38 protein-coding genes, 1 tRNA gene, 1 rRNA gene and 1 pseudogene are annotated in these 43206 nt (G+C 67.8%); 9 read left to right on the forward strand and 32 right to left on the reverse strand.

Annotation, left to right across the window (positions count from 1 at the left end):
- Nucleotides 1-128, forward strand: a pseudogene (locus tag AC1DHY_RS15390) (integrase core domain-containing protein); the annotation flags it as partial.
- Nucleotides 129-287: 159 nt separating this feature from the next.
- Here the strand turns inward: AC1DHY_RS15390 and AC1DHY_RS15395 are convergent.
- Nucleotides 288-3683, reverse strand: coding sequence for a pyruvate carboxylase (locus tag AC1DHY_RS15395; RefSeq protein ID WP_476903874.1), 3396 nt, complete (start codon nt 3681-3683; stop codon nt 288-290).
- A 306-nt stretch (nt 3684-3989) separates the two neighbouring features.
- Here AC1DHY_RS15395 and AC1DHY_RS15400 point away from each other — a divergent pair, with 306 nt between their 5' ends.
- Nucleotides 3990-4841 (forward strand): ParA family protein, encoded by an 852-nt coding sequence (locus tag AC1DHY_RS15400; protein WP_476879792.1) that lies wholly within the window; start codon nt 3990-3992, stop codon nt 4839-4841.
- A gap of 113 nt (nt 4842-4954) precedes the next feature.
- Here AC1DHY_RS15400 and AC1DHY_RS15405 read toward each other — a convergent pair whose 3' ends face one another.
- The 5 genes from AC1DHY_RS15405 to gcvH form a co-directional block, all read right to left on the reverse strand.
- Nucleotides 4955-5551: a MerR family transcriptional regulator gene (locus AC1DHY_RS15405; RefSeq protein WP_028275903.1), complete on the reverse strand. Its 597-nt coding sequence runs from the start codon at nt 5549-5551 to the stop codon at nt 4955-4957.
- 264 nt (nt 5552-5815) lie between these two features.
- The gene (locus AC1DHY_RS15410) at nt 5816-6319 is read right to left on the reverse strand and encodes a bifunctional nuclease family protein (protein ID WP_476879790.1); all 504 of its coding nucleotides are present in this window, start codon (nt 6317-6319) and stop codon (nt 5816-5818) included.
- On the reverse strand, nt 6319-7035 hold the full coding sequence (ftsR, locus tag AC1DHY_RS15415) for a transcriptional regulator FtsR (RefSeq protein ID WP_476879789.1): 717 nt from the start codon (nt 7033-7035) through the stop codon (nt 6319-6321). The genes AC1DHY_RS15410 and ftsR overlap by 1 nt, the downstream gene beginning before the upstream one ends.
- A gap of 23 nt (nt 7036-7058) precedes the next feature.
- Entirely contained in the window at nt 7059-7532 is a 474-nt protein-coding gene (locus AC1DHY_RS15420; RefSeq protein WP_476879788.1) for an FHA domain-containing protein, read from the reverse strand.
- Nucleotides 7533-7709: 177 nt separating this feature from the next.
- A complete protein-coding gene (gene gcvH, locus AC1DHY_RS15425) occupies nt 7710-8096 on the reverse strand; it encodes a glycine cleavage system protein GcvH (RefSeq protein WP_476879787.1) in 387 nt (128 codons plus the stop codon).
- Between the two features lie 153 nt (nt 8097-8249).
- On the opposite strand from gcvH, the gene AC1DHY_RS15430 reads away from it, so the two are divergent.
- Nucleotides 8250-9119: an Fpg/Nei family DNA glycosylase gene (locus AC1DHY_RS15430; protein WP_476903875.1), complete on the forward strand. Its 870-nt coding sequence runs from the start codon at nt 8250-8252 to the stop codon at nt 9117-9119.
- A 97-nt stretch (nt 9120-9216) separates the two neighbouring features.
- Here the strand turns inward: AC1DHY_RS15430 and AC1DHY_RS15435 are convergent.
- The 10 genes from AC1DHY_RS15435 to AC1DHY_RS15480 all read right to left on the reverse strand — a co-directional run bounded on the left by AC1DHY_RS15435 (nt 9217) and on the right by AC1DHY_RS15480 (nt 18947).
- Nucleotides 9217-9293, reverse strand: a tRNA-Pro gene (locus tag AC1DHY_RS15435).
- 162 nt (nt 9294-9455) lie between these two features.
- Nucleotides 9456-11006: a ribosome biogenesis GTPase Der gene (gene der, locus AC1DHY_RS15440; protein WP_476903876.1), complete on the reverse strand. Its 1551-nt coding sequence runs from the start codon at nt 11004-11006 to the stop codon at nt 9456-9458.
- Nucleotides 11003-11701, reverse strand: a complete 699-nt coding sequence (locus AC1DHY_RS15445; protein WP_476879887.1) for a lysophospholipid acyltransferase family protein — start codon at nt 11699-11701, stop codon at nt 11003-11005. Before AC1DHY_RS15445 ends, der begins: the two co-directional genes overlap by 4 nt.
- A gap of 49 nt (nt 11702-11750) precedes the next feature.
- On the reverse strand, nt 11751-12479 hold the full coding sequence (cmk, locus tag AC1DHY_RS15450) for a (d)CMP kinase (protein ID WP_476879882.1): 729 nt from the start codon (nt 12477-12479) through the stop codon (nt 11751-11753).
- Entirely contained in the window at nt 12479-13588 is a 1110-nt protein-coding gene (locus AC1DHY_RS15455) for a prephenate dehydrogenase (protein WP_476879883.1), read from the reverse strand. The genes cmk and AC1DHY_RS15455 overlap by 1 nt, the downstream gene beginning before the upstream one ends.
- 3 nt (nt 13589-13591) lie before the next feature.
- Entirely contained in the window at nt 13592-14791 is a 1200-nt protein-coding gene (locus AC1DHY_RS15460; protein ID WP_476879884.1) for a pseudouridine synthase, read from the reverse strand.
- 110 nt (nt 14792-14901) lie between these two features.
- On the reverse strand, nt 14902-15555 hold the full coding sequence (gene scpB / locus AC1DHY_RS15465) for an SMC-Scp complex subunit ScpB (protein WP_476879885.1): 654 nt from the start codon (nt 15553-15555) through the stop codon (nt 14902-14904).
- Nucleotides 15552-16400 carry a segregation and condensation protein A gene (locus AC1DHY_RS15470; protein ID WP_476879886.1) on the reverse strand — a complete coding sequence of 283 codons (849 nt, stop codon included), beginning with the start codon at nt 16398-16400 and terminating at the stop codon, nt 15552-15554. Before AC1DHY_RS15470 ends, scpB begins: the two co-directional genes overlap by 4 nt.
- A gap of 8 nt (nt 16401-16408) precedes the next feature.
- Nucleotides 16409-17308 (reverse strand): ParA family protein, encoded by a 900-nt coding sequence (locus tag AC1DHY_RS15475; protein WP_476903877.1) that lies wholly within the window; start codon nt 17306-17308, stop codon nt 16409-16411.
- A 271-nt stretch (nt 17309-17579) separates the two neighbouring features.
- On the reverse strand, nt 17580-18947 hold the full coding sequence (locus tag AC1DHY_RS15480; RefSeq protein ID WP_476880421.1) for a cation:dicarboxylate symporter family transporter: 1368 nt from the start codon (nt 18945-18947) through the stop codon (nt 17580-17582).
- Between the two features lie 134 nt (nt 18948-19081).
- On the opposite strand from AC1DHY_RS15480, the gene AC1DHY_RS15485 reads away from it, so the two are divergent.
- Together AC1DHY_RS15485 and AC1DHY_RS15490 are read left to right on the forward strand one after the other, a co-directional pair.
- Nucleotides 19082-20797 (forward strand): sensor histidine kinase, encoded by a 1716-nt coding sequence (locus AC1DHY_RS15485; RefSeq protein WP_476903878.1) that lies wholly within the window; start codon nt 19082-19084, stop codon nt 20795-20797.
- On the forward strand, nt 20794-21513 hold the full coding sequence (locus tag AC1DHY_RS15490) for a response regulator (RefSeq protein WP_476903879.1): 720 nt from the start codon (nt 20794-20796) through the stop codon (nt 21511-21513). The genes AC1DHY_RS15485 and AC1DHY_RS15490 overlap by 4 nt, the downstream gene beginning before the upstream one ends.
- Here the strand turns inward: AC1DHY_RS15490 and AC1DHY_RS15495 are convergent.
- Complete coding sequence (locus tag AC1DHY_RS15495) at nt 21510-23420, reverse strand: propionyl-CoA synthetase (RefSeq protein ID WP_476880489.1); 1911 nt, start codon at nt 23418-23420, stop codon at nt 21510-21512. The two genes, AC1DHY_RS15490 and AC1DHY_RS15495, sit on opposite strands and share 4 nt — an antisense overlap.
- 183 nt (nt 23421-23603) lie before the next feature.
- On the opposite strand from AC1DHY_RS15495, the gene AC1DHY_RS15500 reads away from it, so the two are divergent.
- From AC1DHY_RS15500 to AC1DHY_RS15515, 4 genes are all read left to right on the forward strand, one after another.
- Nucleotides 23604-24263 carry a GntR family transcriptional regulator gene (locus AC1DHY_RS15500; RefSeq protein ID WP_476903880.1) on the forward strand — a complete coding sequence of 220 codons (660 nt, stop codon included), beginning with the start codon at nt 23604-23606 and terminating at the stop codon, nt 24261-24263.
- Nucleotides 24256-25776: an MmgE/PrpD family protein gene (locus tag AC1DHY_RS15505; protein WP_476880109.1), complete on the forward strand. Its 1521-nt coding sequence runs from the start codon at nt 24256-24258 to the stop codon at nt 25774-25776. Before AC1DHY_RS15500 ends, AC1DHY_RS15505 begins: the two co-directional genes overlap by 8 nt.
- Complete coding sequence (prpB, locus tag AC1DHY_RS15510) at nt 25776-26678, forward strand: methylisocitrate lyase (protein WP_476880108.1); 903 nt, start codon at nt 25776-25778, stop codon at nt 26676-26678. The genes AC1DHY_RS15505 and prpB overlap by 1 nt, the downstream gene beginning before the upstream one ends.
- 61 nt (nt 26679-26739) lie before the next feature.
- Complete coding sequence (locus AC1DHY_RS15515) at nt 26740-27891, forward strand: bifunctional 2-methylcitrate synthase/citrate synthase (protein WP_476903881.1); 1152 nt, start codon at nt 26740-26742, stop codon at nt 27889-27891.
- A 112-nt stretch (nt 27892-28003) separates the two neighbouring features.
- Here the strand turns inward: AC1DHY_RS15515 and AC1DHY_RS15520 are convergent, their stop codons facing one another.
- The 15 genes from AC1DHY_RS15520 to rrf form a co-directional block, all read right to left on the reverse strand.
- The gene (locus AC1DHY_RS15520) at nt 28004-28879 is read right to left on the reverse strand and encodes a hypothetical protein (RefSeq protein WP_476903882.1); all 876 of its coding nucleotides are present in this window, start codon (nt 28877-28879) and stop codon (nt 28004-28006) included.
- A 232-nt stretch (nt 28880-29111) separates the two neighbouring features.
- On the reverse strand, nt 29112-29612 hold the full coding sequence (locus AC1DHY_RS15525; protein ID WP_476880107.1) for an 8-oxo-dGTP diphosphatase: 501 nt from the start codon (nt 29610-29612) through the stop codon (nt 29112-29114).
- Nucleotides 29613-29647: 35 nt separating this feature from the next.
- Nucleotides 29648-30403, reverse strand: a complete 756-nt coding sequence (locus AC1DHY_RS15530; RefSeq protein WP_476880106.1) for a hypothetical protein — start codon at nt 30401-30403, stop codon at nt 29648-29650.
- A gap of 2 nt (nt 30404-30405) precedes the next feature.
- The gene (locus AC1DHY_RS15535; protein ID WP_476880105.1) at nt 30406-30927 is read right to left on the reverse strand and encodes an RNA polymerase sigma factor; all 522 of its coding nucleotides are present in this window, start codon (nt 30925-30927) and stop codon (nt 30406-30408) included.
- Between the two features lie 114 nt (nt 30928-31041).
- Nucleotides 31042-32625, reverse strand: coding sequence for an HNH endonuclease signature motif containing protein (locus AC1DHY_RS15540; protein WP_476880104.1), 1584 nt, complete (start codon nt 32623-32625; stop codon nt 31042-31044).
- A gap of 132 nt (nt 32626-32757) precedes the next feature.
- A complete protein-coding gene (gene xerD / locus AC1DHY_RS15545; protein WP_476903883.1) occupies nt 32758-33762 on the reverse strand; it encodes a site-specific tyrosine recombinase XerD in 1005 nt (334 codons plus the stop codon).
- Nucleotides 33762-34424, reverse strand: coding sequence for an NUDIX domain-containing protein (locus AC1DHY_RS15550; RefSeq protein ID WP_476903884.1), 663 nt, complete (start codon nt 34422-34424; stop codon nt 33762-33764). Before AC1DHY_RS15550 ends, xerD begins: the two co-directional genes overlap by 1 nt.
- 27 nt (nt 34425-34451) lie before the next feature.
- Entirely contained in the window at nt 34452-36215 is a 1764-nt protein-coding gene (locus AC1DHY_RS15555; RefSeq protein ID WP_476903885.1) for a CTP synthase, read from the reverse strand.
- Nucleotides 36216-36343: 128 nt separating this feature from the next.
- Nucleotides 36344-38083, reverse strand: coding sequence for a DNA repair protein RecN (gene recN, locus AC1DHY_RS15560; protein WP_476903886.1), 1740 nt, complete (start codon nt 38081-38083; stop codon nt 36344-36346).
- Between the two features lie 3 nt (nt 38084-38086).
- Complete coding sequence (locus tag AC1DHY_RS15565; protein WP_476880031.1) at nt 38087-39142, reverse strand: NAD kinase; 1056 nt, start codon at nt 39140-39142, stop codon at nt 38087-38089.
- A gap of 13 nt (nt 39143-39155) precedes the next feature.
- Nucleotides 39156-39980 (reverse strand): TlyA family RNA methyltransferase, encoded by an 825-nt coding sequence (locus AC1DHY_RS15570; RefSeq protein WP_476880032.1) that lies wholly within the window; start codon nt 39978-39980, stop codon nt 39156-39158.
- Entirely contained in the window at nt 39977-40240 is a 264-nt protein-coding gene (locus AC1DHY_RS15575; protein WP_476880033.1) for a hypothetical protein, read from the reverse strand. Before AC1DHY_RS15575 ends, AC1DHY_RS15570 begins: the two co-directional genes overlap by 4 nt.
- A 10-nt stretch (nt 40241-40250) precedes the next feature.
- Nucleotides 40251-41240: an HAD-IIA family hydrolase gene (locus AC1DHY_RS15580; RefSeq protein ID WP_476880034.1), complete on the reverse strand. Its 990-nt coding sequence runs from the start codon at nt 41238-41240 to the stop codon at nt 40251-40253.
- A 6-nt stretch (nt 41241-41246) separates the two neighbouring features.
- Nucleotides 41247-42296 carry a hypothetical protein gene (locus AC1DHY_RS15585; protein WP_476903887.1) on the reverse strand — a complete coding sequence of 350 codons (1050 nt, stop codon included), beginning with the start codon at nt 42294-42296 and terminating at the stop codon, nt 41247-41249.
- 791 nt (nt 42297-43087) lie between these two features.
- Nucleotides 43088-43204, reverse strand: a 5S ribosomal RNA gene (gene rrf, locus AC1DHY_RS15590).
- Nucleotides 43205-43206 lie beyond the last annotated feature (2 nt).

Genomic DNA, 43206 nt, shown 5'->3' on the forward strand with positions numbered 1-43206 from the left:
CCTACCGGCAGACCTTCACCAGCAGCAACCACCGCCAAGCCGCCCTTGCGCCCTGGCTCAAGCACTACAACACTGAACGCATCCACACCGGCATCGGCACCACACCCATCAACCGAGTGTCACCAACCTTGTGGCCCAGTACACCTAGGCCGAGCGTCGCAGGGCAGCACAGCACAGCCCGGCAACGCACAGCAGCAACCACATTAGAAAGGGCTCCCCCGGCAAAAGCCGGAGGAGCCCTTTCGTCTGTGCGCTCTGCGCCTGGCCCTTCTAGGCCCGGCCGGGCGTTACTCCACGACCAGCAGCAGGTCCCCGCCCTGGACCTGTTCCACGGCGCCCACGGCGAGCCTCGAGACAGTGCCGGCGACCGGCGTCGTGATGGAAGCTTCCATCTTCATGGCTTCGATGGTCGCGACGGTATCGCCGGCGTTGACCTTGTCCCCGGCCTTGACGGTCAGGGTGACGGCGCCGGCGAACGGTGCGGCCACCTGGCCCGGCTGGGAGGCGTCGGCACGTTCGGCGGCCTTGACGTTGCTCACGACGGACCGGTCACGGACCACCACGGGCCGGGACTGGCCGTTCAGGGTGCACATGACGGTGCGCATGCCCTTCTCGTCGGGTTCGGACACGGCCTCGAGCGAGGCGATCAGGCGGACGCCCTTCTCCAGCTCGATCTCGTGCTCGGCGCCGCGCTGCAGGCCGAAGAGGTAGTCGCGGGTGTCGAGGACGGAGAGGTTGCCGTACGCCTCCACGCTCTTCTGGTAGTCCTTGGTGGGACCGGCGAAGAGCAGCCGGTTGAGGGTCTGCTGCACCGTTTTGGAGTCGCCCTTGAGCGCGGCGCTGTCTTCGGCGCTGAGCTCAACGTCGCGGACCTTGACGCTGCGGCCCTGCAGCGCCTTGGTCCGGAACGGCTCCGGCCAGCCGCCGGGAGGATCGCCGAGTTCGCCGGACAGGAAGCCGATCACGGAGTCCGGGATGTCGTACTTCTGCGGGTTCTCGTTGAAATCGGCCGGGTCGGCGTTGAGGCCCACCAGGTGCAGGGCGAGGTCGCCCACCACCTTCGATGACGGGGTGACCTTGACCAGCCGGCCCAGGATACGGTCCGCGGAGGTGTACATGTCCTCGATGGCCTCGAACCGTTCTCCCAGTCCCAGCGCGATGGCCTGCTGCCGCAGGTTGGAGAGCTGGCCGCCGGGGATTTCGTGCCGGTAGACCCGGCCTGTGGGGCCCGGCAGTCCGGATTCGAACGGGGCATAGACCCGCCGTACGGCCTCCCAGTAGGGCTCCAGGGCACACACGTTCGCCAGGCTCAGCCCGGTGTCGCGCGGGGTGTGGGCCAGCGCCGCGACCAGTGCTGAGGCGGACGGCTGGCTGGTGGTGCCGGCCAGGGACGCGGATGCGACGTCGACGGCGTCCACCCCGGCATCCACGGCCGCCAGCAAAGTGGCCAGCTGGCCGCCGGTGGTGTCGTGGGTGTGCAGGTGCACCGGGAGGTCGAATTTCTCCCGCAGGGCGCTCACCAGCCGGGCGGCGGCTGCCGGACGCAGCAGTCCCGCCATGTCCTTGATGGCGAGGATGTGCGCGCCGGCGTCGACGATCTTCTGGGCCAGGTCCAGGTAGTAGTCGAGGGTGTAGAGCTTTTCCTCCGGGTCCAGCATGTCCGCGGTGTAGCACAGTGCGACCTCGGCCACGGCCGTGCCGGTGTCGCGGACGGCGCGGATGGCGGGGGCCATCTGGTTGACGTCGTTCAGGGCGTCGAAGATCCGGAAGATGTCGATGCCGGTCGCGGCGGCCTCATTCACGAAGGCCACCGTCACCTCCTCCGGGTACGGCGTGTAGCCGACGGTGTTCCGGCCGCGGAGCAGCATCTGCAGGCAGATGTTGGGCAGGGCCTTGCGGAGGGCGGCCAGGCGGTCCCAGGGGTCCTCGCCGAGGAAGCGCAGCGCGACGTCGTAAGTCGCTCCGCCCCAGGCCTCGACGGAGAGCAGTTCGGGAAGCATCTTGGAGACAGCGGGGGCCGCGGCCACCAGGTCGCGGGTACGGACGCGCGTGGCCAGCAGGGACTGGTGCGCGTCACGGAAGGTGGTGTCGGTGACAGCGACGCCCTCCTGGCCGCGGAGGGCCTTCGCGAAGCCCTCCGGCCCGAGTTCGAGCAGCCGCTGCCGCGACCCTGCGGGGGCGTCGGCATCCTCGAGGGCCGGCAGCTTGTCCGCGGGGTCGGTGTGCACCGTGAGCTCGCCGTTGGGCTTGTTGACGGTGACCTCGGCGAGCCAGGTCAGCAGCTTGGTCCCGCGGTCGGCGGAGACGCGGGCCTTGAGCAGTTCCGGGCGCTCGTCGATGAACGAGGTGGCGACGTTGCCGGCAACGAAGTCCGGGTCGTCCAGGACGGCCTGGAGGAAGGAGATGTTGGTGGACACACCGCGGATACGGAACTCGGCCAGGGCGCGCCGGGCGCGGGCGACGGCGGTGGCGTAGTCGCGTCCGCGGCACGTGAGTTTGACCAGCATCGAGTCAAAGTGCGGGCTGATCTCGGCGCCCGAGTACACGGTTCCGCCGTCGAGCCGGACGCCGGCGCCGCCCGCCGAGCGGTAGCCGGTGATCTTGCCGACGTCGGGCCGGAAGCCATTGGCCGGGTCCTCTGTGGTGATGCGGGACTGCAGTGCGGCGCCGTTGAGCTTGACGGTCTCCTGGGACAGGCCCAGGTCAGCCAGGGTCTCCCCCGAGGCGATGCGCAGCTGGGCCTGGACGAGGTCGACGTCGGTGACTTCCTCGGTGACCGTGTGCTCAACCTGGATGCGCGGGTTCATCTCGATGAACACGTGCTGGCCGGCCCGTTCACCCACAGTGTCCACCAGGAACTCGACAGTGCCGGCGTTGACGTAGTTCAGGGCCTTGGCGAACTTCACCGCGTCCCGGTAGAGGGCCTGCCGGATACCCTCGTCAAGGTTCGGCGCCGGCGCGATTTCGATGACCTTCTGGTGGCGGCGCTGGATGGAGCAGTCGCGTTCGAAGAGGTGCATGACGTTGCCCTTGGCGTCAGCGAGGATCTGGACCTCGATGTGCCGCGGCCGCAGGACAGCCTGCTCGAGGAACATCGTGGGGTCGCCGAACGCCGCATCCGCCTCGCGCATGGCGGCCTGCAGGGCCTCGGGCAGGGCCTCCCGGGTGTCCACCCGGCGCATGCCGCGGCCGCCGCCGCCTGCGACGGCTTTGGCGAAGATGGGGAAGCCGATCTCGTCCGCGGCCGCGATGAGTTCGTCGAGGTCCTTGGACGGCTGGCTGGACTTCAGGACCGGGACGCCGGCCTTGCGGGCGGCCTCCAGGGCGGCCACCTTGTTGCCGGCCAGCTCCAGGACCTCAGCCGGCGGCCCGACGAAGGTAATGCCGGCTGCGGCCGCGGCGCGGGCGAGGTTCGGGTTTTCGGAGAGGAACCCGTAGCCCGGGTAGATGGCGTCAGCCCCGGCCTCTTTCGCCACGCGGACCACCTCGTCGACGTCGAGGTAGGCCCGGACGGGATGGCCCTCTTCGCCGATCAGATATGCCTCGTCGGCTTTCTGGCGGTGGATCGAATTACGGTCCTCGGTCGGGAACACTGCAACGGTCTTGGCACCCAGCTCGTAGCTGGCCCGGAAAGCACGGATCGCGATTTCGCCGCGGTTAGCCACCAGAATCTTGGAAAACATACTTCTCCTGCATCATTGCGGGCGGTTCGGTAAGTGGTCACAGTTTCTAGGACTGGTGTGCGCAAACACAAATCATTGTGGTGCCCGTCACAGCATTATGCGTCATTTCCGCGGCAGACGGCAGATCGGCGCCGATCCGGGCTCCCGGGGCCTGTTCGGGCCCCCGCCGGAGAGGATGAGACGGGTTAAGGCGCCCGGTCCACATATGATGAGGTGGTGGGTGGCGCACGCACGCCCCGGTCCGGAGGAACGCACGGGCCGGCATGACCCAGTCTCGGCAACCGGCGTTAGGTATTGGTTTTTCAAGTGCAAGTAGTCAGCATCAGCAGCCTCAAAGGCGGGGTCGGCAAGACATCCGTGACAACCGGACTGGCGTCGGCAGCACTCGCAGCCGGCATCCCCACCCTCGTGGTCGACCTGGACCCGCATGCGGATGCCAGCACGGCCCTCGGCGTCCGCCCCGACGGGCAGCTGGACATCGGCCGGATGATCAAAGCGCCGCGCAAGGCCCACCTTGCCGAGAACGTGGTCCCCAGCGGATGGGTGGAGCACCTGGCCGGCGCAACGGCCGACGGCGCCGCGCCGGTTCTCGATGTGGCCATCGGCTCCGCATACACCGGCATCTACGACCGGCCGGACCTTGGCCGGCGCGATCTGCGGCGCCTCTCCACGGTCCTTGCCAGCGTGGGGCACTACGACCTGGTCCTCATCGACTGCCCGCCGTCGCTGAACGGCCTGACCAGGATGGCCTGGTCTGCCAGCGACAAGGTGGCCCTCGTGGCCGAACCGGGGCTGTTCTCCGTGGCCGGCACCGAACGCACCATGCGCGCCATCCAGCTCTTCCGGCAGGAGTTCGCGCCCGCGCTGGCGCCGGCCGGCATTGTGGCCAACCGGGTGCGGTCCGGCTCCGCAGAGCACACCTTCCGGCTGGCCGAGATGCAGTCCATGTTCGGCGAACTGCTGCTCACCCCGCACATTCCCGAGCAGGCGAACTGGCAGCAGATCCAGGGCGCCGCCCACTCGGTCCACCACTGGCCCGGTGACTCCGCCAAGAACGCCGCAGCGCTGTTCGACAGCCTGCTCGCCAATGTGATGGGCACCAGCACCGCCGGTGAACTGGCGGCGGCTGGTATGGTCCGCAACCGCAGCCAGCGCTAGCCCCGGCCGGCCCCGGCGATTAGGCCAATACAACCGGCAAACAAAAAACAGGCAAACAAAAAACGCGGGGCCACAGTGTGGCCCCGCGTTTTTAGGTGGAATTTTGGGCTGTGCTAGCCGATCTTGCGGGCGGCCCGGCGCTTGCTGAGCTCGTCGTCCGGGAAGGACTGGTCCGCAGCGTGCTCGCTCGGGAGGGCTGCTAGGCTTCCTTCGACTTCGCGCCAGACACGGCCGACGGCGATGCCAAAGACACCCTGGCCGCCCTGTACCAGGTCAATGACCTCGTCCGCCGACGTGCACTCGTAGACGCTGGCACCGTCGCTCATAAGGGTGATCTGGGCGAGGTCCTCGACCCCGCGTTCACGGAGGTGCTCAACCGCCGTGCGGATCTGCTGCAGCGAAACGCCGGTATCCAGGAGCCGCTTGACGACTTTCAGGACCAGGATGTCGCGGAAACCGTACAGACGCTGGGAGCCGGAGCCGGCGGCGCCGCGCACGGCAGGTTCGACCAGCCCGGTACGGGCCCAGTAGTCGAGCTGGCGGTAGGTGATGCCGGCCGCCTTGCACGCGGTCGGGCCACGGTAGCCCGCGTCCTCGTCCAGGACGGGAAGATCCTCGGTGAAGAGCAGGCCTTGGGCACCGCTTGCGGGCACAGCAACGCCTGCCGTCGAGGCCTGCTTGAGCTCGCCTGCTTCGCCTTTCGGACTCACGTGGATCCTCCTTGTCATGAGTTCCCGCGGGAACTTGCAGCAACGCCGCGGTATCCGGGACAGGAGACGGACCAAGACCGCACGTGAATGATCCGTGAAGTTTCGGTTCCGGCTGCACTTTCCAGTGTGACTTGCACGGCTGTTGTATGCAATGGGAACTTGTACCTCCGACGTTAGGCCTGCCGGGGCCGAAGGTCAAAGACGTTGGGGCTATTGCCGGGGCGTGTCGAAAGTTTCGACCTCGACTTTAAGCTTTGGGGCGTGTCAGCCGGCAAAATCTTCCGGTTCGACGTCGTCCAGGAACTCACGGAAGCGGCGCAGCTCCCCTTCTTCGTCGACGGCGGGACCCGGCTGGGCTTCCTCGCCGTCGTCGTGCTCAGTGATCCGGACGCCCGCTTCGTCCATCACGGCGTCCGCACACCAGATCCGGCACTTGGCCCGCAGGGCCAAGGCCAGCGCGTCCGAGGCCCTGGAGCTGACGGTGGTGCCGTCCTCGAACTGGAGCTGGCCGTAGAAGATGTTGTCCTCGACCGCGACGATGTTGACGCTGACGATCGTGTGGCCCAGGGCCTCGACCACATCGACGAGGAGGTCGTGGGTCATGGGCCGGGGCGGGACCACACCCTGCTGGGCGAGGGCAATCGCGCTGGCCTCCGGGGTGCCGATCCAGATCGGAACGTGCCGTTCGCCGTGCATCTCCTTGAGCAGTACCAGCGGCTGGTTGGAGGGCAGTTCGATCCGGACGCCAACGATCTCCACCTCAATCATCAGCTGTCCATCCTTGAGATGCGGTCCTGGACCAGGGCGCGGTGCAGCGACAGGCAGAGTTCGCTGATTTCCCGGGCGGCCTCGGCAGCGCGGGCGTGCGAGGCTGCGTCCTTCCGCGATGTCAGGGTGGCCACGGCGCGCTCCACCAGGCCGAATTCGCGGTCGGCGGCGGCCTGGAAGGGCCTGAGGTGGCGCGGTTCCAGGCCATGGCCCTCCAGCTGGACGCAGGCGCGGGCAACTTGCAGGGCGTGCTCGTCGAACTTTCCGTTGACGTGCCCGATCAGGCCGAAGCTAAGCAGGGATTCCAGCAGGGGCACACTCGCCCCGGACTCGGCACGCAGCTGTTCGGCGGTGAGCAGGCGGACCCGGTGGTTCAATTCGGCGGCAAGCTGGTCCGAGACGATCCGCGGCGACACCGTCACCCCGGGCGGGAGGTTCTCGGGCCGTTCCCCGCGGTCAATTGCGTCGAGGTAGTCCTTGATGACCTTCAGCGGCAGGTACTGGTCCCGCTGCAGGGCCAGCACAAAGCGCAGGCGTTCGACGTCGCTCTCCGAATACTGCCGGTACCCGGCGGGGGTCCGCTGCGGGTTAATGAGTCCCTTTTCCTCCAGGAACCTGATTTTCGACGCGGTCATGGAGGGGAAGTCGTCGCTTAGCTGAGCCAGGACTTCCCCGATGTTCAGGACCTGGGGTCCGCGCCGCTCGGCTTGTGCCATCGCCACAGGCAGCTACCCCGATATCAGACGTTGCCTGCGGTACGAGCAGGGCTGAGGTAGAAGGTGAGCCGGAACTTGCCGATCTGCACCTCGTTACCGGACTTCAGCTCCACGCTGTCGACACGGTCGTGATTGACGTAGGTGCCGTTGAGGCTCCCGGTGTCGACGACCTCGAAACTGCGCGCCGTGCGGCGGAATTCGACGTGCCGGCGCGAGACCGTGACGTCGTCGAGGAAAATGTCGGCGTCCGGGTGGCGGCCCGCCGTCGTGGTGTCGGAGTCCAGCAGGAACCGGGCGCCGGCGTTCGGGCCGCTGTGGGCCACCAGCAGGGCGGAGCCCGCCGGCAGGGATTCAATCGCGGTGCGTTCCTCGACCGAAACCTTCGGGGTGAGGGTCGGCTCGTCGCGGACGGGGGTGAGATGGATCGATGTGGTCTCCGAGGCATTCACTCCACCCGTGCCGTATCCACCGGTGTCGTTCTGTCCGTGCCCAACCATTGAGTCCTCCTCATTCGTTGCAGGTGTCCCCCCTGCAAACAACGCATGCCGTCCGGAAACGCCTGGCGGATCCGGTAGTCAGCCCCCGGCCGGTACTGCGCCCAGCAACCGCTGCGGCCACCAACTCCTGTGGCCTACAACTGATGTGTCCAGTAACACGGCCCGGAGACCTTCCCTTTAGCCTACCTGCTGTTCGTACTCCGATGCACTGAGCAACGACTCGACGGCGTCGGCCTCTGCGAGCTTGATTTCGATCAGCCAGCCCTCGCCGTACGGATCCGAGTTAATCAGGGCCGAATCAGTGTCCAGTGACTCGTTGCGGGCCACCACCTCGCCGCTGACCGGGGCGTAGATGTCGCTGACGCTCTTGGTGGACTCGACTTCGCCGACGACGTCGTTGGCCTTGACCTCGGTGCCGACTTCCGGCATCTGGGCGTAGACAACGTCACCCAGCGCGTCCTGGGCGAAGTCGGTGATCCCCACCCGCACCACGCCGTCGGCATTGGGGGCGGAAATCCACTCGTGTTCCGCGGTGTAGGACAGCTCTTCGGGAATGTTGCTCATGACGGGCCTTTCGTCGGGTCAATCACCTGGGTCGACGGCGGCCGATCGAACGGGCCGCCGCTGAAAGTATAGGCATATCCGCCCGGGGCCCGGCAGGACTCTGGCATGATGGGGCCATGGCAGCACGTGCACGCGTTCGGGTCGGAACTGCCCATGCCTGAGCTCCCGGAAGTAGCGGCCCTGGCGGCCTTCCTCGACACCCGGCTGCGCGGTGCTGTGGTGGCGAAAGTCCAGATTGTCTCCTTCGCCGTGCTGAAGACCGCGGATCCGCCGGTCTCCGCCCTCGAAGGCACGACAGTGACCGGGGTTCGCCGGCACGGCAAGTTCCTGGACGTGGAAGCGGACGGGCTGCATCTGGTCTTCCACCTGGCCCGGGCGGGCTGGGTCCGCTTCACTGACTCCCCCACCGGCGCGGCGCTGAAGATGGGCGGCGGACACCTCGCGGCGCGGCTCTCGTTCTCGACAGGGACGGGCCCGGTCGACCTGGACCTTACGGAGGCCGGGACCAAAAAGAGCCTGGCCATGTATGTGGTCCGGGAGCCCGCCGACGTGCCCGGTATCGCGGCGCTCGGCCCCGATCCTTTCAGTCCCGGGTTCGACGTCGACACCCTTGCCGGGATCCTGTCGTCCAGTTCGCAGCAGATCAAGGGTGTACTGCGCAGCCAAGGCATCATGGCGGGCATCGGGAACGCGTATAGCGATGAGATCCTGCACGCGGCCAAAATCTCGCCATTTGCGATCGCGGGCTCCCTGGAACCGGAGGTGGTGCGGCGCCTTTATGACGCCATCCACGATGTCCTCGGCGCGGCACTGGCGGAGGCAAAGGGGAAACCGCCGGGTGAGCTGAAGGATGCGAAGCGGAGCCACATGCGGGTGCACGGGCGGGCCGGGCAGGACTGCCCGGTCTGCGGGGACACCGTCCGGGAAGTGTCGTTTGCGGACACAGCGCTGCAATATTGCCCCACCTGCCAGACCAAGGGGAAGATCCTGGCGGACCGCCGGACGTCGAGGTTCCTGAAGTAGGAACTGCCCGCGCGGGCGGCGGTTCGGCGTCGGGGTCCGTTGCGCGAAACAGAAAACCCCGCCACTCCGTTGCCGGAATGGCGGGGTACTTTCTTGTTGGTCGGGCTGACAGGATTTGAACCTGCGACCCCTTGACCCCCAGTCAAGTGCGCTACCAAGCTGCGCTACAGCCCGCTGGTTCCGCCGTTCTCCGCTCACCATGATTTCCCTTGTTTGACCAAAAGAATTCATCCGAGCAGTCCGGCCGAACCACCTCCAAAAGCTTACACGATTCCGGAGGGTGCCCGTGACACTTTGACCATGTCACGGGAACTTTTCCCTCGGCGGGTGCCGGAACTAACGCTTCTTGCCGCGCTTTTCCCGGACCCGCATGTTGACCTCGATGGGCGTGCCCTCGAAGCCGAACGTTTCCCGGAGCCGGCGGGTGATGAAGCGGCGGTACCCGGGATCGAGGAAGCCGGTGGTGAACAGCACGAACTTCGGCGGGCGGCTCGAGGCCTGGGTGCCGAAGAGGATGCGGGGCTGCTTGCCGCCGCGGACCGGGTGCGGGTGTGCCGCGACCAGTTCGCCGAGGAACGCGTTCAGGCGGCCGGTGGGGATGCGCTTGTCCCAGCTCTCCAGGGCGGTATCCAGGGCAGGAACCAGGCGGTCCTTGTGCCAGCCGGTCTTGGCGGAGATGTTGACGCGGGGAGCCCAGGCCACGTGGGCCAGGTCCTGTTCGATTTCGCGTTCCAGGTAGGTGCGGCGTTCGTCGTCGAGCAGGTCCCACTTGTTGAACGCGAGGACCAGCGCGCGGCCGGATTCGATCGCCAGCTGCAGGATGCGGACGTCCTGTTCGCTGAGGACCTCGTCCACGGCGAGGAGCACAACGGCCACCTCGGCCTTTTCAAGTGCGCTCTGCGTGCGCAGGGAGGCGTAGAAGTCCGCGCCCTGGGCCATGTGCTGGCGGCGGCGGATGCCTGCCGTGTCCACAAAACGCCAGGTGCGTCCGCCGAGTTCGATGAACTCATCGACCGGGTCGCGGGTGGTCCCGGCCGTGTTGTCGACGACGACGCGTTCGGAACCAGCGAGCTTGTTCAGCAGTGAGGACTTTCCGACGTTCGGGCGGCCGATCAGGGCGATCCGGCGGGGGCCGCCGGTGCGCTCCAGGCCCTCAATCGTGGAGAACTCAGGCAGGGTGTCCATCACGTGGTCCAGCAGGTCGGCAACGCCGCGGCCGTGCAGGGCGGACACCGGGTACGGCTCGCCGAAGCCAAGGCCCCACAGGGCGGCCGAGTCGGCCTCCTGGACGAAGTCGTCCACCTTGTTGGCCACCATGATGACCGGCTTCTTGGACTTGCGCAGCATCTTCATAACGCCCTCGTCCGTGGCGGTCGCGCCAACGGCGGAGTCCACCACGAACAGCACGGCATCGGCGAGTTCCACGGCCATCTCGGCCTGCTCGGCGACGCGGGCGTGGATGCCGCGGGCGTCGTGCTCCCAGCCGCCGGTGTCCACAACGGTGAAGTTCCGGCCGTTCCAGTGTGCCGAATACATCACCCGGTCGCGGGTGACGCCGGGAGTGTCCTCGACGACGGCTTCGCGCCGGCCGAGAATGCGGTTGACCAGGGTGGACTTGCCAACGTTCGGGCGGCCGATGATGGCCAGGACCGGGTCGAGCCTGACCGGACCGTCAAAGTCCTCGTCCTCGTAGCGGCCGCTGAGGAGGGCCGCGTCGTCCTCGTCGAGGTCGTAGTCGTCCAGGCCGGCCCGGAGGGAGGCCGCGCGGAGCTCGGCTTCCTCGTCGTCCAGTGCGGCGAGGTTCTCAGCCACCTGGTCCGTGCCGGTGGGCGTGTATTCGTCTTCGCCGGCGCCAAAATGGCCGGGGGTTTGAGTCGTATCGCTCATTGCACTTTCCTTAGGTGGTGATCTGCCGGCGTCCCGGCTACTGCTGTCTGAAGTTCTTGCGGGGAATCCGCGTCGGGCAGGCGCTGCCCGCTGCACCGGACCGTGTCCTGGACGTGCCGCGCCAGGGCGGCCCGAATCTCGGTTCCCACCCTGTCCATTGAAGCACGCCCGGTCTCTCCGGGCCTGCGGCTGACGGTGAGGGCCGGGCCGAAGCTGACGTGCAGCCGGCGGCCGGGACGGGGAACGGTGTTGAGGTGCTCGCCGCTGATCCGGGTTCCCAGGATCGCGACCGGGATGACGGTGGCTCCGGAGTTCAGGGCGAGCCACGCCACCCCGTTGTTGATGCTGGCTGCCTCGCCGCTCCCCCGGGTGCCTTCGGGAAGTATCCCAACGCACCGTCCGGCGTCGAGCACTGCCTTGGCCCGCTGCAGGGCCGCCCGGTCACCGGACCGGTCCACGGCCAGCTGGCCGGAGACCGTAAGGACCCGGCCGAGGAAGCCCTTGAACATCTCCCTCTTGACGAAGATGTGCATTGGTCGCGGCGCTGCCCCGAACATCACGGGCCCGTCAAGGAAGCTGATGTGGTTGCCTGCGAAGATCACCGGCCCGGCCGCCGGGACGTTGGCGCGGCCCTTGATGGCGGTCCGGTACACCACGTGGTCCAGGATCCAGCCGATCGGCCGGCTCCAGGCCATGGTTCCGTGCAGGAACCACCGCCCCGGCAGCCGTCCCGCGCCGGAGGCCTCAGTCACGGGCCAGGACCGTGTGGTTGATGACCCGGTGCACAATCCCGAGGGCCGCGTCCACGGTCTGGGCGAAGTCGAGGTCCGAGGAGTCCAGGGTCACCACGCCGTCGGCGGCCTGGGTGAAGTTCACCACGGTGGAGTCCTTGGCGTCCCGGGCGGTGACCTGCGCGGCGAGCTGCTCGGCGTTCTGGCTTCCGCCGAGCTGGATGCCGCGGCGGCGCAGCCGGGCCTCCTCGCTGGCGGTGAGCAGCATCCGGACCTCTGCGTTGGGCGCGACGACGGTGGTGATGTCCCTGCCCTCCACCACCATGCGGCGGTGGTGCTTTTCGATCAGCTCGCGCTGCCGGCGGATCAGTTCGGTCCGGGCGCCGAGGGTGGTGGCGATGGCACTGACCGCCGAGGAGATGGCCGGTTCGCGGATGGCCTCGGTGATGTCGACGCCGGCGACGCGGACGTACTCTTCCTGCGGGCTGGTGCTGATCTCGAGCTGGAAGCCTTCAGCCGCAGCTTCGATGGCTTCACTGTCCGCGAGGTCCATGCCGCTGTCCAGGCAGAACCAGGTCAGCGCCCGGTACATGGCTCCGGTGTCGAGGTACGCGAGCCGGAGCCGGCGGGCCACCTCCTTGCTGACGCTGGACTTGCCGGAGCCGGAGGGGCCGTCAATGGCCACCACCAGGCTCTTGCCGGGGCGGACGACGTCCACCGTTTCAATGAGTTCCTGGGTCATTACTGGAGTACCCGCCATCCACGGTCGTTGAGGGCTTCAATGAGCAGTTCGTGTTTGTTCGGCAGCACGGAGAGTTCCACCATGCCGACATTCTGTCCTGAGGAGTGATCCAGCCGGAGGTCCTCGAGGTTGACGCCGATTTCGCCGATCTCGGTCAGGAGCCGGGCGATCTGGCCGGGCGTGTCGTCCACCAGGACTGTCAGCCAGGAGTAGGCCTGCGGCGGTCCGCCGTGCTTGCCCGGGATCCGGGCCTGGCCGGCGTTGCCTTCGCTGATGAGCTGGGCGAGGTCCAGCCGCGCACCGGGCGCTGAGGGGTCCTCGAGGGTGCCGATCAGCCGGTTCAGGTCCTCGCGGACACCGTGCAGGATCTCCACGACCTTGCCGGCGTTGGCGCCGAGGATCTGCACCCACAGCGTGGGATCGCTCGCCGCGATCCTGGTGACGTCACGCAGTCCGTTGCCGGCCAGCGACAACGCATGCAGCGGCGTTCCCTGCAGCCTGCTGGCGACCAGGGAAGACATCACCTGCGGCAGGTGCGAGACCAGGGCCACGGCTTCGTCATGTTCGTCGGCGCCAAATTCGGCGACGACGGCGCCCAGGTCACTCGCCAGGGCGCGGGCGGCCTGGAGGGCTTCGGGCCGGGTTTCGTCGGTGGGGCACAGCACCCACGGCATCGAGGTGAACAGTTCACCGCGGGCCGCGACCGGGCCGGACTTCTCCCGTCCCGCCATCGGGTGGGTACCCACGTACCGGCCGAGGTCGGCGCCGCGTTCGCGCAGTTCCGACTGGATGCCGGCTTTGACGCTGGCAATGTCCACCACAACGGCGTCGGGGTAGTCCGTGAGGGCACGGGCGACGACGTCGGCGGTCACGTCCGGCGGCGCTGCGACCACCACGAGTTCCGGGGATTCGCCGCCAAGGCGCGCCAACGGCAGGCCGGCGCCGATGTCGACGGCGACGGCCTGGTTGGTGGGCGACGGGTCGGAGAGGAACACAGCGACGCCGCGGCCCCGCAGTCCCAGTCCGATGCTGGTCCCCAGCAGTCCCGTGCCCACGACGACGACCGGCCCGTTCAGGTGGCCGCGGCCGTGGGTGCGAAATGCGGACATGCCTTAGAGCCCCACGGATGCCAGCAGGTGGCCGACTTCCTGCTTGCCGAGGTTGCGGATGCTGCCCTGGCGCTGGTCGCCGAGGCCGATGGGACCGACCTTGACGCGGACCAGGCGCAGCACAGGGAAACCGACGGCGTCAAAGAGGCGCCGCACGATCCGGTTCTTGCCCGAGTGCAGCACGACCTCGATCAGCACGTGGCCCGGGGTGGAGTCGACGAGCTTGAAGGAGTCCACCGAGGCGATGCCGTCCTCGAGTTCGACGCCGGCCTTGAGCTGGGCGCCGACGCCCTGCGGGAACGGCCCGCGGACCTGCACGAGGTAGGTCTTGGGCACTTCGTAGGAGGGGTGCGTGAGCCGGTTGGCGAGTTCGCCGTCGTTGGTCAGCAGCAGCAGCCCTTCGGTGGCGACGTCCAGCCGGCCGACGTGGAAGAGCCGTTCGCCGTGGTGGTTGCGCACGAAGTCGCTGATGCACGGGCGGCCGTCCGGGTCCTCCATGGTGGAGACAACACCCTTGGGCTTGTTGAAGACCATGTAGACCATGTTTTCGTCCAGCTGGATGCGCAGGCCGTCCACGTGGATCACGGAGGTCTTGGGGTCCACGCGCATGCCGAGCTCGGTGACGACCTGGCCGTCGACCTCGACACGGCCTTCAGCGATCATCTCCTCGCAGACACGCCGCGAGGCGACGCCGGCGGAGGCCATGACTTTCTGGAGCCGGACGCCGTCGGCGTCGTGCAGCTCGGACTGCGGCACGGGACCGCGCGGGCCACGCTTGCGGGTGGGCTTACGGACGGGACCGAGGTTCTGGCCGAAGCGTTCGCCGCCGAAGGCGCTGGAACCGGTAGCTTTGGCCGCGCCGGCGCCGATGCGCGGCTTGGGCTTGAGCGCGCCCGGAGTCCCGGGGGCTTTCCCCGCGCCGGGCTTGCGGTCTGCTGCCTTGCGGGCAGGGGCCTTGCGGGCTGCGGGCTTGGCACCGCTCCGGCCGGCGTCCGGGGCAGCGCCGCCGGGGTTCAGGTCCGGATCGACGAAAGCCTCTTCGCGCGGCTTGGGCCGCTTGAACGGCCGGTCCCCGCCGCCCTTGGGGAAGTCGCGCTGGCCGCGGCCGGCGCCGCCCGCACCCTGGGTGCGAGCTGATTGCTGTCCGGCGCCGGTGCGTCCGGAACCGTTACGTGGTGAACTCTGGCGTCCCGCCTGTGTCATGACCCGTCCTTCGTTTGGTGGCCCGCGGCGGCTGCCTCACGGCAGTCCCCCACCGGCCGGGCAAATGGTTCTGCCCTGGTGGATTTTCAGTGCGCAGGCAGTGGAGCTGCCTACATTCTTCCTGCATCGTAAAACTCTGCTATGCCTTCGAGCCCAGGAAGATGGGGTGAAAGCTGCGGCAACTCAGCCACCGAGCCGATTCCCATGCGTTCGAGGAAATACGACGTCGTGCGGTACAGGATGGCCCCGGACTCCGGATCGTTTCCCGAATCCTCAATCAGGCCGCGCTGTGTCAGCGTCCGCACCACGGAGTCAACGTTGACCCCTCTAATTGCGGACACCCTGGCCCTGGAGACGGGCTGGCGGTAGGCGATGACGGCGAGCGTTTCGAGTGCCGCCTGCGTCAGCCTGGCTGTTTGGCCCTCCAGCACGAATCCTCCGACGATGTCGGCGAACTCGGCGCGGGAGTAGATCCGCCAGCCTCCGGCGATGTTCCGCAATTCAAAACCCCGGGGGGCGGTAGGTTCCGCATCCGGGGCATTACCAGTATAGCCGTTATACTCCCGCTGCAATTCCTGCAGCAGGGAGTCGACGACGTCGACGGTCAGGTTCAGGCCCGCGGCCAGTTCCGGGGCGGTGGCCGGCTGGTCGATCACCATCAGCACCGCCTCGAGCGCGGCGCGGGCGCCGCCGGGCAGTTCCGTGAGGTCTGGACCCTCTGCTCCGGTGGTGTCGGCGGCGGCGCTGCCAGGTGTTGCGGTCACGGTTGCTCCTCGTATTCTTCGCTCAGCTTCTCGCTGGTCCAGTCCGGATCGTCGGCAGTCCAGTGCACGGACAGTTCACCCAGGGGAAGCAGCTGGTCGAAGGCCACGGCCTTGTCCCGGAACATCTCAAGCAGGGCGAGGAACCTGGCCACCACCACGAGGGTGGATTCGGCGTCGGCAATCAGTGCCCGGAACGTCAGGGCCGACCCCAGCCGCAGCCTGAGGCCGATGATTTCGGCCTGTTCCTTGACGCTCACCGGCGTTCCGTGCAGGTGCGCCAGGCCCACCTCGGTGGGGGCGGCTTCCTTGGGCGTGAGGGCGGCCTCGGCCAGGGCGGCGAACTGCTGCGGGGTGTGTTTCCAGACCAGGTCCGGCAGCATGGCGGCGAAGTGTTCTTCCAGGGCTACCTGCCGGGGATAGCGGCGCCCCTCCAGCTCCAGGGTGGTGCCCATGAGGCCGGCGACCTGTTTGAAGGCCCGGTACTGGAGCAGGCGGGCGAAGAGGAGGTCGCGGGCTTCGAGCAGGGCGATGTCCTCGTCGTCCTCGACTTCACCGGCGGGGAGCAGCCGGGCGGCCTTGAGGTCCAGGAGGGTGGCGGCGATGACCAGGAATTCGCTGGCTTCATCCAGCGCCCAGTCCTCCCCGAGCTGCCGCAGGCCCTTGGTGTACTTGATGAACTCATCGGTGACCGTTGACAGCGCCACCTCGGTGATGTCCAGCTGGTGCTTGGAGATTAGTCCCAGCAGGAGGTCGAAAGGCCCGGTGAAATTGGCCAACCGGACCTCGAATCCGGTCTTTTTCCCGGGCGGAGCCAGCTCCGCCGTCGGGGTCACTGTCGCCGCCACGGCCCTGCTTAGGGCGCGCCGCCGCGCGAAATCAGCTCTTTGGCCAGGCGGCGGTAGGCGTCGGCGCCGGCGTGGTTGCCGGCGTAGCTGGTGATCGGTTCGGCCGCGACGGTGGCGTCAGCGAACTTGATCGAGCGTTTGATGACGGTTTCGAAGACTTTGTCCCCGAACGCCTCGACGAGCCGGGCGATGACTTCGCGGCCGTGCAGGGTTCGGGCGTCGTACATGGTGGCGAGGACGCCGTCCACCTGGAGGCGCGGGTTCAGCCGGTCCTGGACCTTGTCGATGGTCTCGACCAGCAGCGCCACGGCGCGCAGGGCGAAGAATTCACAGATCAGCGGGATGACCACGCCGTGGGCGGCGGTCAGGGCGTTGACGGTGAGCAGGCCCAGCGAGGGCTGGCAGTCGATGAGGACGACGTCGTAGTCGTCTTCGACTTTCTTCAGGGCCCGGTCGAGGACCTGTTCGCGGGCAACTTCGTTGACCAGCTGGACTTCGGCGGCCGAGAGGTCGATGTTCGCCGGCAGCAGGTCCACGTTCTCGACGCCGGTCTTCTGGATGGCGTCGCGGATGTCCACCTTGCGGTCCATCAGCACGTTGTAGACGGTGAGGTCCAGTTCGTGCGGGTTGGTGCCCAGGCCGGCGGAGAGGGCGCCCTGCGGGTCGAAGTCGACCAGCAGCACGCGGCGGCCGTATTCAGCCAGGGCGGCTGCCAGGTTGATGGTGGACGTGGTTTTACCCACCCCGCCCTTCTGGTTGACCATGGCGATCACGCGCGCGGGGCCGTGGGATGACAGCGGCGCCGGCTCCGGGAATTCGCGGAGGGGCCGCCCGGTGGGGCCCATGATGGCGTCGTCCAGGTCGAGCTCGGTGCCTTCCAGAGTGGCTGAACCCTGTTCGCTGCTCACGTATCTATCCACACTTTCGATGACGGTGATGTTGTAGTGCCCGATCCTGTTGGCTGCTGTGTTCTGCCCACGGGCTGCCGGAGCGGATCGTTATTCCTCCCAAGGTTACAGGCCCCGACACGGTATTCGACGGACCTTGACAACCGCCGTTCCGCGCGCCTTGACCTTCTGGTAGAGGTCGAGGGTTGCCGCAAGCCGGGCCGGCAGGACGAAGAAAACCGCCCGGACGCGGGTGCGCGTCCGGGCGGTTTCAGTGCGTGCGGGCAGGTGCTCAGGCGTTGGCCGGAACGGGCCGTGCCGTCTCGCCGGCCGGCTGGGCGGCGGGCTGCTCGCTGGCGTGGCCGGCGATCATGGTCTGCTCGTTGAACGGCTCGGCGCCGGAGAGGACACGCTCAACCTGGCCGCCGTCGATCTCCTTGACCCACGTGCCGATCAGGACGGTGGCCACAGCGTTGCCGGTGAAGTTGGTCAGCGCCCGGGCCTCGGACATAAAGCGGTCGATGCCGACGATCATGCCGACGCCGCCGAGGAGCTCGGGGCGGTGCGCCTGCAGGCCGGCCGCCAGGGTGGCGAGGCCGGCGCCGGTGACACCGGCGGCGCCCTTGGAGGCGATGATCATAAAGACCAGCAGCGAGATCTGGGCGCCGAGGTCCAGCGGCGTGCCCATTGCGTTGGCGACGAACAGGGAGGCCATGGTCAGGTAGATGGCCGTGCCGTCGAGGTTGAAGGAGTATCCGGTGGGAACGGTCACGCCGACCACCGGCTTGGACACACCGAGGTGTTCCATCTTCGCGATCAGGCGGGGCAGGGCAGCCTCGGAGGACGACGTGGAGAAGATCAGCAGGTATTCGCGGCCGAGGTACTTCATCAGGCGGAAGATGTTGACGCCCGAGACCACCTGGAGCAGGCCGCCCAGGATCACGACGATGAACACAGCACAAGTGATATAGAAGGCGACCATAAGGGTGGCCATGCTGATGATGGCCTGCACGCCCGTGGCTCCGACGACGGCGGCGATCGCACCGAAGGCGCCGACCGGGGCGAGCCACATGACCATGATCAGGATGCGGAAGACCAGGGCCTGGCCGTGGCCGATGGCCTTCAGGATCGGGGTGCCCTGGGCGCCCATCTTCTGCAGTGCGAAGCCAACCAGGATGGCGGCGAGCAGGGTGGGCAGGACGGGGATGTCCGACGGGATGATGCCGAGCAGGAAGTCGACGGTGCTGTCCGTGGCGGCCTTCTTGTTGGGATCGTACGGGGCGAGCTTGAGCCCTTCACCCGGGTGGATCAGGTTGCCGACAACCAGGCCGATCGCCAGGGCGAAGGTGGACATAACGATGAAGTAGCCGAGGGCGAGGCCGCCGACCTTGCCCACCGTGGCGGCCTTGGCGATGGAGCCGATGCCGAGCACGATGGTGCAGAAAATGACGGGAGCGATCATCATCTTGATGAGCTTGATGAACCCGTCGCCCAGCGGCTTGAGCGACTTACCCACCTCGGGGAAGATCAGGCCCACCAGGGCGCCGAGGACGACGGCGACAATGACTGCAATGTAAAGGTAGTGGGACTTGTCCAGCCCCTTGCGCTTTTTGACCGGCGCCGCGGCGACTGCCGCTGACTCTCCTCGTTGAGAGGCCATGGTGTTCTCCTTGGATAGGCTGGACTGTGATGCGGCTTGGGGTTCGCATCACGTCCGTTCTGCGTGTTCCTCCATCATTGGGGATGAAGTGACGCGCATCACCGTTGCGTTCATATTGGTCATGGAGGGTGCTGATGATCCACCACTGGAGCATCGCGCGCAGGCTCTTTGTTGCCCACCTGCTGTTTATGCTGGCCCTCACCGCAGTTGTTGGCACGGCGACCTTTGTGGACGCCCGGGACCACGCCTATGACGAGGCCGGCCGGCGGATGGCCGGGATCGCCACGGCGGTGGCGGACAACCCCCTGGTCCTCGAGGCGGCGAGCGCCCCTGATCCCAGCGCCAGGCTCCAGCCCTACGCCCTGAAGGTCATGCGCGACGCCCGGGCGGACTTCATCACCATCATGGCGCCGGACCGGACGCGCTGGACCCACCCGCGCAACGAGGAGCTCGGGAAGCCGTACATCGGCTCGATCGATGCCGCGCTGCAGGGCCAGGTCTTTACCGAAATCATGGCCGGCACCCTTGGCCCGTCGGTGCGCACGATTGCCCCCGTCAAGGACGCGGACGGGCACGTCCGTGCGCTGGTGGCGGCCGGCGTCACAGTGGGGACGGTGGACGTGGCGTTTTCCGGCCGCCTGCCCGCCCTGCTGGCCATCGCCGTCGCCCTCCTGGCTGGCGGCTCCGTCGCGTCCTGGCTGCTGGGACGCTACCTGCGCCGGGTGACCCGGGGCTGGGGACCGGAACAGCTCGCGCAGCTCTTCGCGTACTACGAGTCGGTGCTGCACTCGGTCCGGGAGGGGGTGATCCTGATCGATCCGCGGGGCAAGGTGGTCATGTACAACGACCAGGCCGCCGCGCTGCTCGGGGTCCCGCCGCGCCCGGTCGACGGCGGTGCGGTGGCAAGCGGTCCGGCGGATGGCGGTGCGGCAAACGGCCGCGGACAGGGGGCCTTGGCCCTCGCGGAACTGCCCCTGGCCCCCAGCCTCAAGGAACTCTTCGAATCCGGCCGTACCGCGCAGGATGAAATCCACCTGACCGGCCCGCGGGTGCTGGTGGTCAACCAGGGCCCGGCTGTGGGGCCGCGCTCCCCCGCGGTCAGGCAACGCCTGGGATCGGCCGGTCCTCCGGTATACGGCACCGTCGCGACAATCCGGGACCGCACCGAGATCGAGTCGCTCGGCAGCGAACTGGAAACCATGCGGACCCTCTCCGACGCACTGCGGGCCCAGACCCACGAGCACGCGAACCGGCTGCACACCATCGTGTCCCTGATGGAACTGGGCCGTGGCGGCGAGGCCCTGGATTTCGCCACCAAGGACCTCGAGCTCAGCCAGCGCCTGACAGACGACCTCGTCAGTTCCATCGAGGAACCGGTACTCGGCGCCCTCGTTATGGGCAAGGTGGCGGAGGCCCACGAACGCGGCGTGGAGCTGACCCTCAGCACGGGCGGGTCGACGGCGGTCACCGGGCTGGCCGTCCAGGACCTGGTGGCCATCCTCGGGAACCTGCTCGATAACGCGATCGACGCGGCAGCGGACGCGCCCCCGCCCCGGCTGGTGGAGCTGTCAGTCGTAGCCGGGGACGGTGCCCTGGAGATCTCGGTGGAGGACAGCGGCCCCGGCATCGACCCGGCCGCCGTGGAGGACGTTTTCCGGCACGGCTTCAGCACCAAGGCGTCCGGCCCCTTCGGTCGCGGACTCGGACTGGCGCTGGTCCGGCAGGCGGTGCAGCGGCTGGGCGGTAGCATGACAATCACCAGCCCGGCCGGGGCACTGTTCCGTGTCACGCTGCCGACGGCGCCGGCAGCCGCGGCGGATCCAGCCGGGACAACAGAGGAACAGCAATGAGCGATATCCGCGTACTCGTCGTCGAGGACGAACCGATCGCAGCGGCTGCCCACGCCGCGTACATCGGCCGGCTGGACGGCTTCACCCTCGCCGGCTCCGCCCCGGACGGGCAGTCCGCGCTGCGCCTGATGACGGACCTGTCGGCCGCCGGGCAGCCCGTGGAACTGGTCCTGCTGGACATGAACCTGCCGGACCTGCACGGGCTTGATATCGCCCGCCGGATGCGCGCTGCCGGCCTCTTCGCGGACATCATCGCGATCACCGCCGTCCGCGAACTGTCCATTGTCCGCAGCGCCGTGGCGACCGGCGTCGTGCAGTACCTGATCAAGCCGTTCACCTACGCGACGTTCGCGGACAAGCTCCGCAGTTACCGGCTGTTCCGCGAGCAGCTCGCCTCCCCGGGGGTCGGAGGCACCGGACCCGGCGCGTCCCAAAGCGACGTCGACCAGGCGTTTGCGAGCCTGCGCGCACCATCGGAGCTGCCCCTGCCGAAGGGCCTGTCAGGGTCCACTCTGGAGTCCGTGCGGGAGTTCATGAAGCTGCAATCGGGGGCGGTGTCGGCCAGCGAGGTTATGGACGCACTCGGGATGTCGCGGGTGACAGCACGCCGCTACCTCGAATATCTCGCCGACGCCGGCACGGTGTCCCGCACCGCCCGCTACGGCGCGCCCGGGCGGCCGGAGAACGAATACCGCTGGAGCCGGCCGGGATCCTAGGCGGGCTGCTCCCCCGCGGCGCCCGGGCGCAGGGTCTCCAGGAGCTGGTCGATTACCCCGGCGTCCTCAATGGTGGACGGGACCACGTAGTCGTCCCCGTCGGCGATCTGGCGCATGGTCTTACGCAGGATCTTGCCCGACCTGGTCTTGGGCAGCGCGTCCACCACGGTGACGTGTTTGAAGTCCGCCACGGCGCCGATGTCGCGCCGGACCAGGGCGACCAGATCCGTGACCAGCACGTCCTCGGGCACGTCCACCCCGGATTTGAGCACCACGTACCCGCTGGGGCGCTGGCCCTTGAGCGGGTCGGCGAGCCCGATCACGGCGCATTCGGCGACGGCCGGGTGCTGGCCGATCACCTGCTCCATGGCCCCGGTGGAGAGCCGGTGCCCGGCGACGTTGATGATGTCGTCCGTCCGGCCCATTACAAACAGGTAGCCGTCCTCGTCCCTGTAGCCGGAGTCCCCGGTGGCGTAGCAGCCTTCGAAGGCCTGCAGGTAGGAGGAGATGTACCGCTCATCGTTACGCCAGAGGGTGGTGAGGGTGCCCGGCGGGAGCGGCAGTCCCAGCACAATGTTGCCCTCGGTGCCCGGCTCAACCTCCTGCCCCGCGCCGTCGAGGATCCGCAGCCGGAAACCGGGCATGGGAACACTCGGCGACCCGGCCTTGATCGGCAGCCCGTCCAGGCCCCGCGGGTTGGCGCAGATGGCCCAGCCCGTCTCGGTCTGCCACCAGTGGTCCACCACGGGGACGCCCAGGATTCCGGACGCCCAGTGGAAGGTGTCCGTGTCGAGCCGTTCCCCGGCGGCAAAGAGGGTCCGCAGGCTGGAGATGTCGTACTGCTCCAGCAGCCTGGCCTCGGGGTCGGCCTTGCGGATGGCCCGCAGCGCCGTCGGGGCCGTGAACAGTACGTTGACCTTATGGTCCTCGATGACGCGCCAGAACGCGCCGGCGTCCGGGGTGCCGACCGGCTTGCCTTCATAGATCACCGTGGTGGCGCCGGCCAGCAACGGCCCGTAGACAATGTACGAGTGTCCGACCACCCAGCCGACGTCGGAGGCTGTCCACATCACATCGCCCGGGCCGACGTCGTAGATGTTCTCCAGCGTCCAGCCTAAGGCGACGGCGTGGCCGCCGTTGTCCCGCACCACTCCCTTGGGCGTCCCGGTGGTCCCGGAGGTGTAAAGGATGTAGAGCGGATCCGTGGCCAGGACGTCCACCGGAGCGGCGGGCTCCGCGGAGTCCATGGCCGCGTCCCAGTCGAGCCAGCCGGGGTGGTCAGCGGCCGAGGCGGCGAAGCCGTCCCTGGCTTTGACCAGCACAGGGGTTCCGGGGGCGCCGGCGAGCTCGAGGGCTTCGGCGACGGCGGGCAGGTATTCGATGCGCCGGGACGGTTCGATCCCGCCGGAGGCTGTGACGATGGCGGCGGGTGCGGCATCGAGGATCCTGGCAGCGAGCTCCTTGGGCGCGAAGCCTCCGAATACCACCGAATGGACGGCTCCGAGCCGGGCCGTGGCGAGCATGGCGATGGCGGCCTCCGGGATCATCGGCATGTAGATGACCACACGGTCGCCCTTGCCCACCCCCTGGTTGCGCAGCGCCCCGGCGAACCGGGCCACGAGGTCCGTCAGTTCGGCGTAGCTATAGCGCTGCTGGGTGCCCAGCATGGCGGAGTCGTAGATGAGGGCGTCCTGTGCACCGCGGCCTTCCGCCACGTGCCGGTCCAGGGCGTTGTAGCAGGTGTTCATGACCCCGTCGGGGAACCAGCCGTAGAGCGGGGCGCGGCCGGAATCGAGGGCCTTGGTGGGCGGGGTTGTCCAGGTGACTTTGCCGGCGGCTTCCAGCCAGAAGGCTTCCGGCTCGCCGATGCTGCGCTCGTAGCTGTCCCGGTAGTTTGCGGTGTCCATAAGCTGATCCCGTCCACGACGATGTGATGCAGCTAATGGTAGCCGGGCACATGGCCCGCCACAAGAGGTTTGTATACAGCGAGCGCCGATACTCTCGATTTTGGCGGGAAATACGGCTGCACTCTGGGTCTTTCGCAGAACTGTGTATACAATGGGGTGGTCAGCCGAGGAAGGAGACCCAGTATGCGCGCCAGCGACAAGGCCTATGCGGCCCTGCGCGAGGACATCATCGAATGGCGCCTGGCTCCGGGTACGGTCCTCGCCGAAGTGGAACAGTCCGAGCGGCTTGGCATCTCGCGGACCCCGCTCCGGGAGGCGCTCAGCCGGTTGACCGCTGAAGGGCTCACGACGACGGCGGGCGGCCGCGGCGTCGTCGTTACCGACATCTCCCTCGAGGACATCGACGAGCTCTTCGAACTCCGCGAAACCCTGGAGGGCAAGGCCGCGAGGCTGGCCGCCGAGCGCGGCGACGCCGCCACATTCGAACAATTGCGGCGTGAACTCCTGGACGCACCCGAGCTGATCAACGGCGCCGATCCGGCCCGGCACGACTACTACAGCCTGGTCGGGCGGCTCGACACCGCCATCGATGCCGCGATCTCCAACTCCTACCTGGTGCAGGCCATGCGCAGCCTGCGCGTCCATCTGGTCCGGGTCCGCCGGCTCGCCGCCGACGACGCCGAGCGCCTCACCGCCGCGGCCGCCGAGCATGCCGCGATTGCCGAGGCGATCGCGGCCGGCAACCCGCGGCTCGCCGAAGCGGCCACCACCGTGCACCTGCACCGCAGCCTTTCCCACGTCAAAGCCACCCACGTACCTCACTACAAGGAGAACCATGGTTAAGGAACACCACGTCCGCGTTTACAAGAGCGAGGAAAACCTGGCCCGCGAAGACCAGCTCGCCCACAAGATCGCCAAGGTCGCGGCGGATCCCGTTGCGGTCTCCGACGAGGTCACCGACATGGTGATCAACCGGGTCATCGACAACGCCTCCGTGGCCATCGCCTCCCTGAACCGCGCTCCGATCGTCGCGGCCCGCGCCCAGGCGCTCACCCACGGCCCCAGCACGGGCGGCAAGGGCGCCAAGGTCTTCGGCATCGAAGAGCGGGTCTCGCCGGAGTGGGCTGCCTGGGCCAACGGCGTCGCTGTCCGCGAACTCGATTACCACGACACCTTCCTGGCCGCGGACTACTCGCACCCGGGCGACAACATCCCGCCGATCCTCGCCGTCGCCCAGCACGTGGGGGCCAGCGGGCAGGACCTGATCCGGGGCATCGCCACCGGCTACGAAATCCAGGTCAACCTGGTCAAGGCCATCTGCCTGCACAAGCACAAGATTGACCACGTGGCCCACCTCGGCCCGTCCGCCGCGGCCGGCATCGGCACCCTGTTGGGACTGGACGTCGAAACCATCTTCCAGTCCGTCGGCCAGGCCCTACACACCACCACAGCCACCCGGCAGTCCCGCAAGGGCGAGATCTCCACCTGGAAGGCCCACGCGCCGGCCTTCGCCGGCAAGATGGCCGTCGAGTCGGCCGACCGCGCCATGCGCGGCCAGACCTCCCCGGTGCCGATCTACGAGGGCGAGGACGGCGTCATCGCATGGATGCTCGACGGCCCGGACGCCAACTACAGTGTTCCGCTCCCCGAGGACGGCGAAGCCAAGCGCGCCATCCTGGACACGTACACCAAAGAGCACTCCGCCGAATACCAGGCGCAGGCGTGGATCGACCTCGCCCGCAAGCTGCACGGCGAACACCCCGAGGTCACCGACCCGGCCAACGTCGAGTCCGTGCTGATCAAAACCAGCCACCACACGCACTACGTGATCGGCTCCGGTGCCAACGATCCGCAGAAGTACAGCCCGACGGCCAGCCGGGAAACCCTGGACCACTCCATTCCCTACATCTTCACGGTGGCCCTCCAGGACGGAGCCTGGCACCACGTGGATTCCTACGCCCCGGAACGTGCCGGCCGCGCGGACACCGTGGAGCTGTGGCACAAGGTGACCACCGTCGAGGATCCGGAGTGGACGCGCCGCTACCACTCCCTGGACATCGCCGAGAAGGCTTTTGGTGGTTCCGTCGAAATCACGCTCAAGGACGGCACGGTCATCACCGACCAGATCGCGGTCGCCGACGCGCACCCGCTCGGTGCCCGTCCGTTCGCCCGGGAACAGTACGTCAACAAGTTCCGCACCCTGGCCGCCGGTCTGGTGGCCGAGGACGAGATCGAGCGTTTCCTCGCCGCGGCGGCGCGTCTCCCCGAGCTGGCCGCCGGCGAGCTCGACCAGCTGAACATCAAGGCAGCCGACGGCGTGATCGACCTGGCAGCCGCACCGAAGGGACTCTTCTGATGCTGTATTCGAAGACCACTCCGGAACAGAAGCGGATCCGGTTCCGGGAACTGCTCGCGTCCGGGACCATCCAGCAGTTCCCCGGCGCTTTCAACCCGCTGTCCGCGCGGCTGATCGAGGAGAAGGGGTTCGCCGGGGTCTACATCTCCGGTGCCGTGCTGGCCAACGACCTTGGCCTGCCGGACATCGGGCTGACCACGCTCACTGAGGTGGCCACCCGGGCCGGGCAGATCGCCCGTATGACGGACCTGCCCTCGATCGTCGACGCCGATACCGGCTTCGGCGAGCCGATGAACGTGGCCCGCACCGTCCAGGAACTTGAGAACGCAGGCCTGGCCGGACTGCACATCGAGGACCAGTTCAACCCGAAGCGCTGCGGGCACCTCGACGGCAAAAACGTCGTGGACCTGGACACCGCCACCAAGCGGATCCGGGCCGCTGCGGACGCGCGGCGGGATCCGAACTTCCTGATCATGGCCCGGACCGACATCCGGGCCACCGACGGCCTCGAGGCGGCACAGCAGCGGGCCCGGGCCCTGGTCGAGGCCGGTGCGGACGCGATCTTCCCGGAGGCCATGAAGGACCTCAGCGAATTCCAGGCCATCCGCGACGCCGTGGACGTGCCGATCCTCGCGAACATGACCGAGTTCGGCAAGAGCGACCTCTTTACGGTGGATGAGCTGGCCGGCGTCGGCGTCAACATGGTGATCTACCCGGTGACGCTGCTCCGTAGTGCCATGGGCGCTGCTGAGCGTACTCTGGAATCGATCCAATCCGACGGCACCCAGGAGGCCCAGGTTTCAAGCATGCTGACCCGTGCGCGTCTCTACGACCTCGTGGACTACGAGGCCTACAACCGTTTTGATACCGGGGTCTTCAACTTCCAGATCCCAGGTGTCTGACTCACCACCGGACCGCCGGCCCAGGCCGGTCAACAGGCGTTAGGAACAAAGGAGTTTCAGCATGGCTGAAAATGAGATCAAAAAGGGCCTTGCCGGCGTCGTGGTGGATTACACCGCGGTGTCCAAGGTCAACCCGGACACCAACTCGCTGCTCTACCGCGGCTACCCCGTCCAGGAGCTGGCCGCCAAGTGCAGCTTCGAGGAAGTGGCCTACTTGCTGTGGAACGGCGAACTGCCCACAGCTGAGCAGCTGGCCCAGTTCACCGCCCGGGAACGTGCCGGCCGCGCCCTGGACCCGGTGGTCAAGCAGGTTATCGATGCCCTGCCGCTGACCTCGCACCCGATGGACGTTTGCCGCACGGCTACCTCGGTGCTCGGTGCCCGGCACCCGCTCGCCGAGGATTCCTCGCGCGAGGCCAACATGGCCAAAGCTGTTGACCTGTTCGCGGCGATGCCGGCCGTGGTCGCCTACGACCAGCGCCGCCGGCATGCCGAGGGAAGCCCCATCGAACCGGTGGCCCCGCGCGACGACCTCGGCTACTCGGCCAACTTCCTCTGGATGTCCTTTGGTGAGGAACCGGTGCAGGAGGTCGTCGAGGCTTTCAACGTCTCGATGATCCTCTACGCCGAGCACTCCTTCAACGCCTCGACCTTCACGGCCCGGGTCATCACCTCGACGCTCTCGGACCTGCACTCGGCCGTGACCGGAGCGATCGGCGCGCTCAAGGGCCCGCTGCACGGCGGCGCCAACGAGGCCGTGATGCACACCTTCGACGAGATCGGCATCCGCCAGGAAGAGTCGCTCGAAGAGGCTGCCGAGCGCGCGAAGGCGTGGATGGAAGACGCCCTGGCACAGAAGAAGAAGGTCATGGGCTTCGGCCACCGCGTCTACAAGCACGGCGACTCCCGGGTTCCCACCATGAAGGCGGCCCTGGACAAGATGATCGCGCACTACGGCCGTCCGGAACTGTTGGGCCTCTACAACGGGCTCGAGACCGCCATGGACCAGGCGAAGGCCATCAAGCCCAACCTTGACTACCCGGCCGGCCCGACTTACCACCTGATGGGCTTCGACACCCCCACGTTCACGCCCCTATTCGTGGCCAGCCGGATCACCGGGTGGACCGCGCACATCATGGAGCAGCTGGATTCGAACTCGCTGATCCGTCCTCTGAGCGAGTACAACGGCGTCGAGGAACGGCACGTCCCGTAGCAGCGAGCCGTAGCCGGCCGCGGCACCACAAGCCGGCTACGGCATCAAACGCCAGGCACTAAAAAGCGCGGGCCGCCCACCATTGAAGGTGGACGGCCCGCGCTTTTTGCTGTTATCCCTGCATCTGCAAGCTGAGGATCATTGCCTTGAGTTTTTTGTACTCCGGGGACTTCAGGTAATCCTTGGCTTCGGCCATCGTGTTGAAGATGGGATCGTCGTGCCCGGGGCTTTGGTGAGTCCGGTCGGCGAAGGCCAGCGTGCCCTTCGGCGCACCGGACGCGAAGGAGTACATGAGGCAGCTGTCCTTGATTTGGCCGCTCACCTTGTCCACCAACCCAACCTGGTAATCGAAGGCGCCCCCGTCCGCCCGCATGTCCAGGACACGGAAGGAGAACCGGACTCCTTGCGCCTTGGCCCACGGCGCATCCAAGGCCGGTGCGGAGTCCAGTTCAGTCATTTTGTACGGACCCGGGCCGCAGGCGCCGCCGACGCCGCCGGTGACGCCGTGGTACAGCTCAGCCACCTGCATCCGGGCTTCGTTGAAGACGATGATGGAGGTTCCCGGGTAGCCGGCCGGCCGGTCGGTGGATTCCTCCGCCGTCCAGCGGTCGGGCAGCTGGAAGGAGACCCCGGCGGAAGGGCTGACGTACCGGCCGTTGACCACCGCGGCTGTGGCCGTATCCGTTGCGTGCGTCGCGGTCGCTGATGACGGCGACGGCGTTGCGGCTGCGGACGTCGCCGTGAGGGTCGACGGCGGCGTGGTCGGCTCCGTTGAGGCCGTGGGTGCCACGACAGACGCGGTCGATGCCGCAGCGGGGGCCGGATCGGTTGACCGCATGTTTGCGGCCACGGCAATGCCGCCACCGACGGCCGCAAGGGCTAGCACAACGATGGCGACCGCCCACGGCCAGCGCCGGCGTCCCCCGGAGTTCGACGAATCCTCGTCGAAGAGCTCCCCGTCCGGATAGTCCTGATTGTTCGCGTTCATGCCCTGCCCTCAAAGTGGTCGGTGTGCTGCTTGTGGCCTGGCGGAGTGATGGATGGGTTGCCGCGGCGCAGTGTTCGAACCTCAGGCTACCGGCCACGTCACGGCATTGCGGGCAGCGCCGGGATCACGTTTTCGCATCACCGGATTCTTGTCTTTGTACGTGGGAGACCCGTGTTTGCTGTGTCCGGCATCCAGATCCCAGGCGGGCTAGTCAGGCGTTTACCCGGGCGGTTTACTCAGGCGGATGGCCGTGGCGGGTCGGGTAGCGGACGGAGGCCACCGTTTCGTTGTCCTCATTGAGGACCACCACGACGTCGATCGTCTCGCCGGCCAGCGCCGGGGGCAGCCAGTGTTCGGCGTCCTGCCACATCCGCGCCAGCGGAAGCTCCGCGACGGCGAACCATTCGGGCGCTATCTCCCGGCTGTCGGCGGGTTCGCCGCTCCACCGGCGCGTGGTGAAGAGCCTGCAGGCCATGTTCCATTCGGGCCGGGCAGGGAAGACGAACTGCACCCGGCCGGCGCCGGCGAGGTCCTGCTGGCGGACCACCACGCCGATTTCTTCCCAGACTTCCCGGACCACTGCCTCGGCGTCGGTCTCCCCCGGTTCGACGTGGCCGCCGACGCCCACGATCTTGCCTGTGCCGAACCCTGTCCGTTTGAGGCCAAGGAGCACCTCGGCGCCGCGCTGTCCGTCACGAAGCAGGAAGCACAGGGTGACGGGTGTGAAATTCATGTGCACCAGCCTAGCGCCGCCGCCGTCGGCTCCGGCTACTTGCCCGCCGGACCGTCGCCGACCAGCCGGGACCGCAGCTGGACCGGGATTCCAATAGCCGCGAACTGCTTGTCCATGGCTTGCTGCGGGGTGAGCCCCTGGTTGTTCGTGGCCTGGAATTCCCAGTTGAAGACACTGGACCAGATTTGCTGGTAATCGACCAGGAAGCGGCCGTTCTGCAATTTGCCGATGTTGAACCAGGCGTTGCCGCCGTCGAGGTGCATGGCTTTTGCCCCCTCGTCCGAGGTGGAGTAGGCCAGCCAGCCGTCCGCGCAGCCGAGCACTGTGTAGTAGCGGCGTTCATTGGCGGGAACCGGGATGATGGCCCGCTGCTGGTCGCTTCGCTGCTGATCGACGTTGGCCATCGTGCAGGCAACACCGCCCGTGGTCAGGGCTGCGGGGGCGCTGGTCGCCGGGGCGGTGGTTGGCGGCGCAGGAGGGCGGGAGGCCGGGGCGCTGGGCGACGGAGTGGCGGGCGCCGTCGTCGGGATACCTGACTGGGCCGGACTGGGCGCTTGGGGTTGCATCAGGTTTCCGCCAACGACGACGGCGGCGATGACCGCCGCGGCGGCCACAAGGGTGCCCGCCACGGCGCGCAGCCGGTTGCGCCGTGCCGGGACGCGGTGGGCCAGGTGCACGACGTCGGGGTCCGAGGAGGACACGAGGGAACGGACCGAGTCGTTGCCCGGAGCGGCGCCTGGAACTCCTACCCGTGGTTTGGCATCTTTCATGAGCTCTTCGATGCGGTCCATGGCTAGTCCTTCCGTTCGGTCATGAGATGGGATGGGGCCGCTTTCGCGAAAGCCTGGCGGGCCCGGTGGAGGCGGACTCCGGCGGCGGAAGGTGAACATTCCAGGGCGGCGGCAAGTTGAGCAGTGGTCAGTTCGTCCCAGTAACTGAGCATCAGCACCTCACGGTCGCGTTCCCTGAGCCGGACCAGGACTTCCGCGACGGCGGCGCGCTGTTCGGTGTTGGGACCCGGCGTGTGATTGCGGGCCTCGTCCTTGAGCCGCTCAATAAGTTCCTGCCGCCGGCGCCGGCCCTTGTACTCGTTGCCGATAACGTTCCGGGCCGTCGCCAGCAGCCAGCCAATGCCGGGCGGCTCCGCCAGCTGCTTTTCCCAGGCGATCCGGAAAACGTCCGCAGCCAACTCCTCGACGCGGCACCGGTCACTGAGGCGGCACGCAATGTAGCGGTAGACCTGCGCGGAGTGTTGTGCGTGCAGGTCAATAAACGCTTGCTCTTTGGCAGCCAGCATGGTGCTTCCCCCGGGCATTGAATGACTTCTTCCTGACCACTATGTGTCCCGTGGCGGGCGTTTTCTTACAGGAAGCGCCAAGAACTTTTCCCAGCTCTGCCTTTCCGTCCACCGCCCGCAGGCAGGACTCGATCAGGTTGGCTGGAACAGCCACGCTTCCAGCCAGCTCTCCATCGTCATGAACGGTTCCGGATGCTCCGGCTCGCCGACGTGCCTTGGCACGTCCATGAAGGCGTCCCAGTCCGGCCCGGCTTCCTCCGGCGGTTCCCCGGCCACGTCCTCTGGCATGCACTGGTCTCTGGCCGCTCCCCCCGCCAACAGCCCGTCCACCGCCAACAGCCCGGGCGGTAACACCGGAGGTTCCCAGTCCTGGTGTTCGCTGCGGTAGTGCCGGCCGGTGGGTGAGATCCAGCCGGGCGGGCCGGTCCGGGTGGCGCCGGTGGGCCTCCAGGCCGTTCCGTGTTTAAGGCGGTGGTGCTTGGGACACGGCTGGCCCAGGTTGCTGATCCCGGTGGTTCCGCCATCTGCCCAGGCGAGGACGTGGTCGGCGTCGTTATCCAGCGACTGGTTGTTGCAGCCGGGGAACGGGCACTTCCCGTCGCGCAGCCGCAGCCAATGCCGCATCGCCCGCGGAACCCGGTAACTGGTCCGGCCAATCTCCAGCGGTGCCCCATCACGCGGATCGGTCAGGACCCGGTAGAACGACTCCGCACCATCGGAGACCAGACGCCGTGCCATCGATGCCGGAATCGGACCGTACCCGTCCAGAAGCGCTGGCTCGTCGGTAACACCTACGAGCGAGAGTGCCGGGACGGTGACCAGGACCTGGGCCCGCGGTGACGGCACACCAGCGACATCACATCCTGCGCGGGTGTCCGGCAGGCAGGTGGCCGCGATGTCGGCGCGCAGCTGGCTCAGGGTCCGGGTTTCACCGGGCCTTTGGAGGGCGCGGGCGGCCGCAGTGGTGCGTTCCCAGATCCCCGCGGCCGTATCCGCCGGCAGGTAGGCCGATAGCCAGGCCATCCCGTCCCTGTCCGGGCAGTACTCCAGCCGCCGGTCAGCGGCACTTTTGGTGTGGCGTGTTTCGATGCTCGCCGGGTGGTGGCGTTCACGCCAGGTGCGGACCTTGGCCCGAAACCGGCCCGGCACGAGCTCTCCGGCCGGACACCCGCGGGCGTGATCGGGCGCGCCCATGTCCAGGAAGTGTGCCTCCAGCGCCGACGCCCCGGCCCGCCCCAAGACCGCAGCCTCGTCGGTCATGATCCGGGCATGCTGCCACGAGATCAATCCGGAGTGCAGGGCTGCCAGCGTCAACGGCAACGACGTCGTCAGAACATGGGCCTCCGCCAACAAGGACCCGGCGCTGCGTTCGCTGACGGACAGCACACACGCGACCTCCGCGACCACCGCCATTTCCCGCATGGTGCACTCCCGCGGTGAGTCGTCCGGGGGCGCCATCGCCGCAACCGTACGCGCATACTCCGCGGCGAACCGGACTTTCAGGGCCGCAAGCCGCGCCTCCAACCGGGCAACTCCGGCCAGCCCGTCCAGACATCCGTCGGCCAGATCCCGCAACGAATCCGCATCCTTCGGCGCCAAGCCGGATTCAGAAGGGGTCTCCCCCGCCGCTGTCAGGTCAGCCAGCGCGGCGGCGGACCGGGCGACATCTGCCGCCGCCGCCTCGACCTCCGCACTGAAAGCCACACCGCTTTTCATACCCCCAGCATATGAACGACCACCGACAATAACGGAAGACTCAGCGGGCCTGACGGCCGGCCCGGTTACCGGCACCACGGGGGTAGCGGCACCATCCGCCGGCAGCACCAGGCCGCCGTCGAAGCTACAGCCCTAGCCCAACGCCCTCGGGTGCGCGGCCGCGTAGATTTCGCGCAGGGTGTCGGCGGTCACCAGGGTGTAGACCTGCGTTGTGGTCACGGAAGCGTGGCCCAGGAGCTCCTGGACAACGCGGACATCGGCCCCGCCCTCGAGCAGGTGGGTGGCGAACGAATGCCGAAGGGTGTGAGGCGAGACGTCCTTGGTGATGTTGGCCTTGTCAGCGGCCGCTTTGAGGATGGTCCAGGCGCTTTGGCGGCTGATCCGGCCACCCCGGGCATTCAGGAAGAGCGCCGGCGTTCCTTTTCCCTTGGTGGCCAGCAGCGGCCTCCCCCGGACCAGGTACGCGTCCAGCGCACGGGCGCCGTAGGACCCCAACGGCACCATCCGCTCCTTCGAGCCCTTACCGAACAACCGGACAATCGCCGGGCCGCCGGCCGCCGGATCGTTCTCGCCCTGCAGCGATATGTCGTCGACGTCGAGACCCACGGCCTCGCTGATGCGCGCCCCAGTGGAGTAGAGGAATTCGAGCAGGGCACGGTCCCGGAGCCCGGTGGGCGTGTCGGTTCCGGCGGCTTCCAGGATCCGGGTGACCTCTTCGACAGTGATGGCCTTGGGCAGCCGCTTTCCGGGCATGGGCGGGTGCACGTCGCTGGCGGGATCCGTGGGCGTGAGGCCTTCGAGCGCCCAGAATTTGTGCAGTCCACGGACAGCGACGACGGTCCGCGCAGCCGAACGCACGCCCAGGGCGGATCCGCCGTCGGAGCCGTCCGAGAGCGCCTGCACGAAGGCAGTCACGTCGCGGCGGGTGATCTCTTCCGGACGACGCCGGCCGGCGCCGGCCAGGTGCCGGGCGTAGCGGGCCAGGTCGCGGCGGTAGGCGGAGAGCGTATTGGCAGCCAGGCCCCGTTCGACGCCCATGTGCTGGAGGTAATCAGTGATGGCCCGGTCGACGGCGCTCGGCGGCCGGGGCGGTTCGGGCACCGCGGCGGGCGGTTCGGCTGCCAGCAGACCTGTCATCAGCGCTGGCTGGGGTGGGCGGGCCACGGCGCGCCGGCCGGGCGAAGTCCTTGGTAGCCGTCAGCGCGGGCCGCGGCTGCTGCGAGGACGCCGACGACGGCGGACGGGTTGTGCAGGCGTCCCTCCAGCACGGCGGCGACTGCGTCGTCCAGCGGCAACCAGTGCAGTTCGATCTCCGCTTCCTCATCGGTGCGGACGTGGAGTTCGTGGCCCGGTACCTCGCTCAGGTCACGGGCGAGGTAGATGCGGATGGCCTCGCTGGAGGACCCGGGCGAGTTGAAGAAGTCTGCCAGGACGTTCCACGTCCCCGCCACCAGGTCGGCTTCCTCGGCAAGTTCCCGGGCCGCGCCAACCACGAAGTCCTCGCCTTCGACGTCGAGCAGTCCGGCCGGAATTTCCCAGAGGGCCATGCCCACGGGGTGCCGGTACTGCTTGATCAGCAGGATCTCGCCGTCCTCGTTCATCGGGAGGACGGCCACGGCGCCCGGGTGGTCGATGTAGTCCCGGACCAGGGGTTCGCCGTCGTCGCTTAGCTGGAAACTGTCGCTGACCACATCCCAGATCCGGCCCTGGTAGACCTTCTCTGATGACAAAAGACGGCGCGGGCTCGGCTCATCCGAAACCTGCTGTGCAGCATGGGGAGTCTCAGACTTACCGGGCATCGCGCCGTCCTTTAATTCAGTTGCGGTTTACTTTGACTCTGCCGCGGCGGTCTTGGAAGCAGCCTTGCCGGTGGCGGCTACCGGCTGGCCTGCACCGTGCTGGTGGTCCAGGGCGGCCTTGACCAGCCCCGCGAACAGCGGGTGCGGGCGGGTGGGCCGGGAGCTGAGCTCCGGGTGCGCCTGGGTGGCCACGTAGTACGGGTGGACTTCGCGGGGAAGCTCTACATACTCCACCAGCTTGCCGTCGGGCGACGTTCCGGAGAACACCAGGCCCTGGGCGGCGATCTGCTCGCGGTACTTGTTGTTGACCTCGTAGCGGTGCCGGTGGCGTTCGCTGACCGTGGTGGTGCCGTAGGTTTCGGCGATGACCGAGCCCTCGTCCAGCTTGGCCTCGTACAGGCCCAGGCGCATGGTGCCGCCGAGGTCGCCCTTGCCGTCAACGATGTCGAGCTGCTCTTCCATCGTGGCGATCACCGGGTACTTGGAGTCCGGCTCGAATTCGGACGAGGAAGCGCCTTCGAGGCCGACCACGTTGCGGGCGTATTCGATGACCATGCACTGCAGGCCCAGGCACAGGCCGAGGACCGGAAGCTTGGATTCGCGGGCGTACTTCAGGGCGCCGAGCTTGCCCTCGAGGCCGCGGATGCCGAAGCCGCCGGGGACGCAGATCGCGTCGACGCCGGCCAGGGACTTGACCGCGCCTTCCGGGGTCTCGCATTCGTCCGAAGGGACCCAGCGGATCTTGACCTTGGTGTTGTTCGCGAAGCCGCCGGCACGCAACGCCTCGGTCACCGACAGATAGGCGTCAGGCAGGTCGATGTACTTGCCGACGAGGGCGATCTCGACCTCGTGCTTGGGGTTGTGGACGGCCTCGAGGAGCTTGTCCCAGCTGGTCCAGTCAACGTCCTTGAACGGCAGGTCCAGGGCACGGACGATGTAGGAGTCCAGTCCCTGGGAGTGCAGCGTCTTCGGGATGTCGTAGATGCTGGGCGCATCCGGGCAGCCAATCACGGCGTCGATGTCGACGTCGCACATACGGCCGATCTTCTCGCGCATCGCCTGCGGCACTTCGCGGTCCGAACGGATCACGATTGCCTCGGGCTGGATGCCGATGGAGCGCAGGGCGGCTACGGAATGCTGCGTCGGCTTGGTCTTCAGCTCCTGTGACGGCCCGATGTAAGGCACCAGGGAGACGTGCAGGAAGAACACATTGTTGCGGCCGACGTCCTGGCGCACCTGGCGGGCGGACTCGAGGAACGGCTGGGACTCGATGTCGCCGACCGTGCCGCCGATCTCGGTGATGATCACGTCCGGGGCGTTCTTGCCCTCAGCGGGCAGCCGCATGCGGCGCTTGATCTCATCGGTGATGTGCGGGATGACCTGGACGGTGTCGCCGAGGTACTCGCCGCGGCGTTCCTTGGCGATGACCGTGGAGTACACCTGGCCGGTGGTGACGTTGGCCGAGCCTTCGAGGTTCTCGTCGAGGAAGCGCTCGTAGTGGCCGACGTCGAGGTCCGTTTCGGCGCCGTCGTCAGTGACGAAGACTTCGCCGTGCTGGAAGGGATTCATCGTGCCCGGATCCACATTCAGATAGGGATCGAGCTTCTGCATAGTTACAGACAGGCCGCGTGCCCGCAGGAGGTGACCGAGGCTCGAAGCCGTCAGTCCCTTTCCGAGCGAGGACGCCACACCACCGGTTACGAAGATGTGTTTGGTCGTCTTGGACGAGCCCGGGAACCGGGAATTTACACGGGAATTTGATCGCTGCACCACGGAGTTCGAGCCTATCATCAATTCGGTCTTTCTTGGATCGCTAAAACGCCGTTGTGATGGTCATCCCAGTCACCGCCGGCCGCCAAAGGGGCAACCAGCCCGGCCAGCGGGCCGCCGGGCTGTGACCGGTAGCCGCCGGCCGGCAGTCACGCCTGCTGCGGCAGGAGCTTGGCGTCGTCGAGCAGTTCCTGGGCGTGGGCCCGGGCGGATTCCGAGTCTTCCTGGCCTGCCAGCATGCGTGCCAGTTCGCGGACCCTCTCGGCCTCGTCGAGCAGCGTCACGTCGCTGGAGGTGAAGCCGGTCGCTGTGGCGCCGTCCGCGCCCCGCACCGAGGTTTTGGTGACCCGGATGTGCTGGTCGGCGAAGGCCGCCACCTGCGGCAGATGGGTGACCACGAGGACCTGGACATGCCGTGCCAGCATGGCCAGCCGGCGGCCGATTTCGACGGCGGCACGGCCGCCGACGCCGGCGTCGACCTCGTCGAAGACAAACGTCGGCACCGGGTCGACGGCGGCCAGCACCACCTCGATGGCGAGCATCACGCGGGAGAGCTCACCGCCGGAGGCCCCCTTGCCCAGCGGACGGGCGGGCGCGCCGGAGTGCGGCTGCAGCAGGAAGGAAATCTCGTCGGCGCCAAAAAGGCCCAGCTGCTCCCCCGGGTCGACATTGATGACCAGGGTGGCATCGGCCATGGCCAGGGCGGTCAGCTCGGCGCTGACCCGGCCGGAGAGGTCCTTGGCGGCCTTCTTCCGGGCCTTGCTGATGGCCGCGGCCTGCTTGCGGAGGTCCGTCTCCGCCCGCGCCACCTCGGCGTCTAGCGCCTCGATCCGGGTGGAGTCGTCCTGGAGTTCCTCGTAGCGGGCGCGGGACTGCTCCGCCCAGACCAGGACCTCGTCGATGCTCGGTGCGTATTTGCGGACCAGCTTGGCCAGCGCGGCGCGGCGGTCCTCAATTTCGGCCAGCCGTTCCGGGCCCTCCGTGTCGAGGGCAGCCTGGTAGCTGGCCAGGTCACCGGCGATGTCGTTGAGGAGGAAGCCTACTTCCGCCAGCCGGGTCGCCGCGGAGCCCAGTTCGCTGTCGTGTTCGGCGACGTGCTCCAGGGTTCGTTTCGCGGCGTCCACCAGCGTGGTGGCATCGGCTTCTTCACCGAAGTCCTCGGCAATGAGGGCCTGATGGGCTGCGCTGGCCGCGATGCGGAGCTCTTCGACGTTGGCGAGCTTCACGGCTTCGGCCTTGAGTGACTCATCCTCCCCGGGCTGCGGGTCGACTGCGTCGATTTCTGCCAGCGCCGCCTCAAGGGACTCCGCCTCGCGCAGCCGTTCACGGGCCGCGCTGCGGAGTTCGTCCAGCTCGGCCTGGCTGGCCTTCCAGTGGCCGAACAGCTCCTGGTAGGCAGCCAGGCTGCCGGCGAGGTTCTCCCCCGCGAACTTGTCCAGGGCTTCGCGCTGTGCCACCGGGCTCTTCAGCCTGATCTGGTCCGACTGGCCGTGGACCACCACCAGCGTCCCGCCGATCTCGGCGAGCACTCCCACCGGGGCCGCGCGGCCGCCGAGGTAGGCACGGCTGCGGCCGTCGGCGCCGACGCTGCGGGCCAGCAGCAGTTCCGCGCCGCCGTCGAACTCCTCCACCTCGGCACCGGCTTCACGGGACCTGCTGATGGCGGCATGGCCGACGTCGAGCTTCAGCACCGCCTCGGCGGACGCACTCTTGGCGCCGCTGCGCACGGCACCGGCGTCGGACCGTGCCCCCAGCAGGAGGCCGACGGCGGTGACCACCATGGTCTTGCCGGCACCGGTTTCGCCGGTCACCACGCTGAGGCCAGGGCCCAGGGGCAGCGTCGCATCCGTGATGACGCCAAGGTCGCGGATTCTAAGTTCTTCGAGCATGGGTCACTTCGCAGTCGAGGGGTCGGTGGGCGCGCCGGGGTCTGCGTGTTGCGGCCCTGCTTTTGGCGGGGTGGACGGCGGCGGGGTGGGCAGCGGCGGCATCGGCCGCGGGGTGCGCACCACCGGGACCGGCCCGGTATGGATCATGCCGGTCTGCGGCACCGGACCGCGCCAGCCCTGGATGGGCAATTCAAACTTGCGGACCAGACGACCAGAGAACGGTGTCTGGTGGGTGCGGGCCAGCCGGACGGGGGTTGCCGAGCGGGTCACCTCCACGCGGGCGCCGGGCGGGAGGTCCACGGAGCGCCGGCCGTCGCACCACAGCACGCCCTGGGCGTCGGTGCGGTTCAGGATTTCCACGGCGAGCCGCGACCTGGGCGAGACCACCAGGGGCTTGGCGAAGAGAGCGTGGGCGCTGATGGGCACAATCAGCAGGGCCTCCACTTCCGGCCATACCACCGGTCCGCCCGCGGAGAAGGCGTAGGCGGTGGAACCGGTGGGGGTTGCGAGGACCACTCCGTCGCAGCCGAAAGACGTCAGCGGGCGCTCGTCCACCTCGGTGACCACCTCAAGCATCCGTTCCCGGTTGCCCTTCTCGATGGCGGCCTCGTTCAGCGCCCAGGTGTGCCAGATCTTGTGGCCGCGGACCCAGACCTGCACGTCGATGGTCATGCGCTCTTCCACGGTGTACTGCCGGCTGGCAATCCATTCCACGGTCTGGGCGAGGTCTGCTCGTTCGCTTTCGGCGAGGAAGCCGACGTGGCCGAGGTTGACGCCCAGCAGGGGCACATCCACCTCCCGCACCAGTTCCGCGGCGCGCAGGATGGTGCCGTCGCCGCCGAGCACCATCACAAGCTCGACGTCGGGAAGCTTGACGTGGTCGTGGAGCACCTCGACCGGCTGGTCCAGCCGTCCGAAGAACCGGACCATGTCGCCGAGTTCGGATTTTTGCATCACGGGAACGATGCCGGAGGCATGCAACTGGGCGCACGCTTCCCAGGCGGCCTTGAGGGACTCCTCGCGGCCGGTGTGGGCAAGGATGAGGACGCGCCTGCTCATCGGGTTCCGCCTTCTAGTGCTTCTCGTGCTGTTCTGGCCAGATCGTTCCGAGTAACGCAGCAACGGCTGCGTCCCGCTCCTCGATCTTAGGCAGGTCTGTCCGGTTCCCGCGCTTTATCCACAGGAAGTACTCGACGTTTCCGTCCTGGCCGGGCAGCGGGCTCTGGGCCAGCCCCTGCAGTTCCAGGCCTGCATCCATCGCGGCGGCCGCCACTTTGGTCACGGCCAGGCGGCGCTCCCGCGTTGAGGTGACCACGCCTGTGCGGCCCAGCCGGTCCTTGCCGATCTCGAACTGTGGTTTGACCATCAGCACGAGGTCGCCGCCGGGGACGGTGCATGCCGCGAGGGGCGCCACCACGAGGGTCAGGGAGATGAACGACAGGTCGGCCACCGTCACCGCCGCCGGGCCGCCGATCTCTTCCGGCGTCATGTAACGGACGTTCAGGCCTTCATGGACGGCCACCCGGGGGTCGTGCCGGATCTGCGGGACCAACTGGTCATGCCCGACGTCGACCGCCACGACGTGGTCCGCGCCGCGCCGCAGCAGCACTTCCGTGAAACCTCCGGTGGAGGCACCGGCGTCGAGGCAGCGTTTGCCGGAGACGTCGACGGCGGGGAAGGCGTCCAGCGCGCCGGCCAGTTTGTGGGCGGCGCGGCTGACGTATTCGTCTTCGCTGGTGGTGGCTACCTCCAGGGCAGTTCCGTCCTGGACCTGCAGGGACGCCTTGGCGAGCACGTCGCCGCCGGAGCTGACTTTTCCTTCACCGATGAGCCGGGCAGCGTGGGTACGGGATCTCGCCAGCCCGCGGCTGACAAGTTCCTGGTCAAGCCGGGTCATCGGTAGGTGTCCCCCGCCGCTGACCCGGAGACGTCTTCATTCAGCGCCGCCGCGAGGTCGTCGTGCAGACCGGAATATACCTCGCCGTGGGCGGCAACCGGCAGCTCCGGCAGCTCCCCGAGGCGTGCCAGGAGGGAGTCGACGGTCGGATCCCCCACCGCGGTCTCCCCCGTGTGTTCCGGCCAGTCAACGCCGGCGTCGGAATTTTCGGGGCCGGCAGTCTCCTGGCGGGCGTCAGTAAAAGGGTTCTGCTCGGTCATGCTGTCCAGTCTAGTGATCCAGCCACTCAAGGCCGGGCGCAAGGGCTGTGGACGTCTCAGGGTTCGCGGCCCACCAGGCGGCACAGGCGGCACGCCAGGAGTCGAGGTCCGCCGGGTCACCGCTGACACGCACGGTGGCGCTCTCCACGGACGCCGTCGCCGCGCCGCAGCGGTAGTGGCCGCCGTCGTGCTCCACGGCCGGGTAGGGCCGGTAGAGGTCGGTGAGGTCGTTGATCAGGAAGGTCGGCCGCTCCATAGTGCGGGCAGCAAGGATTGATTCACGCGTGTCGACGCCGGTCAGCACGGCCACCGTGGCGAAGCCGGCGTTGTTGCCGCCGAGGATGTCCGTGTCCAGCCGGTCACCGACAACGAGCGGGCGGTCGGCCGCCAGCCGTTTGGCGGCTGCGTGGAACAGCGGCGCCTCCGGCTTTCCGGCGACGAGCGGCTGCCTCCCGGTGGCGGCGGCGACGGCGGCAACGAGGGTGCCGTTGCCGGGGGCGATGCCGCGGGCCTGGGGAATGGACATGTCGGTGTTTGTGGCGACCCACAGGGCGCCGGCCGCGACCACGTAGGAGGCCTCGGCGAGGTCCTTCCAGCCGAGGTCGGGGTGGAAGCCCTGAACCACGGCTACCGGGTCCTCGGCCTCGCTGCGGACGGGAACCAGGCCGGCAAGTTCTATTTCGCGGGCCAGGGCGTCGCCGCCGGTGACCAGGACGCGGGCCCCGGCGGGCAGCATTGACGCGAGCAGCTCGCCGGCGGCCTGCGGCGAACTCACCACCTGCTGTTCCTCGGCCGGGGCGCCGAGGTCGCGCAGGTGCTGCGCCACTTCGGCCGGCGAACGCGAGGCGTTGTTGGTGACGTACCCCAGTCCGACGCCGATGCCTGCCAGCCGTTGCAGCGATTCCACAGCGCCGGGAATGGCGTGCGGACCGGCGTATACGACTCCGTCGAGGTCGGACAGGAGGGCGTCGAACCTGGAGATCAGCTCAGCGTCGGCCATGAGGGATCAGTCCTCCGCGCGATCCGGGCGGTGGGTGTCCTCGGAGCCGAAGTCGTCGGCGTTGGAATCGTCGGACTCCAGCTCGTCGGCTTCCACGGAATCCTGATCCGATTCGGCGTCGTCGGATTCGAAGAAACCAGCCTCCTCGTCATCGGAGCCGGATTCGAGATCCTGCGCGGCGGACCCGGACACGGGGTTTTCGGCGAGGCCGGCAACGGATTCGGCGCTGGCGGCCTGCGGTGCCGACTCACCGGCAGCGGCTGCCGAGTGCTCGGCGGACTGCTGCTGCAGGATCCGGCGGCGCTGTGCCTCTTCGCGGGCTTCTTCTTCCTCGTCCCAGCCGAGATCAATGATGTCCGGTTCCTCGTCGACGCCCATGCCGAGGGCGTTTTCTGCGACAACGGCCTGGCGCTGCCATTTGCCGGCTTCCGTTTCGCGGCCGACGGCGGTCAGGGCGTCAGCGTAGGCGCGGAAAAGGCGCGGGCTGTAGGAGAAGGCGCGGTTGATGTCGAGCTGGACAATTTCCAGCTCGGAGACGGCTGCGTCGAGCTGTCCGAGATCGGTGCGGGCACCGGCGGCGACAATTGCCAGTTCCACCTTTCCGGGCGCGTCGAGGTCTTTGGCTTCCTCGGAGCGAGCCATATCCAGTGCGCGGTCCGGACGGCCGAGGCCACGTTCGCAGTCGGCCATCACGGGCAGGTGCACGTTGGATCCGCTGATGCGGCGGTAGGTGCGGAATTCCCGGAGGGCCTCGCCGTAGTGGCCAGCGGCGTAGGCGGTGAGACCGACGGCTTCGCGGACTGCAGCGAGGCGGCCGCCGCGACGGCTGGCGGCCAAAGCGTGCTGGAACGCGAGCTCCGGCTCCTCATCGAGCAACCGGCCGGCCATCACCAGGTGGCGCGCGACCCAGGAAGCGCTGTTTTCCTCGAGAGTCTTGATCTGGTGCTGCGTTGCGCGGTCCAGTTCCTTGCCCGTGACGTCCTCGTCGATCTGGGGCGAACGCTCACGGTCGGGCCGGTTGGCGCTGCGCAGGTCCTTAGCGTTCGGCTCGCGCACGGGGCGGTCCTCGGCGCGGTCGCGGCCAAACTGCCGGGGCCCGGAATCGCCGCGGTCGAAGCTGCGGGCAGGACGGTCGTCGCGGTTCCCAAACGGCTTGCGGTTATCTCCGCCGCTGAAGGGTTTGCGGTCCCGGTCTCCACCRAAACTSCGGCGCTCACCACCATCACGCGACGGACGATCACCAAACGGCTTACGATCCCGATCCCCACCAAAACTCCGRCGCTCACCACCATCACGCGACGGACGATCACCAAACGGCTTACGATCCCGATCCCCACCGGTGAACGGCTTACGGTCGCCTTCGCTACGGGGCGGCCGGGAGCCCTCGGTACGGTCATCCCTCGAACGGAAGCCCCTGGGGTCCCCGCCTGAGTTGTTAGCGCCGCGGAATCCCCCGCCGCCGGAGTTCCGTCCCCCGCCGAAGTTACCGCGGTCTTTGCCGCCGCGGTTGCCGTCGTTGTGCTCAGCCATGGTGGATTCCTCCTGTTGTGAGCTGACCACTGGCGCAATCGCAGCCGCTCTATTTCCGTGTCTCGTTTCCTACGCAACCCGAAATCAAGCGCTTCGAAGTCCGTACATCTCTATCAATTCTAGGCGAGCCGCCCCGGCCGGGCTAACGGATGCGCGGATTCCGGCCCTGCGGTGTTACGTCTCACAGGGCAGCGCCGGCGTGGACCGGCGTGCGTCCGTGGACCAGCGACTTGGTGCGGGGTACCTGCCACGATATGGGTGGTTAAAGTGGGAGAGCCTCCAACCTTGTGGTTGGAGGCTCTCGACCTGTAATAGTGTTCCGGCGGTGACCTACTCTCCCACACCCTCCCGGGTGCAGTACCATCGGCGCTGTGGGTCTTAGCTTCCGGGTTCGGAATGGGACCGGGCGTTTCCCCCACGCTATGACCGCCGTAAC

This window comes from Arthrobacter sp. 05L44 (genome assembly GCF_056397605.1).

What these genes read in the sequence shown, in the direction of transcription:
- der (WP_476903876.1), bottom strand. Translation starts at nt 11,006, where the DNA reads ATGAGCGATACGACTCAAACCCCCGGCCATTTTGGCGCCGGCGAAGAC.
- AC1DHY_RS15445 (WP_476879887.1), bottom strand. Translation starts at nt 11,701, where the DNA reads ATGGCCTGGAGCCGGCCGATCGGCTGGATCCTGGACCACGTGGTGTAC.
- AC1DHY_RS15420 (WP_476879788.1), bottom strand. Translation starts at nt 7,532, where the DNA reads ATGGTTGGGCACGGACAGAACGACACCGGTGGATACGGCACGGGTGGA.
- AC1DHY_RS15455 (WP_476879883.1), bottom strand. Translation starts at nt 13,588, where the DNA reads ATGTCCGCATTTCGCACCCACGGCCGCGGCCACCTGAACGGGCCGGTC.
- AC1DHY_RS15485 (WP_476903878.1), top strand. Translation starts at nt 19,082, where the DNA reads ATGATCCACCACTGGAGCATCGCGCGCAGGCTCTTTGTTGCCCACCTG.
- ftsR (WP_476879789.1), bottom strand. Translation starts at nt 7,035, where the DNA reads ATGGCACAAGCCGAGCGGCGCGGACCCCAGGTCCTGAACATCGGGGAA.
- AC1DHY_RS15395 (WP_476903874.1), bottom strand. Translation starts at nt 3,683, where the DNA reads ATGTTTTCCAAGATTCTGGTGGCTAACCGCGGCGAAATCGCGATCCGT.
- recN (WP_476903886.1), bottom strand. Translation starts at nt 38,083, where the DNA reads ATGCTCGAAGAACTTAGAATCCGCGACCTTGGCGTCATCACGGATGCG.
- AC1DHY_RS15505 (WP_476880109.1), top strand. Translation starts at nt 24,256, where the DNA reads ATGGTTAAGGAACACCACGTCCGCGTTTACAAGAGCGAGGAAAACCTG.
- AC1DHY_RS15460 (WP_476879884.1), bottom strand. Translation starts at nt 14,791, where the DNA reads ATGACACAGGCGGGACGCCAGAGTTCACCACGTAACGGTTCCGGACGC.
- xerD (WP_476903883.1), bottom strand. Translation starts at nt 33,762, where the DNA reads ATGACAGGTCTGCTGGCAGCCGAACCGCCCGCCGCGGTGCCCGAACCG.
- AC1DHY_RS15535 (WP_476880105.1), bottom strand. Translation starts at nt 30,927, where the DNA reads ATGCCCGGGGGAAGCACCATGCTGGCTGCCAAAGAGCAAGCGTTTATT.
- AC1DHY_RS15575 (WP_476880033.1), bottom strand. Translation starts at nt 40,240, where the DNA reads ATGACCGAGCAGAACCCTTTTACTGACGCCCGCCAGGAGACTGCCGGC.
- AC1DHY_RS15520 (WP_476903882.1), bottom strand. Translation starts at nt 28,879, where the DNA reads ATGAACGCGAACAATCAGGACTATCCGGACGGGGAGCTCTTCGACGAG.
- AC1DHY_RS15515 (WP_476903881.1), top strand. Translation starts at nt 26,740, where the DNA reads ATGGCTGAAAATGAGATCAAAAAGGGCCTTGCCGGCGTCGTGGTGGAT.
- AC1DHY_RS15555 (WP_476903885.1), bottom strand. Translation starts at nt 36,215, where the DNA reads ATGATAGGCTCGAACTCCGTGGTGCAGCGATCAAATTCCCGTGTAAAT.
- AC1DHY_RS15490 (WP_476903879.1), top strand. Translation starts at nt 20,794, where the DNA reads ATGAGCGATATCCGCGTACTCGTCGTCGAGGACGAACCGATCGCAGCG.
- AC1DHY_RS15500 (WP_476903880.1), top strand. Translation starts at nt 23,604, where the DNA reads ATGCGCGCCAGCGACAAGGCCTATGCGGCCCTGCGCGAGGACATCATC.
- AC1DHY_RS15480 (WP_476880421.1), bottom strand. Translation starts at nt 18,947, where the DNA reads ATGGCCTCTCAACGAGGAGAGTCAGCGGCAGTCGCCGCGGCGCCGGTC.
- AC1DHY_RS15530 (WP_476880106.1), bottom strand. Translation starts at nt 30,403, where the DNA reads ATGGACCGCATCGAAGAGCTCATGAAAGATGCCAAACCACGGGTAGGA.
- AC1DHY_RS15550 (WP_476903884.1), bottom strand. Translation starts at nt 34,424, where the DNA reads ATGCCCGGTAAGTCTGAGACTCCCCATGCTGCACAGCAGGTTTCGGAT.
- AC1DHY_RS15410 (WP_476879790.1), bottom strand. Translation starts at nt 6,319, where the DNA reads ATGATTGAGGTGGAGATCGTTGGCGTCCGGATCGAACTGCCCTCCAAC.
- AC1DHY_RS15570 (WP_476880032.1), bottom strand. Translation starts at nt 39,980, where the DNA reads ATGACCCGGCTTGACCAGGAACTTGTCAGCCGCGGGCTGGCGAGATCC.
- AC1DHY_RS15430 (WP_476903875.1), top strand. Translation starts at nt 8,250, where the DNA reads ATGCCTGAGCTCCCGGAAGTAGCGGCCCTGGCGGCCTTCCTCGACACC.
- cmk (WP_476879882.1), bottom strand. Translation starts at nt 12,479, where the DNA reads ATGACCCAGGAACTCATTGAAACGGTGGACGTCGTCCGCCCCGGCAAG.
- AC1DHY_RS15495 (WP_476880489.1), bottom strand. Translation starts at nt 23,420, where the DNA reads ATGGACACCGCAAACTACCGGGACAGCTACGAGCGCAGCATCGGCGAG.
- AC1DHY_RS15525 (WP_476880107.1), bottom strand. Translation starts at nt 29,612, where the DNA reads ATGAATTTCACACCCGTCACCCTGTGCTTCCTGCTTCGTGACGGACAG.
- AC1DHY_RS15565 (WP_476880031.1), bottom strand. Translation starts at nt 39,142, where the DNA reads ATGAGCAGGCGCGTCCTCATCCTTGCCCACACCGGCCGCGAGGAGTCC.
- AC1DHY_RS15580 (WP_476880034.1), bottom strand. Translation starts at nt 41,240, where the DNA reads ATGGCCGACGCTGAGCTGATCTCCAGGTTCGACGCCCTCCTGTCCGAC.
- AC1DHY_RS15540 (WP_476880104.1), bottom strand. Translation starts at nt 32,625, where the DNA reads ATGAAAAGCGGTGTGGCTTTCAGTGCGGAGGTCGAGGCGGCGGCGGCA.
- prpB (WP_476880108.1), top strand. Translation starts at nt 25,776, where the DNA reads ATGCTGTATTCGAAGACCACTCCGGAACAGAAGCGGATCCGGTTCCGG.
- gcvH (WP_476879787.1), bottom strand. Translation starts at nt 8,096, where the DNA reads ATGAGCAACATTCCCGAAGAGCTGTCCTACACCGCGGAACACGAGTGG.